Source organism: Pseudomonas sp. REP124 (assembly GCF_020164475.1).
GTDB lineage: Bacteria > Pseudomonadota > Gammaproteobacteria > Pseudomonadales > Pseudomonadaceae > Aquipseudomonas.
Genome location: NZ_JAIQWX010000004.1, coordinates 55,588 through 112,578, shown reverse-complemented (window position 1 = coordinate 112,578; position 56,991 = coordinate 55,588). Strand labels below are relative to the sequence as shown.

Sequence of the window (56,991 nt, the reverse complement as noted above, 5' to 3'; positions counted from 1 at the left end):
ACCTGCACTGAACCCAAGATCCCCGGGCGACGCCACGAGCATCGGCACCCGCTTCAATGAAATCAAGGCGGTGCTGGACCTGGAGTCCGTGCGCGACAGCCAGCTCTACCAGGCCATGAGCAGCACCGCCAAACAGGCGATGAACACCCTCCTCGACGTCGCCAACCACAAGGCCAGAGACGCCTGGCACGGCTTGAGCGTCATGCTGCTGCCGGCCATGAAACAGCAATTGGCACTGACCCTGGCCGTACCGCAAGTGCTGATCTCCACCGAAATTTCCATGGACACACAGCTGGTCTACAACCCGAACTACCAACGCGAGTACCAGGCCTGGCTGCTGGAAGTCGCCACCGTGCAGAACAAGATAGCGTCCTCCAACAACGCCTTACGCCATCGCGCGGCGCCTCACGATCAACGCGCAGCGCGTCACTTTCTGCGAGCCAATGAATACCGCCTCAAACACCTCTTCCTGCAACGCCCCAACCAGATCTCTGCTCAAACCTCAGGCCCCACGCGCCTGCCTGTCGACCTGCCACAAATCAACCGCTGGCTCTCCGATCTGGGGAAATCGGAGGTGATCGAGCAGCTGAAAACATTCGGCACTCAGGAACACCAGCGCAGCACCAAAGCCTGGATGAACCAGAACCTGGGCAATGCCTTACCGGCCCTGTTGGTGGGCCTGAACGCCTGGAACCTGCATCACACGGCCAAACAGGCGAAGAATGACGGCAAGTTCTCGGCGGATGAATGGCGCAATGTGAGTGCCAGTGCGGCGTATGCAGGGAATGCAATCGCGACCTTGTGGGTGGGGCCGGCGTGGAATCGGGCGGGGAACATGACAACTGAACTGAGGCACAAAACTCGAAGCGTGGCTCAAGCGTCATACAGAAGTTGGTTGTCGGAGGCCAGAACAGCTGCGATTGACGGGAAAAGTGCCAGAGCAACGCTGGCGACTGAGTTTGCGAACGTTTCTAAAGGGCTGATCTGGCGCACGGTGACGTGGGCGGCATTGGGTGCTGTGGCGAGCGGGCTAGAAGCTTGGCAATTGTCCCATGACGTTGATGGCGCCACCAGCGAGGTTGAAAAAGGCTTACTCAAAGGAAAATCTCGTATCGTTACAGGCATGTCTGTGGTCGCCACGATACAAACTATCGGCACTGGCCTTGGCTATTGGTTCGGCTTTGCCTGGGTAATGTCCAAGCCGGTGATCATCACCTTGGCGATTCTCGGCATCGCCTATTTGATGATCAGCATGGCCGCCAACCGCTACAAGCGCGAGGGACTGCGCCTGTGGCTGTACCGTTGCACTTGGGGGCGAGGATCAATCCCGGAATGGCATGGCGATGAAGGCCACTTTAGGCAGACGCAAGCCCTCTTGGAAACCCTGCAACGTCCCAGCGTCGGCGGCAGGGCTTTGTCCACCGGCGGAGGCAGCACGCCGAGAAGAAACCTGGGTTTCTGGCTACAGATCCAAGTACCAAACGCGCTGGCAGGCAAGGATGTGACCCTGCAACCGGCGATGATCCAGACATATCTGTTTTATGCCGACGAACTGCAAAGCACCAAGGACCAGTTCTACGACAGGTTCCTCAATGGTTACTGGATAGATCCGAATCTGCTCGGCCAGTTACCCGACGGTCCCGGTACCAAAGACAATCCGGCGGACTACCTCTACACCGGTAAAGAACAGCACCGTCTATGGCAAGTGTGGATCGAGTTCTCCAAAGGCAGCCCTGTCCTTGAATTGGAGGTTAAGTACCCGGCCGGGGTACTTCAGCGTGCTGACAGACGCGGGTACATGTTTCGAATCGCGCTTGAGTGGGCCCCGAACGAAGCGGATCGAGCCAACAATGCTTTCAGCGGCGAGCTAGAGGAAAAGGACGGCATCTTACTGAGAGAGCAAACAACCCAGCTTCTAAAAATGATCATTCCTAACTGAGCTAATGGACGAGCCCTGAAATGTTTAAATTCAACAAAGCCCTTGATTTACCTCCGCAACTCCAATGGAAGTTCGCCAATGAACCAGAGCTATTGGGATGGACGATTCGTGCGCGCAACTACAATACATTCGTGGCCAACTGCATGTTTGCGTTTTCATCAATATTTGTCGTAGGAGGGGCATCATATTTTCTGTATCGACATCCGACCCCGGAGGACGGTGACATATCCAGAATTCTGTTTAGCTTAGGTTTTTTTATTTTTTTCTCACTCCTGACCTCATCCATGACCCATCAGCGAATGAATTATGCGTATAGATTCACTCAGTCCGGATTGGAATACTGCGAATGGAAAGAACCAGCTAAATGGGTACTACCATTCTTGAAATGGTTTACCGGCATCATAGCAATTATTTTCATCTTCCTAGCAACCATTGATCCTACCTTCCTGATTGGTGCACTGATAGGTCCCGGCGGCATGGGACTGATGTATCTGTCCATGGCAAATTCCAAGGGTTTTCAAAGTTTGCACACTGAATACCACCATTACTTCATACACTGGAACAAACTAACGAACATTACGATTGCGACAAATAGAGACATGGTTGAACTGGAGTTTAAATATCCGGAAAAAAACACAAATGACATGCTCTCAGGGAGCCAATACGTTTTCTTTCAACGCCGAAAAAAAGAACAAGTAGTGAATCTTATCAAAGCCCAGCTGCCATCCAGTGTGCCTTGTGTCATTGGAAAGGTGGAGGTTCTGAACTAATCAGCGGTACCTTTCTGTAGGAGCGAGCTTGCTCGCGATGGACGACAGCCCACCGCGAAACATCAGGTTTCCCACGTTATCGTTAACGACCATCGCGAGCAAGCTCGCTCCTACAGGGCCATACCTGCGCAATTGCGAATGCCACTTCGAACACCGTAAACCCCGCAGCAAGCTTCAACTGCCAACCGAAACCCCACCACGCGCCTCACTCAACCACCAAACGCCCACGCCCAACACCGCAGTCAGCGCCGCCAACATCAATATCACCCCCTGCATCCCCAGCGGCGCTGCCAACCCCGCCACCAACAACCCCGCCAGCGGCTGCGACAGGTTGTTGAGCAACGTCATCACGCCCACCGTCTTGCCAAAGTCCCGAGCCGGAATCACTCGCTGACGAATGCTGCGCATATACACGTTGAACATCTTGTCGAAGCCAACGACCAGCAGAAACCCCACCAGATACCCGGCCAGCCCCGGACTCAATGCACTGAACAATCCACCCACGGCAATCATCGAATATCCCAAGCCACCCAGCACCCGCATCGGCAGCGCCACCCGAGCCAGGAAAAACAGGATCACAATGGTGGTCACTGCCCCGGCCGCCTGTAGTCCGGCATAGGCATCCTTGCCAGCGCCGAACTGCCCGATCACCATCGCCGCCGAAGTCGCCATTGTCACCCCGACAATCAGATTGACCCCAACCGCCAAGGCGATGATCTTCTTCAACTCCGCTTGCTCGCGAATGTGCCCAAAGGCTACCCGCAATGGCTGCAACCAAATGTCCTGATGCTGTTCGAACACCTCCAACGTTATCCGGCTGAGTCGCTGCCACACCCGCATGCTCACATCCGCCAGCACAAACAACCCCGCCACCCACAGCACCACCCAATGCCAAGCCCAAACCTCCAGCAACAACGCCGCCACCAGCGGCCCGAGTACCAGCCCGGTCTGATCGGCGATCTGCGAATACGACAAGGTTTTGGTGTAGCTGTAATGCTGAAAGATATGCGGCATCAGCACCTCGCGGGCCATGATGCCCTGCGTGGTCAGTACCCCGCACAGCGCCGACAGCATCACCAACCAGGCAAGGCCGCCGAACATCGCGTAAAACCCTACCGCCACCACACAAAGCAGCGCTCGGTAAACCTGACTGATGTGCAATATCCGAACTGGCGAAAACTTGTCGCACAGCGCTCCGCACACGGGAAACGCGAGGTAGCGCGGCAGCGATTCGACGAAAAACGCCAGCCCTGCACATGACGCGCTGTTAGTGGTCTGGAACACCACAAGCGGCACGATGAACAGCAGGATTTGATCGGCCAGTCGTGAGAGGAAGAGGGAGATGAAAAAAGCTGCGTAATCCTTGCGCATGGGTGACGTCCTGTCGCGAGATCGATAGCTGCCGGATCACCCGTCACGAGGACGCATGATGTGCGTGGCGTAGTCTTCCTCCGATCGCAGGAAATCGCAACGCGGATTGCAGGCGCTGTGCAGGAAAATTTGTCCATCTTGCGGCAAACAAAAAAGCCTGAAGCACGGGCCTCAGGCTAAGAGTGACGATCGTCGAGGAGAAACTCGATCAGGCAATGGCTTTGCGCGGCACCGCCTTTTCGGCAGCCTCTTTGAGGGTCAGGACCAGAGAAGTGGCATCCATGTCGGCACCACCTTTTTCGATGTGGTTCTTGAGCAAGGCGTGCGCCGCTTCCGCGGTAGCGATCGTGGCGCCAACTTCACGGCCAGCATCCATCGCCAGCGTCAGGTCCTTGGCCAGCAACCAGGTTTTGAAGCCTGCTTTATATCCCTTCGAGGCCGGTGAGCTGGCTACTACGCCTTCGCCCGGGTTCCAGACGCGGTACGTCCAATTATCGGCAGTGGAGCGAGTCGCAATTTCGAAGAATTCCTTGAGGTTCAGTCCAAGGCGCTCGGCCAGTGCCGTAGCTTCACAGTTCACCGCCACGCAAACACCCATGATCAGATTGTTGACGACCTTGGCAGCCTGCCCGGCTTCAGGACCGCCAGCATGGGCGACATAATCCCCCATCGGGCCCAGCAGCTCTTTCACCCGTGCGACATGCGGATCTTCACAACCAATCATGAAAGTCAGAGTGCCGTCGATGGCCCCCTCGGTACCGCCCGACACGGGCGCTTCGGCGAAGATACTGCCCGCCCGCTTGGCAGACGCATGCAGCGCACGGGCGTTTTCGATGCCGACGGTGGAGCAGTCGATCACCACCGTATCCGGATCGATGCTGGCGAATACGCCGTTCGGGCCAGATAGAACTTCTTTCACTTCCACGCCGGTAGGCAGCATGGTGAACACGGCGTCCACACCCTGACAGGCTTCGGCCACGGTCGCGCAGACCTGGACGCCATTTTTGGCAGCACGCTCGCGCGCTGCCGGATCGATGTCAACACCTTTGACAGCGTAACCGGCGTTCATCATGTGTTTGGACATTGGGATGCCCATAAAACCCAGGCCGATCCAAGCGATAGTTTTCATTGTTGTTCTCCATTGCTTATGAGGGGTTGTACTGATTAATATTTCAGGCGTAAAAAAGCCGATCGAAGTTATTCGCCTTTCACTTTTTTATAAGAAAAGTCGCTTCAGCGTTGATCGATCGATTTGTGATAAGGGTTCACGCTGACGCTATTCCAGACGCCATTGAGTGCAAACGGATCATTCTTCTGGAAATCAATGGCTTGTTGCAGCGATTCAGCTTCGACAACCAGCATACTGCCGATCTTCCGATCACTCTCGAGTGAAGTATAAGGTCCGGCAATCACTATCTTGATCGGAGCGCTTTTCAGATAAACGCGGTGCGCATCATAAAACTCATCACGTTTGGCAGGCGTAGACGGATCATCCTTGCAGTAGATGACGTATAACATGTTGCACCTGTTATTTAATTGTGAGTAAGAAAGAGTCGAGTTACTTGCAAATACTCCGACTCGATGAAGTTCACAGTACGCTTTCCGGTTGTGCCTTCACAACACGATAAATACACATCCGGCGTGCAAAAATTCACTGACAAGACCGAATCAAAGAAAAATCTCTCTATTGGCCTCCACCTGGTCAGCGATAAAACGGGCAACCTCCCGTATATGCGCCGCCTTGCGATGATCCTCATGCACATGCATGTAGAAAGACCGCTTGATGCTGACCTCGTCCGGCAACACGGGGACCAGTTTGGGAAAGTAGGTGGCGATGTAGGACGGCAGGATGCCGATCACCTTGCCACCGAGGACCGCATGCACCTGAGTCAGCAGATTGGTGCTGCGAAGACGCGAGATCAGTTCGACCTCCAGACCGTTGGAAAAATCCAGTTGCGGAGCGAATAGCAGATCTTCCACGTAGCCCACGAACGGGTGTTCCTGAAGATCTTTTTGAGTACGAATTGGCGGTGCCTGGTTCAGATATTGTTGTGTGGCATATATCTGCAGTCGGTAATCTGTCAAACGCCGAGAAGCAACACGCATGTGTTCGGCGGTCGCCAGACTGATACCAATATCGGCTTCACGTTTCGACAGACTGAAGACGCGTGCAGCCGCATAAATCTCGACCTCCAGTTCAGGATGCTTGTTTGTCAGTTCGGACATGCGCGGGGCCAGGAATACACTGCCAAACCCATCAGGCGCCCCTATTCTGACAATACCGGATATATGCCCCTGATCCGTTTCATCGCTTTTATAGGAGAGCAGAATACTTTCCATACCCTCGACAGCACCCAGCACTCGCTCGCCTTCAGGTGTGAGCACATAACCGGAGTTGCTCTTGTGGAATAACCTTATTTTCAATCCATCTTCCAGAGCAGATACATGACGGGCCACTGTAGTGTGCTCGGTACCCAGCCGTTCAGCTGCACCGGATAATGTTCCCGCTCTTGCCACGGCCAAAAAATATCGGAAGTCATCCCAGTTTTCGTTTTTCTGTTTTTTGGCCATGTCTAACTTCTCGGTTCGACTGAAACATCGATGTCAGGAATCATCCCAGGGCGCACGTTTTTCAAATTTCGATTCAATGAAACGCTTGAATGCATCGACCTTGGCAGAGGTATAGGCGGAAGAAGGCCTGACCAGATAAACACCGGCATCGGTATTGAATGTCCAATCCGGCAAGACCCGCACTAATTGACCTTTCCTCATCGCCCTGGCCATCAGCCAGGTACTGCCCGCCACGATCCCCAGGCCGTGCTTTGCCGCTATCAGAAGACCTTCATTGTCATTGCTTTTGATTGCGCCTTTGGGCCTCACCGTCACCGATGAACCTTGCGAAACCAGGCGCCAATCCGGGTAGGTGTTGAACCCGGTGTAGGACAAGCAATGATGATTCACCAAATCGTGGGGATGGCTCGGCGCGCCGTAATTGTCGAGATACTCCGTGGAAGCACACAGGATGCGTGTCTGATCGCAGAGCTTGCGGGCAATCAGGCGACTGTCCGGCAGATCACCGATGCGGATCGCAAGGTCATAACCTTTTGAAACGATGTCGACGAATTGATCGGTGTATTCAAGCTCCAGATAAAGGTGGGGATGCAGTTTGGCGAACTCCGCAACCATGGGGCTCAACCACATCCGCCCCATCGCCGAGGGCAAGGACAACCGGAGCGTGCCCTGTATTTCCGAGGAGTCTTGCAGTGCCTCGGACTGCGCTTCTTCTATCATGCGCGCAGCGACACGCAAGTTTTCGACAAACCTTTCACCGATATCCGTGAATCGCACGGCTCTGGTAGTTCGCTCGACCAACCGAACGCCCAATCTCATCTCCAGAGCAGAGATCCGCTTGGACAAAACGGACGGATGCCGCTCAAGAACCTTCGCTGCCGCAGAGAATGTCTGATGATCGGCGAGCGCCAGAATCGCTGAAAGCTCATCTGCATTACGGCTGTCGAACGGATCCATTTATGACCTCGTAAAGGGCAGGAATAGCAATTCAGGGCACGAGCACGATAGCGCCTCTGGAGTGCCCGTTTTCCAGGTCTTGCTGAGCCTTCGCCGCGTCTTTCAACGCGTAAGTCGTGGCGACGTGAGCCTTGATAATGCCTTTGACCAGCGCATCGAGTACATCCGCAGCACGCTCCTGATAGGCATCAGCCGTGGCTACGTGTGCAGCCAATGACGGACGTGTCAGGTACAGAGAGCCCTTTGCATTGAGCGTTCCAATAGCCACAGGATCCGGCACACCACTGGAAATGCCGAACGACACCATCAGGCCACGAACCTTCAGGCAATCCAGGGACGTGTCGAAAGTCAGCTTGCCAATAGGGTCATAAACCACGTCCGCCTTTCGGCCACCGGTTGCTTCCAGAACATTGGCAGCCAGGGTTGCGCTGTCATACACGAACACATGCTCGCAACCTGCGGCGCGTGCTCGCTCCACGCTGCTCTCCTTTGAAACCACCCCGATCACAACGGCTCCCAGGTGCCTGGCCCAGGACGCCATCAACTGCCCCACGCCGCCTGCCGCACCGTACAGCAAAACATACGTGCCCCTCCCGACCGGGTAAGTCGTTTTCAGCAGGTATTGAGCGGTTATTCCCTTGAATAGCACCGCAGCGGCTTCTTCAAAACTCACTGAATCGGGCAGTTTCACCAAACGTTCCGCGGGATAGAGCCTGGAGGCTGCATAGCTCCCGATCGGCCCTGTTGCATAGGCGACTCTGTCTCCGACCTTGACGTTGCTCACATTCGGTCCAACAGCAGCAACGACGCCGGCGCCCTCCAGCCCGATCCCGGAAGGCAAAGGAATCTTCACTTCGCCCCGGCGCTGGCTGATATCGAGCGGGTTGACGCCCACAGCATGTTGCTCGATACGCACCTCACCTTCTCCCGGCTCACCGACTTCAATCTTGACCAGTTGAAGCTGATCCGCACTGCCCACGTCCTCGAAACGCACTACATCGCTCATGACTCACCTCCAGTGATTGCACTGGAACAAAGGTCGCACCTTGCACCCCATGCAACAAGATAGACCACGTGCACCACTGAACTGCACTGCACTGCATGCACGAATACTCGGAAATTGATTTCACCGTTGACTCGTCGGGGTGTGCAGGAGAAAGGGAGCAAAGAGCGGTGCGTTCACTGTTTTTTGCGCACCCATTGAGCAGTTTCTGCACTGTGCCGCTTGCCGGAGCGCTCATAGACTCGGCCCCAACCCCATGAGCGACCGGAGACCGCCCTCACTGCTGTCAGCAGCACCAACCATCGAAACCCCGTGAATTACCAAGGCAACAGCTTTCGGATAAATCAACGATGGCGGCCATGTGAAACGGCCGGCAGTCAAGAACAAAAACAATTGAGCCTATAGGCCGAGGTACTGCAGAAATGAACGAGATAGCGCAGGAACAAAATGTCGGCGCCTCCGACATTGGACGACAAGACACGAAGGTGATTTTCGCCTCCTCTCTTGGAACCATCTTCGAGTGGTATGACTTCTTCCTGTATGGCGCGATGGCAGCCATCATCGGCAAGCACTTCTTCTCCGGCGTAAACGACACCACAGCCTTCATCTTTGCGTTGATGACATTTGCCGCAGGCTTTTTGGTGCGGCCGTTCGGCGCGCTGGTCTTCGGCCGCCTGGGCGACATGATCGGCAGGAAGTACACGTTCATGGCCACCATCATTCTGATGGGGCTCTCCACTTTCCTGGTTGGGATTCTTCCGACCTACGCCTCGTGGGGCATCGCGGCTCCGATCCTTCTGGTCGTCCTGCGCATGCTTCAGGGGCTTGCACTGGGCGGCGAGTATGGCGGTGCGGCAACTTACGTTGCCGAGCATGCACCCTCCAACAAACGCGGGTTGTTCACTGGCTGGATTCAATCCACCGCCACACTTGGTCTGCTCCTTTCGCTGCTGGTGATTCTGATCTGCCGCACAATCACCGGTGATCAGTTCGAGGCGTGGGGCTGGCGCATTCCATTCCTGCTGTCGCTGCTGATGGTGGGCATCTCGGCCTGGATTCGCATGAGCATGCACGAATCGCCTTCGTTCAAGAAAATGAAAGAAGAAGGCAAGACCAGCAACTCTCCGCTGCGCGATTCATTCGGTTCCTGGGCCAACCTGAAAGTCGTTCTGACGGCCCTGTTCAGTATCAACGCCGGTCAAGCCGTGACGTTTTACACCTCGCAGTTCTACGTCCTGTTTTTCATGACCCAGTTCCTGAAAATGGATCCCGTGCAGTCCAATGCACTGCTCATTATCAGCGTGGTAATCGGTGCCCCGTTCTTCGTCCTGTTCGGCTCGCTGTCGGACAGAATCGGTCGCAAGCCGATTCTCATGACAGGTTTGCTGCTCGCCACGGTGCTCTACTTCCCACTGTTCGGCGCCCTGAGCCATTACGGCAATCCGCAGATATCTCAAGCGAGCGCAAGTGCTCCGGTCACTGTCACGGCTGACCCCGCTTCCTGCACCTTTCAGTTCGATCCAGTGGGCAAAGCGAAATTTGATAGCCCCTGCGACAAGGCAAAAACCTATCTGGCGAAAATGGGCATCCCGTATGAGTCCATTGCAGGCCCGGCTGGCAGCGATCTCAAGATCGCGGTAGGCAGCACAGTGCTCACTGGCTTCGATGCCGATGCGGTCAAAAAAGTAACCGTGGACGCCGGTTATCCAACAAGCGCAGACCCGGCCCAGGTGAACAAACCGATGGTGGTGGCGATCATCGTCACGCTGATTCTCATCGCCTGCATGACGTATGGCCCGCTGGCCGCAACGATGGTCGAGCTGTTCCCTACACGCATCCGATACACCTCGATGTCCCTGCCCTACCACATCGGTAACGGCTGGTTCGGTGGCCTGCTGCCGACCATCTCGTTCGCCTTGGTGGTGTACACCGGCGATATCTATTACGGCTTGTGGTACCCGGTGCTGGTAACCGGAATCAGCCTCGTCATCGGCCTGTTCGCGCTCAAGGAAACCAGGCACGTCGATCTCGATAACGTCGAGATCCCTGAATAACCCTAACCATCGCCCCCCGATAACCGCGGAGAGATTCATGAACGCTTCACTGAACAAAAACGACACGACGGTGACACAGGTCAAGCTGCTGATTAACGGCGAATGGGTTGATTCTAAAACCCGCGAATGGCTTGAAGTCGTCAACCCGGCCTCCCAGGAGGTTCTGGCCAAGGTACCGCTAGCGACCCCGGAAGAGGTGAAAGCGGCCATCGACAGCGCCGAGCGCGCCTTCCATAGCTGGAAGAAAACTCCGATCGGCGCTCGCATGCGCATCATGCTCAAACTTCAGGCACTGATCCGCGAGCACTCCAAGCGTATTGCCGCAGTACTGAGCGCCGAACAGGGCAAGACCCTGGCCGATGCCGAAGGCGATATCTTTCGGGGGCTCGAAGTCGTGGAGCACGCCTGCTCGATCGGCAGCCTGCAGATGGGCGAGTTTGCAGAGAACGTCGCCGGCGGCGTCGACACCTACACCCTGCGCCAACCGATCGGGGTCTGCGCCGGCATCACTCCGTTCAACTTCCCGGCGATGATTCCACTTTGGATGTTTCCGATGGCGATCGTCACCGGCAATACCTTCGTTCTCAAGCCCTCGGAACAGGACCCGCTGTCGACCATGATGCTCGTGGAACTGGGCCTTGAAGCGGGCATCCCCGCCGGTGTACTCAACGTCGTACACGGCGCAAAAGAAGTGGTCGACGCGCTGTGCACCCATCCCGATATCAAGGCTATCTCGTTCGTGGGTTCGACCCATGTCGGCACTCACGTCTACAACCTGGGCAGCCAGCATGGCAAGCGCGTGCAGTCGATGATGGGTGCCAAAAATCATGCGGTCGTGTTGCCTGACGCCAATCGCGAGCACACCCTCAATGCGCTGGTCGGCGCAGGCTTCGGTGCAGCCGGTCAACGCTGCATGGCGACATCGGTCGTGGTACTCGTGGGTGAGGCTCGTACCTGGCTACCCGACATCAAGGAACTGGCCCTGAAGCTGAGGGTCAACGCGGGTTCAGAGCCCGGCACCGACATCGGCCCAGTGATCTCCAAACGTGCAAGGCAACGCATTCTCGACCTGATCGACAGCGGTGTACATCAAGGCGCCAAGCTTGAACTGGATGGTCGCGACATCAAGGTACCAGGGTATGAAAACGGCAACTTCATAGGCCCGACCCTGTTCTCGGGTGTGACCACTGAAATGGACATCTACACCCAGGAAATCTTTGGCCCGGTACTCGTTGTACTGGAAGTCAGGACCCTCGACGATGCAATCGCTCTGGTCAACGCCAACCCCTTCGGTAACGGTGTGGGCTTGTTCACGCAGAGTGGCGCCGCAGCGCGTAAATTCCAGAGCGAAATCGATGTCGGCCAAGTCGGTATCAACATTCCGATCCCGGTACCCGTGCCGGCATTCAGCTTCACGGGTTCTCGCGGGTCAAAACTGGGTGATCTGGGCCCGTACGGCAAGCAGGTTGTCCAGTTCTACACTCAGACCAAGACCGTCACCAGTCGTTGGTTCGATGACAGCACCGTGAATGACGGAGTGAATACCACCATTACGCTGAAGTAACGATGGACAGGTTGCCCGGCGCAATGTCGGGCAACTGACTCATGGGAAAGACTGGGCGGTCATGCGGCCCCAAAAATCACGGTGAACACCGATTACAGCCTCGACTTTCGCCACCAGAAGAGCGAGTCGCCCGGTATTCACCTGATAGAAACAGGCAATACTCAAATCCAATCCGGCATAGTCCACTACCCCGCCTCGCCCTAGCATGGCCTCACCCGATATCTTCAGGAGTGCGCCTCATGAATGCAGAAAAAACCCTCTTTATCACCGGCGTCAGCAGCGGCTTCGGCCAGGCCCTAGCCAAGGAAGCCCTGGTCCAGGGCCATCGCGTAATCGGCACCGTTCGCAGCGAATCCGCCTTGGCGGCCTTCGAAGCGCTCTCGCCTAAACGAGCCCACGGCGTGGTGCTGGACGTCACTCATTTCGATGCCATCGACGCAGAGGTCGCCGCTGTCGAAAACCGACACGGCCCGGTGGATGTGCTGGTCAACAACGCCGGTTATGGCCACGAAGGGATTTTCGAGGAGTCGTCATTGGAGGAGATGCGTCGTCAATTCGACGTGAACGTCTTCGGCGCGGTGGCGGTTACTAAGGCGTTTGTCCCGTATTTTCGCCAGCGTCGCGCGGGGCACATCCTTAATATCACGTCCATGGGCGGCTACATCACCATGCCGGGCATCGCCTATTACTGCGGCAGCAAATTTGCGCTCGAAGGCATCTCGGACACACTGAGCAAGGAACTCGCACCCTTCAATGTTTTTGTCACGGCCGTGGCACCGGGATCGTTTCGTACGGACTGGGCCGGCCGCTCAATGCAGCGTACGCCACGCAGCATCAGTGACTACGATGCGAGATTCGACCCGGTACGCAAAGCCCGCGAGGAAAAAAGCGGTCATCAATTGGGTGACCCGCAAAAAGCCGCTCGCGCCATGCTGAAGATCATCGCCAGCACCAACCCGCCCGCTCACCTGCTGCTGGGCAGCGACGCACTGGCCCTGGTGCGTGACAAGCTGCAGCGGACGGCGGAGAGTATTGAGCAATGGGAGGCGCTGAGCCGCTCTACCGATGGCTGAGCAGAAACGTGGAGGGAAGCGCATCGATGGCTGAACCCGATGACCCGTGCACCGCGCGCATGGTGCAGTTGATGGACCGGCTCGCGCCGCTGGAGGGCTACAACCTGAGCCCGCTGGAAGACGTGCGCTTTCTGCGCTCCAACCGGCCGCTGACACGCACGCCGGTCCTGTATGAGCCGGGCATCGTCATCCTCTGTCAGGGCCGCAAGCGCGGCTATCTGGGTGATGAGATCTACGTCTACGACGCCCAACATTACCTGGTAGTGTCAGTGCCGGTCCCCTTCACCATGGAAACCGACGCCAGCGAAGTACAGCCGATGCTGGCGGTGTACCTGCGCCTGGATTTCGCCCTGGCCGGCGAGCTGATTCAGCAGGTGGATGAGGTTTGGGACTTCAGCGCGGCCGCGCCCATGGGCATGTACGCCTCGCCCATGGACGAACCGCTGCGCCAGTCGACCCTGCGCTTTCTGGAAGTCATGAGCGATCGCACCGACGCACAAATCCTCGGTACGGCGATGCTGCGCGAGATCTACTACCGCATCCTCACCGGCGAACAAGGCGGCACCCTGCGCGCGGCGATCGCCCAGCAGGGTCAGTTCGGCAAGGTGACGCGCGCCATTCACAAGATCCACAGCTGTTATCACGAGCATCTGGATGTGGAGGCGCTGGCTCAGGAAGCGCAGATGAGTGTGCCCAATTTTCATCTGCACTTTCGCAAGGTCACCGATTCCTCGCCGATGCAGTACCTCAAATCGACACGCTTGCATCAGGCACGATTGCTGATGTTGCGCAACGATCTGACCGCAGCCAAATCAGCGTATCTGGTGGGCTACGAAAGCGCCTCGCAATTCAGCCGCGACTTCAAGCGTCTCTTCGGTCGCACACCGTTGGCGGAGGTGGCGTGGATGAAACAGGCCTATGCGTTGCCGGCGCCGACGACCGCGTCGCCCTTCGTGTCATCACACTGAGTTGGCGGGAAAAACCTCAACCGCTCACCAGATAAGCCCCTGCCGGAACCCGGCGCTGCAATTTCTTGCATTTGTCCGGCGCGGGCTGCTGCCCTGGCGGACGATCCAGAAACCAGATCCGGCATTTGCCCGGCGGCGGCAAATGCCCACGGGGAATCACCAGACCGTCATACGCAGGTTCAGCCTCGACGGAAGTCCGCGCGAGCTTGCCGGATTCGCCGCCAGAATCCTGAGTGGATGGCTGAGCAAGATCGGCCTCGCTGCGCCTTTGGGCCTCCCCTTCCAACTGCTTGCGCACGGCAACCGGGTCCGCAATGGCGCCCGGTGGCGTCCCCGAAGCCTGGGCCTGCTGGGCGGCCTGGATCAATTGGAGGTTGCGGTTGCGCAACGCGACGTTGCGACCGACGCGCATGTTCGAGCGCACCGCCAGGGTTTCAGCCTGCTGATACTGCCCCTGCTGAAGACGCAACACGCCCAGGTAATGCAGCGTCGCGGGATTGTTCGGCTGAATATGCAGGGCCCGCTCCAGGGTGGCGGCGGCCTGGTCCAGCTGGCCTTCGCCATACTGGCGCGAAGCGGTTTCGATCAGCGTGGTCGATGCACTGTTGCTTTGCATGCGCACTGTTCGCTCGGCAGCGATCGAACCCGGCGACGAGGCGGCGCAGAACACCAGGATCAGACCCGGCAGGAAACGCTTGATTGGCATCAGGGACTCGACTGCGCTCGGACGGCATGGGAGGAAACAGACCACTGGACTGCTCGGTACGCCCGAAACAGCGCCAGATTGACCTGGGCGGTGGTCCGAAGTTCCCATAGTGCTGCGATCTTTTCAACGCAACACAAACCGTTTGATCCTTCACAAATCATGTAGCTGTTGGTAAAGCGTAGCTGCCTCTTGGAAGTCGACTAAAGTGTGAGTTCATTCAGCCAAGGGATTCGCAATGAACCTGCACCACAGGCCAGTGACGGCCGATGACGTTAAAGCTATCTGCGGCTTTCCTCAAAACGCCCAAGAGCTGTTTTTCATGTTTCCGAAAGCGCAGTACCCGCTAACGGAAGAGCAATTGAATGCCGCCATTTCTCAACGCTTCGACTCGACCGTCTTCGAACTCAATGGAGACATCGTTGGATTCGCCAACTTCTATCGAGCCGAACGCCAAGGTGTTTGCTGCGTTGGCAATGTCATCGTCCCGCCGCACGCCCGGGGCAAAGGTGTCGCGACCTTTATTGTGGAGACCATGACGGCCTTGGCGTTTGAAAGGTATGAAGCCAGAGAGGTGCAGATTTCGTGCTTCAACGAAAACACGGCGGGGTTGCTGCTGTATCCGAAACTCGGGTTTTGTCCATTTGCTATTGAAGAGCGGGTTTCGCCAAGAGGCAGTCGAACAGCACTGATACACATGAAGCGCCAACATCCGGATTTCGCGTCCGCGGATGACCAATAACGGGCTGCGATGGCGTTGAGTCCATTGGTCTTTGGAACTCGATACATGCATCAGCTTCCTGCTGTTTGTGCAGACCTTTCCTGCCGAGCAGCAGCCCCAAAAAGATCGCAGCCTTCGGCAGCTCCTACCCTGGAATGCGTCCACCTGTAGGAGCTGACGAAGGCTGCGATCTTTTCACCTCACTCACTACAACTTCTGCGCACCGCCACACACTTGATCTCTACCAACAACCCCGGGTGAGCCAACTCACTGACACCGACGCACGTCCAGGCGCACAGACCTTTGGGAAACACGCGATTCTTCACCTCACGAAACACCGCCATGTGCTGCGACATGTTCACGTGATAGGTCGTCATCTCGACCACATCCTCAAAGCTGCAACCTCCAGCGGCGAGCACGTCTTCAAGATTTCTCCAGGCGCTGATGAACTGCTGCTCGGGATCCTGAATGACCTCCAGCTCAGGCGTTCTTCCCACTTGGCCCGCGCAGTAAAGCGTGTGACCAACTCTGACCGCAGGGGCGTAACCCGCGCGCTCGACGATAGGCCTCATGGCATCTGGAATGATGATTTCGCGGTCCGGCATTGCTTGATCTCCAAATGGGAAAGCGTCAGATGTTAGCAGCCTGAGCAACCACCCCCGCAACAACCATCCCCGCCAACCCCATCAAACACCCAACTCCCACCGCATAAGCAATCGTCCGCCAAGGCTGCCATCCCGCCAGAAACGTCACCGTATGCACCACCCGCGCAGCCGTAAAAACCCCAAACAACCAAACCGTACGATCGACCGGCGTATCGAACACTACGCAAAGCCCGCCCAACGCAAAAAACAGCGGGATATTCTCAAGGTCATTCAGCCACGCACTCTTCGCCTTGGCGACTTGAGGCAATTCCGACGCACTGGGCAAGCGCCCCACAAGCCTCGCGTCTTCCGGGTTCTGGAACGTCAAACGAGAGATCCGATAAAATCCCTGATAACAGGAAATCGCAAACATCTTGAGGAACAGCACAACCACACACAGCGCGTAGACAGACAGAACCGTGTTCATCTTTTCTCCTTAAACATGATCAAGCCCTGATTCTTCCGATTGCCGCAGAACGAATTCGATGTTGTTGGCTGAATTGACAATTCCTACGGCCAGTCGGAAATTAACCGAAACCCGCCAAGAGAAGGAACTCAAATGCCATTCGACTTCAACCACCTCCTGCTCGTACTCACCGTGTATGTGATTGGCGCGGCGAGTCCAGGGCCCAGCAACATGCGGATCATGGGGGTCGCCATGCATCAAGGCAGACGCCCGGCGTTCATGCTCGCAGCAGGCGTTATCAGTGGTTCTTTTTTCTGGGGTTTGATGGCGGCCACAGGCGTTTCCGCCATCCTGACGCAATATGCCCATGCGATCGGCGTACTCAAAATTGTCGGTGGAGCCTACTTGCTGTTCCTCGCCATCAAGGCGGCACGTTCCGCACGGACCTCGGACGAGCAACTCAGGCAGATCCACGCCGCCACCCCGGAAGTCTCCGGCTTCAGGCTCTACAAGCGGGGTTTGCTCATGCCCCTCACCAACCCCAAAGCATTACTTGGCTGGGTTGCAACAATGACTCTGGGGCTGGGGCCGCAAGCGTCGACGGCGACCGTCGCCATCACCCTGGCCGCCTGCGCGGTGATGAGCATCACCATCTTCGGTGGCTATGCACTCGTTTTCTCCACCGCCCCAATGGTTCGGGCCTATCGCCATGCACGTCGATGGATTGAAGGCACGCTCGCGTTGGTCTTTGGCGCCGCTGGAATCAAACTGCTGCTTTCTCGTTCCTGAGCCGCTGATGCATCAAAAAACCGAGACTGAGCCAATGACCATTCGCAACGAGCAAGCTGAAGACATCCAACGCATCGCCACACTCACTGCCGCAGCGTTCGAACACGCAGAACATTCCAGCCACACCGAACACTTCATCGTCGACGCCCTGCGCCGTGCCGGGCAACTAACGGTCTCTCTGGTGGCCGTGGAAAATGACGAAATCATCGGCCACGTCGCGATCTCCCCTGTCAGCGTGTCCAGCGGTGCGACGGGATGGTACGGACTCGGGCCGATATCCGTATCGCCGAACCGGCAAGGCCAGGGGATTGGTTCAACTTTGATGAAAGCGGCATTGACGGAATTGCGAGACAAGGGTGCGGCTGGCTGCGTGGTGCTGGGCGATCCGGGTTATTACGGTCACTTCGGTTTCAACGTTCATGTTGGATTGGAGTTGCCCGGCGTTCCCCAGGAATACTTCCAGGCGTTGTCTTTCGTCGGTGAATTTCCGTTGGGCACGGTGCAATACCACGAGGCCTTCAATGCCACGGAATAACCCCGGGCAACCCTAACGGCTAGCTGAACGTACCCTGAGCCCACTCTCGAGTGGGCTTTTTTCATTCTCGGCATTCCATAACGCTGTTGACCGATGCCCCACACGCCAGCGACGCCTATAGGGTCTCCAGCGTAAAACCACCAATGAGCGCTGACCAAAAACTCCATTTAGTCAGACTTCATTATTGCAACAAACGATTATTCCGCTATAAATTTGATCTCATCCGATAATTAGCATGACTATTTTGCGCTGTAGATGCTAACGAGTGAAGCGTCTGCCCAGCCCTGCGCGGTCCCATGCGGCTTACCGGTGTTTTCCAGAACAACAACAAAAAGGAAGGTCAACCATGCTTCAATCCCGTCACCTGCTTTCCGGCCTTGGACTGTCCCTGATGCTCTCGACCCTATCCGCCCAGGCCGCCGGCCTGTCCAGCGAACACAAAGCCTTTGGCAAAACCAATGACGGCACTCCCGTCGAACAGTTCATCCTGCGCAACAGCCATGGCATGCAGGCCAGCGTGATCACCTATGGCGCGACGCTGCAGGCGCTGCAAGTGCCGGACAAACACGGCAAGCTCGATGATGTGGTTCTCGGCTTCGATGATGTGCAGGGTTATCAGAAAGGCACGGCGTACTTTGGCGCGACCATCGGCCGCTTCGGCAATCGCCTGGCCGATGGTGCATTCGAACTGGACGGCAAGCGTTATCAGGTGCCGCAGAACGACAAGACCAATGCGTTGCATGGCGGCACTCAGGGTTTCGACAAGAGGGTCTGGAAAGCGCAGGCGATCAAGGACAAGGACTCGGTGGGCGTGACCCTGACCTATCTGTCGGCCGATGGTGAAATGGGCTTCCCTGGCAACCTCACCACCGAGGTCACCTATCGCCTCACCGACAGCAATGAATTGCGCATCGACTACAAGGCCAGCACCGATAAACCGACGGTACTCAACCTGACCAACCACAGCTATTTCAACCTGGCCGGCGCCGGCAACGGCGACATTCTCAAACAACTCGCCACCCTGAACGCCAGCCATTACACACCGGTCACCGCCAAACTGATTCCGACCGGCGAACTGGCCCCGGTGGCCGGCACGCCGATGGACTTCCGCAAACCCACGGCAATCGGTCAGCACATCAAGGCCGATCACCCGCAACTGAAATTCGCCGAGCCGAAACAGGGCGGGTTTGACTTCAACTGGGCGCTGGATAGCAAAGGCGATATCAAGCAACTGGCCGCCGAAGTCAGCGACCCGCAGTCCGGCCGTGTCTTGCAGTTGTACACCAACGAACCGGGGGTGCAGTTCTACACCAGCAACTTCCTCGACGGCACGGTCAAGGGCAAGGCAGGCAAGGTTTATCCGCACTGGGGCGCGTTCACCCTGGAAACCCAGCACTATCCGGACTCGCCGAATCAGCCGGCCTTCCCGAGTACACGGCTGGATCCGGGGCAAACCTACACTCAGAACGTGATTCTGAAGTTCTCTGCCAGATAACCTCCTGTGGTAAGGGGATGTATCCCCGTGGGGCCGCACAGCGGCCCTACAAAAAAATCGCAACCCCCGAAAATTCCTACAGGACTACACATCACCCTGTAGGAGCTGCCGAAGACTGCGATCTTTTCAAACCGACACAAATTTACGGCGGGTCAATCTGATCCAAAACCCGATTCGCCGTAATCTCCGCCAACATCACACTATTGGAAATCCCCAGCAACGCATTCCGCGCCCCACCCTCCAGCAGATCCACCAAGTGATGCACCATCACATCCACCGAGGCCAGCGTTTCGACCAGATAGACCATCAGGTCCTCGGTTGAGACATCGGGGTTAACGGTGAACAGCGTGCTGGGTGTTCGGGGTGTGGATTTGATGGTGGCTGTTGTGTGGGGGTCAAGGGTGGGTTCGGTGTTGTCGTTGGGGGTGGTTGGATCGGGTTGATTCGAGGATGCCGCATCGGTGTCCGGCGGATTCGGTGTGACTTTGAACATATCTCAGGTTCCTAATCATGTGCCTACCCTCTTGCTGCTAAACGAGAGGGAGGCAGCTGCACGCAGGTTAGCAGACCGGGGAACCTAAGAAGCCGGCGCGCCCAAGGGCGCCCTGCGTACAGCTACCATCAAGAAACAGGCGCGAGCCTGACTGATAGAAGCGTTGTACGACTTAGATTACCTACAGGCTGCTAACCCGGTCACTGATGGGCAGTGACACGAATCAAGTTACTGAGCGGGCCCAAGGCGTACAAGCCGGCGGATTCTGGCGTAGCGGTAGGGAATGGCGCAAGGATTTGTAGCTTTCTGGAAGTAAGTCTGAGGATGCTTAAACACGCACTCGCTGGTTATGTTTAAAAACTGCTCGCACGCCACCTAAAACTAGCAATCCATGGGAACTGGACGGCATTTGCCACTCTTCAATACGAGCCATCGCCCCTCATAGCAGCGCTTAGCAGAGACTCAGTCAGCGATTGGCCAAAGCAGTCAAGAGCATTCGCTTTGGTGGCGAAGGACTGCAATCGGCCGATTCTGTTGAAAAAGTCGGATTTTCAGCTGGGCCGAACTCAGGTACGACTACCATCGGAGAACCTACTCACCACGTTGCGTGGTTTTTCGGCCCTTCGTTGACCTTTGCCGCTCTGTTATTGGGTTGGTTTGAGGTTTTTTGCTTCGTGCAGACGCACCTATCCCGTGAGCGGTGGCCCTTGAGAGGTAAGTTTGGCCAGCCGTCGCAGGTTCTGCACCGCAGCGGCCAGCGTGAACTCATCGGTCGCGCCACTCATGCCACGTAGTCGCAAGCGATCCAGTTTCAGGATGCGCTTGAGGTGGGCAAACAATATTTCGACCTTTTTACGTTCGTGGCGAGAGCGCACGTATTGCGCCGTCGCTGCGATGCGCCGAGCCACATTACGAGCGGCTTCATGGACGCTGCGAGCGATCTTGCGGAACGCCGTGTTCGGGCAGCACTTGGCTTTCATCGGACAGGCAACGCAGTCAGCCTGCCGGGACCGGAAGATGATGGTGTTGGCTCTGGTGACGTGCGAACGCTCGTTCTTGAAGGCTCGCCATTCGCTGCGTAATACGTTGCCGGCTGGACAGCGGTATTCCTCGGATTCTTCATTCCAGTGAAAATCGTTACTCGAAAAGCTGTCGTTCTTGCGCTCAGTTTTGTCCCACACCGGCACATGCGGCTCGATGTCTTTTTCCTCCACCATCCAGGCCAACATCGGCGCAGTGCCGTATGCGGTATCACCGATGAGGCGTTCCGGCTTGATGTCGAATTGCGCTTCGACTCGTTCGATCATGGTCTTGGTGCTCTCGACTTCTGCGGTTCGATGAGCCGGTGTGGGTTCCACATCCATGATCACGCCGTGCTCGGTATCGATCAGATAATTCGTCGAGTAAGCGTAAAACGCTGGGCCACCTGGAGCTGCGGTCCAGCGGGCTTGAGGATCGGTCAACGACAGGCGCTTGGGTAGCGTTTCGGCCAGTGCCTCCTCATCAAGTGCTTCGAGGTACTCACGCACGGCGCGGGTACTCAGGGCCGGATCGCTCCAGTTGACCGGTTCATCACCTGGTACGCCGCGCTGCCGACTCGCATCCGCTTTGATGATGCTGGCGTCCACGGCAAAGCCTTCGCCCTTGACCAGACCTGCGTCCATGCAACGACGCAGCACTTCATTGAACAACCAGCGAAACAGATCACTGTCCCGAAAACGGCCGTGTCGATTTTTGGAAAAGGTCGAGTGATTAGGGACTTCATCTTCAAGGCTCAACCGGCAGAACCAACGATACGCCAGGTTCAAATGAGCCTCTTCGCACAGCCGCCGCTCTGAGCGAATGCCGTAGCAATAGCCCACGATCAGCATGCGGTTCATCAATTCAGGATCAATCGATGGGCGCCCAATCGGGCTGTAAAAATCGGCAAGGTAATGGCGCAGGTCGCTCAGATCGAGACACCGATCAATGCTGCGCAGAAGGTGATTGGCTGGGATGTGATCTTCAAGGTTGAAGGAGTAAAACAGTCGCTCCTGCCCACTCGATAACTGTCCCATCATGCTGTGTGATCCCCCACCGGCCAATGCAGAGATTTTGCAGCAGGCCAGACAGGGGAGCTACTTTTTCAACAGAATCGGCCAGAAGCGGTCATCACCGGCAAGCTAGAAATGTCTATCACTGGTCAACTCACACCCGCGCAGCTTGACGTCGCCGGTGCACCCCCAAGCGTGACCTTAAACTCATGCCGGAGGCTAAATGTTTTCAGGTTAATGCTTTCCTAACCTTCAAAGCTGCCTCTTGTATGGCTCGCTCTTCGTACGGAGCAAATCCCAACAAAAAACCGCCAGATTTCGGCGACCGATAAAATCTTCCCAGTGGCATGACATCGACGCCGGCCTTTTCCATTCTCTCGCACGCCTCTGTTTCGTGGCCGACCAACAATGAAGCGGCGATATCCAGTCCACCACGAATCTCCGGTACCTCGATCAAGCCCCGCCAATGCTGTTGTGCTGCACAATTTAGCGCTTCTGCACGAAGTGAATAGAGCTTGCGCATGCGTCTGACATGCCGGTCGAAATGTCCTTGGTCGAAAAATGCCGCCAGCACAGCCTGATTGAGGCTGTTAGGGTGGCGCGAGGTCAATGCCAGCGCTTGGGTAAAGTTGTTGACCAGGTGGGGCGGTAGCACCAGATATGCCAAGCGGACGGATGGAAACAGCAATTTGCTGAATGTACCAGCCAGGATCACCGAGTCATCGGCGCCGGCCATTGAGCGCAATGCGGGGATGGGCTTGGCGATAAAACGATATTCGCTGTCATAATCATCTTCGATTATGTAGGCCCCAGAGGCGTTCGCCCAACGCAGCAGAGCGCGTCTTCTGTAGGGAGACAGTTGGTAACTGGTGGGCATTTGACGCGACGGCGTCACGTAAATCAGCTCTGCCTCTGGGGCGACCTGGACACCATGCTCGATGCGCATGCCCTGTTGATCGACAGGAACGTCCACTACCTTACAACCTGCGACAGTCATGAGTTGTCTCACTCCTGGGTACCCTGGATCTTCCATCCAGACAGACGCCCCAGGTCGTGCCAGAAGTCGCAGGCAAAGGTCGATTCCCTGTTGCACGCTACTGAGCACTACGATTTGGTCCTCAGGCACGTGCACCCCTCGCGCCGAGCCCAGATACTGTGCAATGGCACGACGCAAACTCGGTAATCCGGCCGGATCATAATCGAGCAACGTCTCTACCTTTGAACTGCGCATCTGCTGAATATGCAGCTTGCGCCATAGATCAATCGGGAAAGAATGTACGTCGCTACGCATTGGGAAAAATGGCAGCAGTCCGGGAAGAATTTTGCGCCTCGTGATCGCTGGAGTAGCGCTCAGCCGCTCAAGCCAGTCTGTGACTGGCGGCGTTCGCCTCACCGTTACGTCTGCGCCATCACCTTGATCCAGGGAAAATGCTCGTAATTTGGTATCAGGCAGCTCAACGGAGACACGTGTGCCACTTCCAGTTCGACTGACTGTATAACCCTCTGAGAAAAGCTGCTGATACGCTGAGTGCACCGTACCGCGTGCCACTCCCAGATGCTTGGCCAGCGCCCGGCTTCCCGGTAGCTTGCTGCCCGGAGGGATACGTCCGGTGAGCATTGCGTCGCGCAATTCTACATACAACCATTCTTGAAGATTGATACCCACAGGAGGCCTTCCCGAGGGTAGTGCCATGGCCCCGAACAGGATCGTATTGGAGGACATGAGCACCTCAAAAGTGGACCAGTAGATTAGAAGCCTAGTGGATCAATACCATAGTCCGCTTTATGACCACAATTGGCTCGACCTCATTTTTCTCCGTACACCAGCAGCGTTCGCTGCCATGGGCTCCTTATAAGCCCGGTTAGGGGGTGGGGATTCGCATAATTTCGAGACAGCGACGCCTGCATGTCTTTCGCACCAACGCCGTAATGAGAGGAAGGAAACTTATGAGTCGCATCAATTGGTTTGAAACTTCGCCTGGCGCAGCCAAGGCCCTCGGAGGACTGCACCATTTCGTGACCACATCGACAAACTTGCCGGCCCTGCTAATTCATCTCGTGTTTTTGAGGGTTTCTCAAATCAACGGTTGTGCCCATTGTATTGATCTGCATTCACGTGATTTGATCAAAGAAGGAATGTCGGTGGACAAGCTGCTGCTGGTACCGGTATGGCATGAAGCACAATACCTTTTCTCGGATTTGGAGCGCTCGGCGTTAGCTTGGGCAGAAGAAGTCACGCGTGTCAGCGAAACACATGTATCCGATGACGCCTACGCGTCCGCATCTGCCATGTTTGCAGAAAAAGATCTGGTTGACCTCACAGTGGCCATTGCTGCAATGAACGCTTTTAACCGCATGGGCGTCAGCTTCCGCTTACCTCCCGCTGCAAAGGCTTAATGTCTTTAGTCGTTCAGCAGTCACAAGTTCGGCAGTAATGTATGTATCACCTTGCTCAAAAGAGTGCTTTGAAAGTGGCATTCGTGATCGGAAACTAATGGCTGGAAGCAGTCTATCGCCAATGACTGCTTCTGGCCGGTTGCTGCCTTCTTCACGCTCCCCCCTAAAAGGGCGCGCCACAGTTTTTCGATCCATCAGCCTCCAATGAATTACTCGCACCGGGCGAACATGGCGCGCTAAACAAATGGCGCGCCTCACTGCCACACTCATCAGGTCAATCCTACCTCCCTCACCCAACCACCCCCAAATAAACCTCCCGATCCACATTCCCCCCCGACAACACAACCCCCACCCTCTTCCCAACCATCGCCTCCCGCTCCTGCATCAACCCCGCCAACCCCGCCGCCCCGGCCCCTTCCGCCAAGTTATGCGTATCGGTGAAATAAACCCGCATCGCCTCCCCCACCTCCTCCTCACTCACCGCAACAATCCGCGCCGCGCCCTTCGCGTACACCGCAAACGCCTCCGGAATCGGCTTTCTCACCGCCAGCCCGTCGGCAAAGGTATTCGCCGAGTCCGTCTCGCAAATTTCTCCCGCCTCGAACGATAATTTCGCAGCCGCCGCCTCGGTCGAGACCACGCCCACGACTTCGGTTTTCAACCCCAAGGCATCGCGGGCGGCGATGACGGCGCAGATGCCGGAGCCGCAGCCGATGGGGACGTAGACGGTGTCGAGGTCTGGGGCGGCGGTGAAGAGTTCGAGGGCGTAGGTGGCGACGCCTTTGACCAGTTCGGTGTGGTACGGGGGGACAAGGTAGAGGTTGTGTTGTTGGGCCAGGCGGGCGGCTTCTTCGCGGGCTTCGTCGAAGTCGCGGCCGTATTCGACGACTTCGCCGCCGAAGCCGCGCATGGCGTTGTTTTTTTCCTTTGAGTTGCCTCTGGGGACGACGATGAGTGCGCGCAGGTCCAGGGCGCTGGCGGCGAAGGCCTGGCTTTGGCCGTGGTTGCCGCGGGTGGCGGTGACGATGCCTTTGACTTCGGGGTGGGTGCGTTTGAGCCAGTGCATGAAGGTGATGCCGCCGCGCACTTTGAAAGCGCCGGTTGGTGTGTGGTTTTCGTGTTTGACCCAGACGGTGCAGCCCAGGCGTTCGGCGAGCAGCGGCCAGCGATATTGCGGCGTGGCGGGCATGGCCTGGTAGACCTGACGGGCGGCTTGCTGGATGTCGTCGAGGGTGAGTGTGTGCATGGCGGGCTTCCTTGAGGTTTTGTTCAGTCTAGGCATGGGCGTGGCCGATGGGCTTTCAGAAAACTGACCTGACTTTTGTCCCCGCTGTTCACTACTATGGAGCGCATGAGCTCTCGAAAACGCCCTCCTTCACCGCCGCAGTCTGAACCGGTCCGCCGTGTCGAGGCCGGGTCGTGGGCGATTGAATTGTTGCCCAGGGCGGCTTATGCGACGCGGTATGTGGCGTCGCAATCGGCGATTGGCTTTGCCTTTGACAGCCAGCGCGGGGTGCATGCGATCGGCAGTGATCGGGTGCTGCCCTTCGATGCGGTGCCCAATGGGCTGGCGTTTGTGCCGGTGGGGTGTGATGTGTTGTCGGAGTCGCCCAAGGGCGGTGAGTACCTGCGGGTGTTGCGTACCGATGGGGTGGCGTTGACGGGGGATCGGGCGTTCAACAATCTCATCGATCCGCAGGCGATTGCCCTGGCGTTGCGCATGCGTGGAGCGTTGTTGCGGCCTTCGGTGGAGGATGACTGGGAGGCTTGGGCGCTGGGGTTGGCCGAGCGTGCGCAGGGGGAGGAAGTGGAGGCTTTCGGGTCGATTACCGGGAGTCGGATGCGTTTGCTGGATGAGTTTATCGAGGCGGGGCTCGACGGTTCGCTGGGGGTGAAGGCGATGGCGGATTTGTTGGGGTTGTCGGAGGGGTATTTCATGCGCGCGTTCAAACTGGCGACCGGGCAGAGTCCGCATGGGTATCTGATTGATCGGCGGGTGGCGCGGGCTCGGGCGTTGATGCGGGATTCGAAGGCGACGTTGGCGGAGATTGCGTTGGTGTGCGGGTTTAATTCACAGGCGCATATGGCAACGGTGTTTCGGCAGCGGTTGGGGGTTAGTCCGGGGGAGTTGCGTAGGGGGTAGTTGGCTTCTGATTGAAAGGTGGGGCTGCTGCGCAGCCCAACGGGGACAAGCCCCCTCGCCACAGAGGGTTGCTCTTCACAGGAATTTCTTTTCTACAGAAATAGCCTCTTCACGGGGACGGCTTGGTTGAATCGCCTGGCCTGAATCATGCTTTCTTCAGTGACCAAACGTCGGTGCTGACTATACGGATGACACTTTTGAAGTGAGCCGCATCGGTGGGTCGCCCGATAATCGAAGGATCACTGACGACAGGTCGAGGTCAAGCATGACGAGCACTACTACGGAACAGGTCAGCCCTGAAACGCTGCGCAAGGTGATTGTCGCCGCCGGCATTGGCAATTTTGTCGAGTGGTTCGACTTTGCCGTTTATGGCTTTCTGGCCACGACTATCGCTCAGCAATTTTTCCCCAGTGGTGACGCCAGCGCGGCGTTGCTCAAGACCTTTGCGGTGTTCGCGGTGGCCTTTGCGTTTCGCCCGCTGGGCGGGATTTTCTTTGGCATGTTGGGGGACAAGATCGGGCGCAAGCGCACGCTGGCGGCGACGATTTTGTTGATGGCGGCTGCGACGACTTTGATCGGGCTGTTGCCGACTTATGCGGCGATCGGGGTGACGGCGCCGATTCTGCTGTCGTTGATTCGTTGTGCGCAGGGATTCTCTGCGGGCGGTGAGTATGCGGGGGCTTGCGCCTATCTGATGGAGCATGCGCCGAACGACAAGCGCGGCTGGTATGGCAGCTTTATTCCGGTGTCGACCTTTGCGGCGTTCGCTTCGGCGGCGGTGCTGGCCTATGCGCTGGAGTCGTCGTTGTCGGCGGAGGCGATGGCGAGTTGGGGCTGGCGTTTGCCGTTCCTGGTAGCGGCGCCTTTGGGGCTGGTGGGGCTTTATCTGCGCTGGAAGCTGGATGAGACGCCGGCGTTTCAGGCGGTGACCGAGGAGCATGATGTTGCGCACTCCCCTCTCAAGGAAACCCTGCGCAATCACGGTGCGGCGATGTGCAAACTGGGCGCATTCATCTCGCTGACGGCGTTGTCCTTTTACATGTTCACTACGTACTTCACGACTTATCTGCAGGTGGCCGGTGGGTTGAGTCGTGCGACGGCGTTGCTGGTGTCGTTGCTTGCACTGGTGTTTGCGGCGCTGATTTGTCCGGTGGCCGGTTTGTATTCGGATAAGGTCGGGCGGCGCAGGACGGTGATGACGGCTTGCGGGTTGTTGATTGTGGTGGTGTATCCGTCGTTTTTGATGGCCAGTTCCGGGTCGTTTGCGGCATCGGTGTTCGGGGTGATGTTGCTGGCGACGGGGGCGGTGTTGTGCAACGTGGTGACGGCGGCGTTGCTGTCGGAGACGTTCCCGACGCGCACGCGGTATACGGCGTCGGCGGTGACTTACAACATGGCGTATACGTTGTTTGGCGGGACCGCGCCGTTGATGGCGACGTGGTTGATCAGTACGACGGGGAGCAATTTGTCGCCGGCGTTTTATTTGATGGTTGTGGGGGTGTTGGGGTTGGTTGGGGGGTTGGCGTTGCGGGAGACTTCGCGGGTTTCGTTGCATGAGGTTGGGGGGGATGAGGAGCGTGTGGTTGGCGGGAATCATCGCGAGCAGGCTCGGTCCCACATTTGATCGCGACCGCCCTCAAAACTGTAGGAGCGAGCATGCTCGCGATGGTGGTTCAGGCAACGCGGGGTGTCAGGTAGCCAGCGTTATCGTTGACGACCATCGCGAGCAAGCTAGCTCCTACAGTTGATTCAGGTGTGTCAGGAAGCCAGCGTTATCGTTAACCACCATCGCGGGCAAGCCACGCTCCCACAGGGATTGCATTGACCCTGTAGGCCGTAGGTGTTTGAAAAAAAACAAAATCCCCATGTGTTTCCTTCGTTATTCCATACGTCGCAGTTCCTCACTGCCCGTTTTCGTCGTATGGAGTTCTCCCGATGCCCTCGCCCAAATCCCTGCCCGCCGCGTTGCTTGGCCTGACGCTGGTTTGTCCGGCCCTGGCCGAAGCGGAGGGGTTGGAGTTGGGGCAGGTGTTGATTGGCGCTGAGGATCGTAGCGGCGAGGATCGTTCGGTTGCCGAGGCCGAGGCGCGGTTGGCCGCGGTGCCGGGCGGGACGAACGTGGTGGATATGCGTCGTCCGCTGCAAGGGCGGGTGGCGAGCAATCAGGATGTGCTGGCGTATCAGCCAGGGGTGTATGCCCAGTCTTCGGGCAATGAAGGGGTGAAGATTTCGATTCGTGGTTCGGGGATCAACCGGGCGCCGGGGGCCCATGCTTCGGGGCTGTACACGATGCTCGACGGGCTGCCGCTGACCGGCCCCGGTGGTACGCCGTATGAGTTGCTGGAGCCACTGTGGCTCGATCATGTGGAGGTGCTGCGCGGCGCCAACGGCTTTGATCGCGGTGCCCTGGCGCTGGGTGGGGCCATCGATTACCTCAGCCACACCGGCTACAACTCGCCCAAGTTGCAGGTGCGTTATGCGACCGGCAGTCATGGCTATCAGCAGCGTCAGGTCAGTTCCGGGCAGGTGCTGGGGGATTTCGACTATTACGTGGCGGTGACCGACGCGCAGTCCGACGGTTATCAGGACCACACCAACAGCGAGAGCCAAGGCCTGATCGCCAACTTCGGTTATCGCTTCAATCCGAATCTGGAAACGCGTTTTTACCTGCGCTATCGCGAGACCGATAACGACCTGGCCGGGCGCGTGACCAAGCACTCCATCGAGCACGATCCCCGTGCGGCGAACCCGGCCTATGTGCTGCGCGATGACAGCCGCAAGCAGCCGGGCAGCACCTTTATCGGCAACAAGACGACCTTCTATCTGGATGACGATTCGAGCATTCAGACGGGGCTGGTGTATCACGACTATCCGATGGACTTGCGTGAAGGCCCGAACCGCTTGAAGGTGGCGTACACCGATGTCAGCGGCACCTTCGACTACAAGCGCCGCGACACGCTGTGGGGGATGGAGAGCAACAGCAACGTGGGTTTGCGGGTGACCAAGCATCTGCCGAACAACGGGGCCAGCGAGCTGGTGCGAATCCCCACCGGCAACACCGCCGGTTATGCGCCGGGCACGCACATGCGCAACTTCACCTATCAGGGTTCGGACACGGTGCTGCATGCCGGCAATGACCTGGAGATCGCCGAGGACCTGTGGCTGACAACGGGGCTGGCCGCCATCTATACCCGTCGCGAGAGCGCGGTGACTTACCCGGATGGCGGCGGCAAGACCAGCATGGGCGACTGGGATTACGCGCCGCGGGTGGGGCTGCGCTATCAGCTGACGCCGCAGGTGCAGGTGTTCGGTAATCTCAGCCGCTCGGTGGAAGCGCCGCATCCGTGGTCGCTGATCTACAGCGCCAACCAGCGCTTCCCGGTTGGCAGCGGCCCGGCGACGGGGACTCAGCGCGATCCGATCGAGTTGCAGAATCAGACCGCGACCACCCTGGAGCTGGGTGGTCGTGGCGATAGCGCGATCGGGCAATGGAGCCTGTCCTGGTATTACTCCCAGGTGCGCCATGAGTTGCTCTCGGTATTGCCGGACGCCAACGCGACCACGCCTTATGAGCTCAACGCCAGCCCGACGGTGCATCAGGGGGTTGAGGCCGGTTTGCAGAGCGACCTGTGGGCGGCGGATGGTGGGCGGTTGAGTTTGCGTCAGGCTTATACCTTCAGCGATTTCCACTATCGGGATGATGACCGATTCGGCGACAACCGCCTGCCGGGGTTGCCGATGCACTATTACCAGGGGGAATTGCGCTATGACTGGCCGCAGGGGTTCTTTGCGGCGGTGAATACGCAGTTGGTGTCGAAGGTGGCGGTGGATTATGCCAACAGCTATTACGCCGATCCTTATGCGCTGTTTGGCGCAACGCTGGGCTTCAATGCGCCGAAGGGGGATTGGCAGACCTGGCTGGATATTCGCAATCTGACGGACAAGCGTTACGCGGCGACGGTGACGCCGGGGTATGACGACAAGGGGGTGGATGTAGCGAGGTCTACGCCGGGTGAGGGGTTGGGGGCTTATGTTGGGGTTTCCTGGAGTTGGCTCTGATGTCCTGTGAGCATTCTGACTGGCCGCGTCATCGTTAAACTCCATCGCGGGCAAGCCCGCTCCCACAAGGTTTCGAGTCGCTCACGGATACTGCAATCAACTCAAAAAACTGTGGGAGCGGGCTTGCTCGCGATGGCGGTGGGTCAGTCAACCATGATCGGGCTGATCCACCGCCATCGCGAGCAGGCTCGCTCCCACAGGGAATTGATTCGTTCACAAAATCCGCACCCAACACCGTAAAAAATGTGGGAGCGAGCCTGCTCGCGATAAACGTCCGGGCACCGCGATCATTCAGGCTCCCACAATTCAGGCAGCGCCCGAAGTGTCATTTCGGCTACCCTCTCAAAGCGCCCTCGCAATCGAAAAGGAGAACTTCCATGCTCAAGCGTACCCTGGCACTGGCCGTCGGCCTGACTCTGTCTGTCTCTACCCTGCTCGCCCAGGCGGCGGAGACGTTGAAGGTCAGTGCGATTCCCGATGAGGCCCCCACTGAACTGCTGCGCAAATTCAAGCCGTTGGGCGCTTATCTGGAGCAGCAGTTGGGCATGAAGGTCGAGTTTGTGCCGGTGAGCGATTACCCGGCGGTGGTCGAGGCGTTGGCTACCGACCGCATCGACATGGCCTGGCTCGGTGGTTTCACCTTTGTCCAGGCACGCTTGAAGACCGGCAACGCGATCCCTCTGGTGCAGCGTGAACAGGACGCGAAGTTCACCAGCAAATTCATCACCGCCGACCCGAGCGTCAAATCCCTTGCGGACCTGAAGGGCAAGTCCTTCGCCTTCGGCTCGGTGTCCTCCACCTCCGGCAGCCTGATGCCGCGCTATTTCATGCTCAAGGACGGCATCAAGCCGGAAACCTACTTCAGCCGCGTCGGCTACAGCGGCGCCCACGATGCCACGGTCGCCTGGGTCCAGGCCGGCAAGGTCGACGCCGGGGTGCTGAACGCCAGCGTCTGGGAAAAACTGGTGGCGGCCGGCAAGGTCGACACCGACAAGGTCAAGGTATTCGCCACCACCCCGGCCTACTTCGATTACAACTGGACCGTGCGCGGCAACCTCGACCCGGCGCTGGCGAACAAGATCAAGGCGGCGTTCCTGGCCCTTGATCCGGCGAAACCGGCGGACAAGGAGATCCTCGATCTGCAAGCCGCCAGCCGCTTCATCGAAACCAGCCCCGACAACTACAAGGGCATCGAGGAAGCCGCCCGCGCTGCCGACCTGCTCAAATGACCTTGAAGTTGACCCATATCAGCCTGACCCACGGCAACGGGGTTCAGGCTTTGCGTGACATCAACCTGCAGATCGCGGCCGGCGAACAGGTCGCGATCATCGGCCCGTCCGGCGCGGGCAAATCGAGTTTGCTCAATCTTCTGGCCACCGCCCTGCGTCCCGGCAGCGGTGAAGTGCAGTTGCTGGGCGAGCACGCCTGGCAACTGTCGGCTCGCCAGCGTCAGCGCCTGCGTGCGCGGATCGGCCTGGTGCACCAGGCGCCGCCGTTGCCGCCGCGTCAGCGGGTAATCACCGCAGTGCTGGCGGGCAAGCTGGGGCAGTGGAGCCTGGGCAAGAGCCTGTTGAACCTGCTGCATCCGGTGGACATCCCGGGCGCTCGCGCTGCCCTGGCCCGGCTCGATTTGGGCGACAAGCTGTTCGCCCAATGCCAGCAATTGTCCGGTGGGCAGTTGCAGCGGGTCGGCGTGGCGCGGGTGCTGTATCAGGCGCCCGAAGTGCTACTGGCCGATGAGCCGGTGTCGGCGATGGACCCGGTGCTTGCCGGGCACACGCTGACGGTGCTGTGCCGCCATGCCAGGGAACACAAGGTCACCCTGGTCGCCAGCCTGCACGCGGTGGAACTGGCCTTGGGGCATTTTTCGCGAATCATCGGCCTGCGTGACGGGCAGATTCTTTTTGATCTGCCGCCCAACGAAGTCGACCGCGAACTGCTCGACCGGCTCTACGCCAACGAGCAACTGCAATCCCCTCCCGCACCCGTGGCGCCCTTGAGCCTGCAGATTCCGCGATGCTGACCCGCGATTCCCGAGACCCGGCCACCCTTCCCCGCTTGCTGCTCTGTCTGTTGGCGATTGCCTTGCTGTGGCCCGGTATTCGTTTCAGCGAACTGGATCTGAGCGTTCTGGTCGCCAGCGGCAGCCAGAGCGAAATGGGTCGCTTCGTGGCGACCTTCTGGCCGCCGGCCTATGGCGAAGAATTCCTTGAGCTGCTGTGGCAAGCCACCCTGCAAACCCTGGCCATCGCCACTGCCGGCATGACTTTGGCGTTGTTGCTGGCGGTGCCCGCGAGCCTGTTGGCCAGCCGAGCGCTGTCATTGTCGGCGGCTTCCCGCGCTGGCCGCCCCAGCTTCTTGGGCCGGTTGCTGCGTTGGCCGGTGCGCGGCTTGCTGATCTTTCTGCGCAGCGTGCCGGAGATCGTCTGGGCGCTGCTGTTCGTGCGAGCCGTGGGCCTGGGACCGACTGCCGGTGTGCTGGCCATCGCCATCACCTACAGCGGCATGCTCGGCAAGGTCTACGCGGAGATTTTCGAATCCGTGGACCAGCGTCCTGCCCACGCCCTGCTGCAAGCCGGCAGCGGTCGGTTGTCGGCGTTCTTTTATGGTGTGCTGCCCAATGTCGCGGCCGAGCTGCTGTCGTACACCGTCTATCGCTGGGAATGCGCGATCCGCGCTTCGGTGGTGATGGGCTTTGTCGGTGCCGGCGGCCTGGGCCAGCAGATGGACCTGTCGCTGCGCATGTTCGCCGGCGGTGAGGTGGCCAGCCTGTTGCTGACCTTCCTGGTGCTGGTGCTGCTGGCCGATCAACTCAGCCGCCTGTTGCGCTGGAGGCTGGGATGAATCGCCTGATCAACCTCGCCCTGTTGCTGGGCATCGGCGTCGCGGTGATCGCCTCGTTCGGCTATCTGGGCATCGACCTCGGGGCGCTGGGCGACAGCGGCAACCTCAAGCAGATGGGTGCTTATGCGCAGCGTTTTCTCAGCCCGGATTTGAGCGCCGGTCATCTGCAAGCCATTGCCCATGGCGCGGTGGAAACCATCGCCATGTCAGCCTTGGGCACTTTGCTCGCGGCGGTATTCGGTCTGGTTTTGGCGCTGCCAGCGGCCGGGCGTTTCGGCTGGCCGTTCAAGAGTGCTTCGCGTCTGTTGCTCAATGCATTGCGGGCGATTCCGGAGTTGGTGTGGGCCGCGCTGATGGTGCTGGCCGCCGGCCTCGGCCCGAACGCCGGCACTCTGGCGCTGGCGCTGCACACCACTGGCGTACTGGGACGGCTGTTCGCCGAAGCCCTGGAAAACACCCCGCCACAACCGGCCGAAGCCATTCGCCTGCAAGGCGGCAATGCGCTGTGGGCCTTCTGCTACGGCACCCTGCCTAACCTGTTGCCGCAGTTGCTGGCGTATGTGCTGTATCGCTGGGAGAACAACATTCGCATGGCCAGCGTGCTGGGGTTTGTGGGTGCCGGGGGTTTGGGGCAGATGCTGTATGTGAGCCTGAGCCTGTTTCAGGAAGCGCAGGCCAGTACGGTGATTCTGGCGATGTTGCTGTTGGTGCTGGGGGTGGATTCGTTGAGTGCGTGGAGTCGGCAGCGGTGGGTTAAAGCCTGAGGTCAGGCCTCGGTTATTTGGCTGACGCTGGTGATCTGCTTGTTCCAGACCATCTCGTAATGCGCCGTCTGAATGATCGACAGCACCGGCCTCGGCGTCATCAGTGCCCAGCAATGGCTGCCCTGCCGGCGCACGGAGTGATAACGCAGACCCGGACTTCCCGCCTGCTTGATACTACGGCCAAAACGATGTGAATCGGTGTAGTCGTCAGGCGCATAGATCGGGTCGGTCAGCGCAATGCCCGTCGCATCCTGCATCCCCTTGTCCACGAACGAACAAGACAGCCCGCGAAACACAAAGCGCTCGTAGTGCAAATCCCGCACCCCGGACCAATATAGCGCCTGATGATGCTGCACCTCGGCCAAGGCCGTCTCCATGGTGTCGGCCAGATACAGCACCCCGAAACTGCCATCGCTGAAGCGCGAGCCCGCCGGGTTGAAGTGGGTAAAGGGCGCCGTCGCGTAGGAACAGCCGGTGATCCCGAAGGGAATCTCGCTGCGGGGGATCAGCTCCAGTTGCCCCACTTCGTTCTTCAAACGTGGATTGGTCAGCGCCTGGATCTCGTAGAGGGTCTCGAACTCGTCGGCATCGGCCACGTCGTCGAACATCGCGATCGGCGGAAACTTCGAATTGACCAGTCGATAGGCCTGCTGGGTTACGCCGGCCGATACGGGCAAACCCGTCGGCTTCACCATTGCCCGCCTCGCAGTGCGTCGATCCGGCGAAAGGTTTCGTACAGCGAGATCATGTCGCCTTGGGCCATGATCTCCAGCGGGCTGCGACCGTTGAAGAATTCGTTGTCGTTGGCCATCGAGACGAAGCCGTAGACGTTTTGCGGGTTGTCGAAGATCAGCCGCAGGGTGGCGTGGATGTTCAGAACGAAGCTGATGCGCTGCATCTGGTCCGCATCCAGCGCCACGGCCCAGGCCGGGTCACGTTGACGGGCGCGGGTGTAGGTGCTGCGGGAAATGCGCAGCAGGCGGCAGACCTGATCGCTGCTGGCCTGCCATTTTTCCAGGATTCCGACGGCGGCGCGCAGGCCGGTTACGCATTGGTTTTTGCTGAAGCCCTGAGTTTGGAGGGCGAGTGACATGGTCGGAGCCTTAATCTGCATCTATAGATTCAAAAATATGCTTATTGAATCCATAGAGCAAATCATTTGGATCGGTGGCGTCTGGGCATTTTTATCGCGAGCGGGCTCGCTCCCACAGGGAGGCCCTTGGATGGCCGCAGATTTTGTGGCCACTGGAGATCAAAACTGTGGGAGCGAGCCTGCTCGCGATGGGTTTTCAGGCAACCTGTTTTGGTGGATGTACCGGCCTCTTCGCGGGCAAGCCTCGCTCCTACAGGGGGTTGCGGGGTTGCAGGTGCTTAGTCGGACACCACCACCTGATTGCGCCCCCTGGCCTTGGCCCGATACAGCGCCTTGTCGGCATTGCTCATCAAACTGTGCAGATCCTTGTCGCCTGCAACCATGCACGCAACGCCGACGCTGGCGGTGATGCAGTGCACCGGCCCGGTCATCAGCCCGGAAATGGAATGAACTAGCCCTTCGGCGATGTTCTGCGCATCTTCAAGCGATGTATCCGGCAGCAGCACCGCAAACTCCTCCCCGCCCAGCCGCCCATACACATCAGCCTCGCGAAACGACCGGCTGATCACCACGCCCATCTGCCGCAGCACCTGGTCGCCGACCTGATGGCCGTAGGTGTCGTTGATGTGCTTGAAGTGGTCCATGTCCAGCATCACCGCGCACAGCGGCAGGCGGTAGTGCTGGCAGTGGTTGTAGAGGCGCTGGGCCTGTTCGAAGAAGGCGCGGCGATTGCGCAGACCGGTCAGTTCGTCGGTCTGCGCGGCGCGGGTGGAGATGCTGTGGGCCAGTTCCATTTCGCGGGTCAGGCGGAAGGCGGTTTCCAGGGCAACGGAGAGTTTGCGGGTGGCGCTGCACACGAAGGAGGCGAAGACCAGCACCGCCACGCCCATGCCGAACTGCAGCGAAGTCGGCTGGATCATCAGCCAGAAGGTCGACGGCAGCAGCACCAGGGCGATGGACACCACCGTCATGTAGCGATAGGCCGAATAGCAGGATACCGCGCTCACCGACATGCCCACGGTGAACAGCATCACCAGCGCCTGGGCCAGCAGATCGTCGGCCGGCATGACCGCCAGCGCCCCACCGCCCCAGATCCCGGCGGACAGCGACAAGGTGGCCATGTAGATCAGTTCCCAGCGCTGCGGGGTGCGCGCCACTTCGGGGCTGCGGAAGTACACCACGAACATCGTGATGCGGATCAGGGTGGAGGCCGCCAGCAGACCGATCCACCAGTTCATGATGTGGTGGTCGAAGCGGTCCCAGCACAGCCAACACAACATGGCCAATGCCAGAAAGCTGCCAAAAACAGCAGTTACCGATTGCCGAAACAGCTGATGCAATCGATCGGTGCGCACCTGTTGGGCGATGAAGCGTTCCTGCTCGAGCCGAAATCCAAGGCCATCCATTGTGTTCGCCTGATAATGCTGCGGTGACCTGACTATTGTGGCACATCGCTAGGAGGCACCTGTAAAACTCTGTGTCCGCTGAGAGATTCCGCCTATCGGCTACCAATACTCGGGCTATTAGCTGACTTGACGATCGGGGTCTAGCCTTATTTAGCGCCGGCGCGGTCTGGCCGGCACAGACCTGATGTGAAGACAAGAATGAGTCAGATACTGGATGCCCCCACGGGCCGGGAAGCTGACTGATCTCGACCGAGGGAAGCTCACACATGGCAACCGAATCGAAATGCCCGTTCAATCACGCCGCCGGCGGTGGCACACGCAACCGCGACTGGTGGCCGAACCAACTGAACCTGAACATCCTGCATCAGCACTCGCCTCTCTCCACTCCAGCCGATGAGGGATTTGATTATGCCGAGGCGTACAAAAAACTCGACTTTGCCGCCGTCAAGCGCGACCTGACCGCGTTGATGACCGACTCGCAAGACTGGTGGCCTGCGGACTTCGGCCACTATGGCCCACTGTTCGTGCGCATGGCCTGGCACGCCGCCGGCACCTATCGCACCGCCGACGGCCGCGGTGGCGCCGGTTCCGGCCAGCAACGCTTCGCCCCGCTCAACAGCTGGCCGGATAACGTCAGCCTGGACAAGGCCCGCCGTCTGCTGTGGCCGATCAAACAGAAATATGGCCGTAACATTTCCTGGGCCGACCTGATCGTGCTCACCGGCAACGTCGCCCTGGAATCCATGGGCTTCAAGACCTTTGGCTTCTCCGGTGGCCGTCCGGACGTCTGGGAACCGGACGAGGACGTGTACTGGGGCTCGGAAACCAAGTGGCTGGGCGGCGATACCCGCTACGCCAGCGACCCGAGCGATGACAACAAGGCTGTGCAAAAACCCGGCGATGTGCCGCTGTCGGCCGAACCCGGACGCAACGAAGACAGCCGCACCGAACACGGCCGCAATCTGGAAAACCCCCTCGCAGCCGTACAAATGGGCCTGATCTACGTCAACCCTGAAGGCCCCGAAGGCGAGCCTGATCCGCTCAAGTCCGCGCTGGACATCCGCGAAACCTTCGCGCGCATGGCGATGAACGACGAAGAAACCGTCGCCCTGATCGCTGGCGGCCACGCTTTCGGCAAGACCCACGGTGCCGGTCCCGCCGACAACGTCGGTCCCGAACCAGAGGCCGCCGGCCTGGAACAGCAGGGACTGGGCTGGAAAAGCACCTTCGGTACCGGCAAGGGCCCGGACACCATCACCAGCGGCCTGGAAGTCACCTGGACCAATACCCCGACCAAATGGAGCAACAATTATTTCGAAAACCTCTTCGGCTTCGAGTGGGAGCTGACCAAGAGCCCGGCCGGGGCGAATCAGTGGAAACCCAAGGACGGCGCGGGGGCCGGGTTGATCCCGGATGCCTTCGATCCCAACAAGCGCCGTGAACCACGGATGCTGACCTCCGACCTAGCGCTGCGTATGGACCCGATCTACGAGCCGATTTCCCGGCGCTTCCTGCAGAACCCGGATCAACTGGCCGACGCCTTCGCCCGCGCCTGGTACAAACTGATCCACCGCGACATGGGCCCGCTGTCACGCTACCTCGGCCCGGAAATGCCCAATGAAGTGCTGTTGTGGCAAGACCCGATTCCCAAGGTCGATCATGCCCTGATCGGCGATGCCGACGTCGCCGCGCTCAAGGGCAAGATCCAGGCCAGCGGCCTGAGCGTTTCACAACTGGTCTCCACGGCCTGGGCGGCGGCTTCGACCTTCCGTGGCTCCGACAAGCGCGGTGGCGCCAACGGTGGACGGCTGCGTCTGGAACCGCAGAAATCCTGGAAGGCCAACCAGCCCGATCAACTGGGCAACGTGCTGGGCAAACTCGAAAGCATCCAGAAGGAGTTCAACAGCGGCGGCAAGAAAGTCTCCCTGGCGGATCTGATCGTGCTCGCTGGCAACGTAGGCGTCGAACAGGCAGCGAAAAACGCCGGGCATAACGTCACGGTGCCGTTTTCGCCGGGACGGATGGATGCGACTCAGGAGCAGACGGATGTCGAGTCGTTCGGCATGCTCGAGCCGATCGCCGATGGTTTCCGCAACTACCTCAAGTCCCGCTATCGCATTACCGCCGAGCATCTGCTGATCGACAAGGCGCAATTGCTGACCCTCACCGCACCACAAATGACCGCGCTGATCGGAGGCCTGCGCGTACTCGACACCAACGTCGGCCAAACCGCCCACGGCGTGTTCACCACGCGCAAAGGCACGCTGACCAACGACTTCTTCGTCAACCTGCTGGACATGGGCGTGGAGTGGAAACCCACCTCGGCCACCAACGAAGAATTTGAAGGCCGCGACTGCAAGACCGGCCAGGCGAAGTGGACTGCGACGCGGGTCGATCTGGTGTTCGGCGCCAACGCGCAACTGCGGGCACTGGCGGAGTTCTATGCCAGCGACGACAACAAGGAGAAATTCGTGAAGGACTTCGTGGCGGCCTGGGGCAAGGTGATGAACCTGGATCGGTTCGATCTCTGACCGACGACGCAATACCTGTGGGAGCGAGCCTGCTCGCGATGGTGGTCAACGATAACGCGGGCTGTCTGATTGCCCGCGTTGTCCTGGCGTTCATCGCGAGCAGGCTCGCTCCCACAGGGGTTATGTGTTGTGTCGAAATTTTGCATACACCCTCGCCACAAAGCCCCCCACAAATAGACGGCAGCGACTTACTTGAACAACCCTGCGTTAGCGGCCAGCACTTCATCCGCACACTGCGCATCCAGATTCCCGCCCGGCGCACCGGCCACGCCGATGGCGCCGATCACGGTCTCACCGGCCTTGATCGGAACACCGCCGCCCAGCAGCAGATAACCCGGAATATCGGTCAGGTTGGCCGCGCCAGGATTCTTCTGCGCGTTCTCCATGATGGTCAAGGTCGGGGTCTTGGCCGATGCCGAGGTGAAGGCCTTGGCACGACTGGCCTCGATGGTATGAGGGCCGGCGTTATCGGCGCGAGCCAGGGCTTTAAGCACGCCGGCCCGGTCCACCACCGCGGCGCTCACGTTGTAGCCCTTGGCCTGACAGGCAGCGAGCGTAGCAGTCACCAGTTTCTGCGCGTCGGCGGTCGAGATATTGCTTTCAGTCAACACCGCCGCATGAGCCGCGCCGGCAAGGGTCAGGCTGCCAAGCAGCGCTGCAAGAGATAAACGAGTCATATTGAACGTCCTTCTGTTGAATGAATGGTCAGGGCGTGTCGCAGGTCGTTTGTTAATCCTAGTCGGGATATCCGCAGGCGAGTCAGATGTCGGCCGAACCACCGCCTTCGCGAGCAAGCCCGCTCCCACCGGGGATCTCTGCTAGAGACCGAATTTGTGTTCACCACAGATCAAACTGTGGGAGCGGGCTTGCTCGCGAAGGCGATGCGTCAGTCATCAAAGATGCCGGATATGCCCACGAAAACGGTAGCCATGGTGAAAAGATGGACTTGAGCTAGCGTGAATGGACGGGGTCGCATGCCCCTGTCCTCAAGCCGCGCATCGGAGACGAGTGCACCATGGCATCAAAAAGGAAAACTTCCCGCGAGTCCGCGAGCAAGAACAAATCGAACCCGATCTTCCGTTCCCGCGAGGAACGCATGGCCGACGGCAAGCGATTGCGTGAGCAGTTCCCACGCGAGGAGCACGCAAAGTGGAAGTCGCCGGGGCGACAGCGGGATGTGATCGCGATTCTGGAAAAATCCAACCGCGACCGCCTTAAAGAGTTGGTGCCGATCCGCTACGGGCGCATGTTGCGAACGCCCTTCACCTTTTTGCGCGGATCCGCCGCCTTGATGGCCCACGACCTGGCAATGGGGGCGAACATCGGTGTGAACGTACAGGCCTGCGGTGACTGTCACCTGCTCAACTTCGGCCTGTTCGCCACCCCCGAACGCAACCTGGTGTTCGATCTCAACGACTTCGACGAAACCCTGCCGGCGCCCTGGGAATGGGACATCAAGCGACTGGTCGCGAGCTTTGCCGTGGCGGCGCGCGACGGCGGTGCGAATGACGCCCGGGCGCGCAAAATCGCGGTGGCCTGTGCCCGGTCCTACCGTGAGCATCTGCGGCGCTTTTCCAAGATGAAACCGCTGGAAGTCTGGTACTCGCGCCTGGACGCCGATGAACTGCTGGAACTGGCACCTGACGCCAAGGCCCTCAAGTTTCGCCAGCAACTGTTCGCCCGCGCCCGTGAGCGGGTGATGGAAAGCGTCTTTCCGAAGATTGCCGGACAGGTCGCGGGGCATCCACGCATCGTCGATCAGCCGCCGGTGATTCAGCATGTCGCGGATCCACAATTCATCGAGCGCGTTCACAGCGGTCTTGCGGCCTACCGCGAGAGCCTGTCCGACGAGCGCCGGGTGTTGCTCGACCGCTATCGCCTGGTGGACGCCGCGCTCAAGGTGGTCGGCATCGGCAGCGTCGGTACGCGCTGCTACATCGCCCTGCTGTTCTCGGAGGAAAACCATCCGCTGATCCTGCAGTTCAAGGAGTCGTGCCGCTCGGTGCTGGAGCCCTACGCGGGCAAGAGCCAGTACGACAATCAAGGTCAGCGGGTGGTGATCGGGCAACGGCTGATGCAGTCCTCCAGCGACATTTTCCTCGGCTGGGTACGTGGCCCCGAAGGTTATGACTTCTTCGTGCGCCAGCTGCGGGACATGAAGATGTCGGTGCCGCTGGAGAACATCAACGCGACCCAACTGGAGCGCTACGCGGAGTTCTGCAGCCTGACTCTGGCCCGCGCCCACGCCAAATCCGGCGACTCGGCGACCATCTCGGGGTATCTGGGGAAAAACGAAGTGTTCGATGAAGCGATGGGGGATTTTTCGCTGCTCTATGCCGACCAGACGGAGCGTGATCATGCAACGTTGCTGAAGGCGGCGCGTGCGGGAAAGGTGAATGTGATTTACGAAGAAGAATAAACACAGAAACTGTAGGAGCGAGCATGCTCGCGATGGAGGTCAACGATAACGCGGGCTGTCTGGAAGCCAGCGGTGTCTGAGCCACCATCGCGAGCATGCTCGCTCCTACAGTTGGAGGTTTTTCACATCAGGCTGCGAAGCCACCATCGATCAGCAGATCCGCACCGGTGACGAACGCCGCCTCAGGACTCGCCAGGTAAGACACCATCCCGGCGATTTCATCAGCCTTGCCGTGGCGACGGATCGCCATCAGGTCATGCATGCCGGCGCCGAATTCACTGTTTTCCGGGTTCATGTCGGTGTCGACCGGGCCGGGTGCCACGTTGTTGATCGTGATGCCCCGTGGTCCCAGGTCGCGGGCCAGGCCTTTGACCAGGCCGATCAGCGCCGATTTGCTCATTGCGTAGACCGCGCCGCCGGCGAACGGCATGCGTTGACCGTTGGTGCTGCCGATGTTGATGATCCGGCCGCCCTCTTTCATGTGTTTGGCCGCAGCCTTGGAGGCGACGAACACGGCGCGGACGTTCACGGCGATGGTGCGGTCGAAGTCTTCCAGGGAGAAGTCTTCCAGCAGGCCGGTCAGCAGCACGCCTGCGTTGTTGACCAGGATGTCCAGGCGGCCGAAACGTTCGGCGACGCTGTCGATGGCTTTGGTCAGGCCGACGGGGTCGGAGGCGTCGGCTTTGATGGCGAAGGCCTCGCCACCGCTGGCCTTGATTTCTTCGACCAGGGCTTCGGCGGCGATGGCCGAGGACAGGTAACCGATGGCGACGGTTGCGCCGTCACGAGCCAGGCGGCGTGCGGTGGCGGCGCCGATACCGCGGGAACCACCATTGATGAAAGCGACTTTACCGTTGAGTTGAGCAGTCATGATGTTGTCCTCTGGGTCTGTTTGGGTTGGGTTGTAGCGGGTTGGTGAACACATCATGGCCTTGGTGACTTGTTCTCGGTAGTCGTTAAAATGCACAATCAGTTTCAACCAACGGCATAAGACGCAACCATGACAACCGAACTGAGCAGCTATCTCGATGCCTTCATCTGCGCCGCCGATGAGGGTAGCTTCTCCGCGGCGGCCCGTCGCATGGGGCTCACGCCGGCAGCGGTCAGCAAGAGCGTGGGCCAGTTGGAAGCGCGGTTGGGGGTGCGGTTGTTTCAGCGCAGTACCCGCAGCCTGGCGCTGACGTCCGAAGGTGAGCGCTTGTATGGCCAGGTGCGCCTGCCCTGGACCGAGATCGGCGATGCCCTGACCGATCTGCGCCAAGGTGCGGGCAAGCCTGCGGGCACCCTGAAGGTCTCGATGGCCTACACCGTGGGCCGCGAATACTTCGTGCCGTTAATGGACGAGTTCGTGCGCCGCTATCCGGACGTGGTGCCGGACCTGCATTTCGATAACCGTCAGGTCGACCTGATCAACGATGGTTTCGACGTTGCCATCGGCGGCGGCCTGGAACTGACGGATGCACTGATAGCTCGCGAACTGGCGCACCTGAGAATCGTGCTGGTGGCCTCTGCTGCCTATCTGAAAGAGCATCCAGCGCCCACGCATCCATTGGATCTGACCCGACATCGCGGATTGCTGCGCCGAATGCTGAGCAACGGTCGGCTGGCGCCCTGGAAGTTGAAGAACGACGCCGGTGAAGAAGTGGTGGCCAGCGTGCGTCCGGTGATGGTCTTGAACGACCCGGAAGCCATAGCTCGCGCGGCGTCCACCGGCATGGGCATCGCCCTGCTGCCGATGCCCCACGCCTTGCCGTTCCTGGAACGCGGCGAACTGGTTCGCGTGCTGCCCCAGTGGTACGCCGAGGCCTCGCCACTGTCGATCTACTACACCAGCCGCAAACTGCTGCCGGCCAAGGTGCGGGTGTTCGTGGATTACATCGTCGAGGAATTCCGCGCCAGCGGCAGTGCGGCGCGGTTTGCGCAGAAGTAATACATGCCCCGGCTTGCTCGCGATGAACACCGGAACCACAGTTTTTCCTGGGGACGGCGCCTACACTTTCGCGCGTCGCGCAAAGCCGATCTTGATGGCCACCAACATCGGCGCGGCCACCGCGAACAACAGGGTCACGGCGAGGAAGGCGCTGTCAAAGGCGATCACCGTCGCCTGCCCAGACACCGCCCGCCCAAGCAGATTCGTTGCTGCCCGCCCTGCAGCCACCGCGTCCATCCCTTTGCTCATCAACATGCCCGCCGTGGAGGTCAACCGCTCGATCACCGCCGCAGCGCCGGGTGTAACACTGGCGCCGAGGACTGAAACACTGTCAGCCACCTTGTGCTCGATCAGCGTCTGCAAACCCGCCACCCCGAGCAATCCCCCCACCTGACGCCCGGTGCTGAACAGGCCGATCCCGCCCGCCAGCTCACGGATCCCGAGTCCGCCAAAGGCAATCAGGGTGATCGACAGAAACAGGAAACCCAGCCCCAGCCCACGCAGGAGCACCGCAGCCATCATGTCGTCCGCACCGCTTTCGCTGGTCGAGCCCGACAGCATCCACATCGCAACCATGATCATCAGGATGCCAAAGGGCACGGTGGCGAAAGGCGCAACACCGCGCCCCTGGAACAGAAACGCCGCGATCAGCAGCGCCACGACGAACAACCCGCCACTGGGCAGCAGCAACAAACCGGCTTCGGTGGGCGTGAACCCCAGCACCGACAGGGCGAATGCCGGAATCAGGAATGCACTGCCGAACAACGCGGCACCGGCGACAAAACTGACGATGAAAGCGAAGAAGAAATCGCTGGACTGGAACAGACCATAGTCGAGCCAGCCCCGGCCCCGTCTCTGTTGCACGAGGAAGACCAGCAGCGTGACGCCGCCGATCAGGCTCAACCAGACAATGCGCGGCTCCTCGAACCAGTCCCAGCGTTCGCCCTGGCTGAGCACGTAGGTGAAGCAGAACAGACTGGTCGACATCAACAACAAGCCGATCCCGTCGAACCGCCGCTGTCCGGTGCCGGCAGGCGCCGGGCTGTCCACCATCAGCAACAGCCCGCTCGCCGCCAGACTCAGCGGCACCACACTGAAGAAGATCCACGTCCAGTCCTGGCCGTCGATCAGCCAGCCTTGCAGCGCCGGGGCAAAGGTCGCGGGGGCGACCACCGCCCCCATGGCGAACAGCGCCTGGAGGATCGGCTGGCGGGCGCTGGAAAAGGCGAAAAAGACCAGTGTCTGCCCCGCCACCAGCACGGTGCCGCCGGCCAGGCCCTGGAGACTGCGAAGCAGAATCAACAGGTCCAACCGCGCGGTGACGGCGGCGATCCCGCAGGCCAGTCCCATCACCAGCACCGCGCCGATCACTACCCGACGTGGATCGAAACGCTGCAGCAGCCACGCGGCAGTCATGAAGCCGATCAACTTGCACGCGGTGTAGCCGACATCCAGCCAAGCGAACTCATCCGGTGTGGCGTAGGTATCGCCGAGGATGTCACTGCGGCCGATGGTCAGCACCGTGCTGGCGATGGCTTCCGTCAGCGCGGCCAGGATGATTCCGGTCATGAGCAACAAGCCCGTCGTACGACTTTGCAGACTGGCGGCTGCGGTGTTCATGACTCGTCCCCATGCGCCACATCGACCCGAGCCGACAGCCCCGGTACGATGCGCCCGGGCAGCGGGTTGTTGGCCAGGCGAATCTTCACCGGCACGCGCTGCACCACCCGCACGAAGTTGCCGGTGGCGTTATCGGCCGGCAACAGGCTGAAAGCAGAGCCGCTGCCCGGCGCGAAGCTGTCGACCACACCCTCAAGAGCCGTGTCGGGATAACCGTCGACCCTGACCTTCACTCGCTGGCCGGGGCGGATGCCTTCGAGCTGGGTTTCCTTGAAGTTGGCAACGATCCACACGTTGTCGACCGGCACGATATCAAGCAGGGAACCCCCGGGCGTCACGTACCGCCCAAGCCGGATCTGCCGGTTGCCGACCACGCCATCCACCGGCGCGCGCACCACGGTGTGATCAAGATCGATCCGGGCCAGATCACGGGCGGCTTCTGCCTGGGTCACCGCCGCCACTGCGGCCTCGCGCTCGGCCACCAGCACGCCGATCTGTTGTTGCTGCGCCTCGACCGTTGCCGAGGCCGCCGACACCGAGGCTTCGGCCCGCGAACGCGCGGTGCCGGTTTCATCCACCAGGGCTTGGCTGACCGCGTTGCTGACGATCAGCTTGCGGCTGCGCTCGTGGGTCTTGTTGGCCATGTTCATGTCGGCGTTGGCCGAGCGGCGCTGGGCTTCGGCCTGGCGGATCAGCGCACGCTGCAACTGGATCTGCGCATCGACGTGGGTCAGGCGCGCCTGGGCGGCACTGACATTGGCGGCAGCCTGGGCGAGCCGCGCGCGATAGTCGCGGTCGTCGATGCGAAACAAGACGTCGCCGGCGCGCACGGTCTGGTTGTCCTCGACCTCAAGCGCCGTGACATAACCTGCGACTTTGGCGGCCAGCGAGGTGACATCGCCCCGAACGTAGGCGTTGTCGGTGGATGTCACGCCGCTGTAGAACGCCATGCTGCCCCACGCCGCCGCGGCCACCACGGCACCGATGCACAGCAACACGCCGATTTTTTTGCTTTTGCCGGGCCGCGCGCTGACCGTGGCGGTCTCGCTGCCGGCACCGGGGGCCATGGCAGTCTTGTCCTGGAGGCTGTTCATGTTGGGTCACCCTCTCAATGCCCGGCCTGAGCCATCGACCGACCGAGCCAATCCTCGAAATGAATGGATCCCAAAAGCGGGTCCCGGCCCGGTGTCAGCGATTGATCGTCAAGCAACGCACCGAAGTAGCGTGCATGAACGTCCGGCACCACTTTGCGTTCGTCCCGGGTGATGCGCAGGAAGCGGCGGATCAGCTCATCGAGCGGCATCGCCTCGGGGCCGGCGATTTCCACAGTGCCGTTGACCGGCGGTTGCAAGGTGATGTCCGTCAGCGCCTGCGCCACATCGTCCGAGGCCATCGGCTGGATCAGTGCCGGCGACAGGAAGATCTGCTCGCCGACCGTGGACGACTGCGCGATGCCGCCGACAAATTCGAAGAACTGCGTGGCCCGAAGCACCGTGTAGGGCACGGCCGAGGCTTCGATCATCTGCTCCTGGGCGACCTTGGCCCGGAAGTAGCCGCTCTCGGGCAGGCGTTCGGTGCCGACCACCGACAGCGCGACGTGATGGCGAACGCCTGCGACCGCTTCGGCAGCCAGCAGGTTGCGTGTCGAGTCCTGGAAGAATTCGAGCACCGCCTGATCTTCCCAAACCGGCGCATTGGATACGTCGACCACGACCTCCGCGCCCACCAGTGCCTCGGCCAGACCTTCGCCGGTAACGCTGTTGACGCCGGTTCTGGGCGACGCGGCGAGCGCTTCGTGACCGCGCTCACGCAGGTTTTTCACGAGTTTGGATCCGATGAGGCCGGTGCCTCCGATGACGACGATCTTCATGGCTGCTCTCCAAGGGGTCGACGGTCATCATTTGCCGTCGGGACAGGTGCAGATTGCTCCAGCGCCTTGGGCAAGTCCTTGCGGGGGCCTTGAGTTTCCCTTTGAAGAGTCTTGGATTTTCGTCCAACGCCTGCCTGCCGTATGATCGACAGCATGCACTTACGCCAGCTCGGACACGGAGTCGAGGGCATCCGCACAGGGGATTCTGACTTTGCCATTCGTGTTTGAAGATTTCGTACTCGATCAGGAGCGCCGGGAGCTGACCCAGCGCGGCCAGGTCGTGACCGTCGGGCCCCAGGTCTTCGATCTGTTGTCGCTGCTGGTCAGCAACCACGAGCGTGTGGTCAGCAAGGACGACCTGCTCAAGGCGGTGTGGGCCGGGCGCATCGTTTCGGAATCGACCATCACCAGCCACATCAACGCGGTGCGCAAGGCCATCGGCGATACGGGTGAGGAACAGCGCCTGGTGCGCACGGTGGCGCGCAAGGGCTATCGCTTCGTTGGCCAGCTCAAGGCGGATGAATCGGAGCCCTTGAGCGAGGTGCCGGACGTTGAAGAGCCCGCGCCGTTCGACCCAGCGGCACCTGCGCTGGTCCTTCCAGACAAACCCTCAATCACCGTCCTGCCGTTCCACAATTTGAGTGGCGATCCGGAGCAGGAGTATTTCGCCGACGGCATGGTGGAAGACATCATCGCCGCCCTCTCGCGCATCCGCTGGCTGTTCGTCATCGCGCGCAATTCCAGCTTCACCTACAAGGATCGTTCGATCGATGTCAAAGGCGTTGGCCAGGAACTCGGCGTGCGCTATGTGCTGGAAGGCAGCGTGCGCAAAAGCGGGAACAAAGTGCGCATCACCGGGCAACTGATCGATGCCAGGAGCGGCACGCACATTTGGGCCGAACGCTTCGAGGGACTGCTCGATGACATTTTCGAGTTGCAGGACCAGATCGCCGAAAGCGTGGTCGGCGCCATCGCGCCCCAGCTCGAACGGGCGGAAATGGAGCGCGCCAAGCATAAGCCGACCGAGAGCCTGGACGCTTACGATTACTACCTGCGCGGTATGGCCAGATTGCATGTCGGCAGCCGGGAGGCGCTGGAGCAGGCGCTGCCGATGTTCTACAAGGCTATCGAACTGGATCCGGAGTTCGCCTCGGCTTACGGCATGGCCGCCTGGTGCCATTTCTGGCGCAAGTTGAATGGCTGGATGACCGACCGCGACCGCGAGGTCACCGAGGGCGTGCGACTGGCACGGCTGGCGGTGGAAATGGGTCGCGACGATCCGGTTGCGCTGACCCGTGCCGGGCATGCGCTGGCCCATCTGACCGGCGATCTGGATGGCGGCATCGCCCTGCTCGACCGCGCCCGGTTGCTCACGCCCAATCTGGCGTCGGCATGGTTTCTCGGCGGCATTCTGCGCACGCTGCGCGGCGACAGCGAATCGGCCATCAAGGACCTGACCCACGCCGCACGCCTGAGCCCCGTGGACCCGGAGATGTTCAGAATGCAGGTGGGCATGGCCCTCTCGCACTTCTTCGCCGGGCGTTATGAATGCGCCACGGAATGGGCGGAAAAAGCCCTGAGAAACCTCCCGACCCTGTTGCCCGCCGCAGCCCTGGTGACCGCCTGCCATGCCCTGAGCGGACACATGGACCAGGCGGCACAGGCAATGGAGCGCCTGCATGAACTGGATCCCGGATTGAGGCTCTCCAGGCTCAAGGATTGGCTGCCAATCAAGCGCCCGGAAGACCTCGAACGGTTCACCGAAGGCCTGCGCCTGGCGGGGCTGCCGGAGTGACCCCGATCCCTGTAGGAGCGAGGCTTGCCCGCGAAGAGGCCGGCACACCCAACATCAACGTCGGCCGACATAACGCCTTCGCGGGCAAGCCTTGCTCCTACGGTCGTCGGGATAACGTTGGCAGCCTGACACCCCGCAGCACCTGATCAACCATCCTTAAAGAGGAATACTCAGCTTGATCCAGTAGGCGTTTCCGTCTGGACGGTTGCGTACCTGGGTTTCGTTTTGCCATTTGGCTGTAAGGAACCAGCCCTGGTTGCTGGTGTATTTAATCGAAGGACCAATGGCAAGGCTGCGACTCTTGTTGTCCTCTATCCGCTCGCCGTCCTGGCGATCGTCGGTGGTTTGCCACAGGGTATAACCACCCACACCGAGCACCCAGCCGTTGCCCATCCCCCAACCCACGGAGTAATCCATGTGCAGGGCCTGGCCAGAGCGATAGTTCGTGGCGGGGTTTTCAAAGTTGAAGTCGTACATGGTCTTGACGTCGACGTTCAGGCCATCGGGGTCTATGTACGCCAGCGCCGCCACAGGTTGCAGCACCCAGTAGTTGCGACCGGTGTTGGCCAGATCATTGCGATCGTATCTGCCGGTGGGCGCGATGGTATCGACAGCAAAGATCGCGTGCATTTTCTCGCTGTAGTGGTAACCCAGTGCCGGCGCGAAAATCATGTCGCCCAATCCGCGTTTGCTTTGCGACTGATCATCGATGCTGACTTTGACATCCACCAGCGGCGCAATGACGTGAAAACCCAATTGGCCGCCGAGAATCTTCTGCTCGGACACCCAGATCAGACGACCGGCGATACAGTCTGCCCGCAGGTTGAAGTCCATCGGTAACGCTCGACCGTCGTTGCCGCGAAAGGTATCGGCCTCGTAATGGCTGAGAAATACCTGACCGTACAAACCCGGCGGTGGCATCGCACCCGCCATGTAGGTTTCTGCGCCCAGAGGGTATGAAGAACCGCCACCTTCGCTGGCATTCGCCAGAGCGCAACTCATGGCCACGCAGGTAAAACCGGTGAGTTTGAACAACGAGTTTCGATTCATGTTTAAGCCTTCTTATTATTTTTGTTCGGGCGCACGGCAAAGTACCGCGACAACATCAAGGCGATTTGGATAACGTTTACGAACAGAGACTTGCACAAAGCCCCAGGAAAACTTCCAGAGTTTTTATAAGACTGAACTACAAGAATGTCACTACCCAAAAAGATCTCTTCCAGCGAAGTGCAACACCGTGCAGATCGACATGAAAACGCTGAGAGAAAGACATGCCACGCCTGAAAACACTCAAATAAAACCAGAAAAATCAATAGCTTTTGAACCATGATAGCCATTCAAGCCTGACGCAAAACCTTGAACATCCGACACACAAAAAACCAGGCGTTCGTAATCCCTGAACTTTGCGTACAAGTAAAACCTTCACTAGCGAAATAACCGTGCATTCATTCACTTCCAAACAGGCATTTCTTTAAAACTTGCAAAACCCATAAGGCAGGCCGCCAGAATTAAACCAATCAAACACCTGATCGTCCAAAACTCTGAACGCTATGTTCCGTACCTCAATCTTGTGACCGATGACTCAACACGTCAGCCTCGATGCGTATTCAGCAACCACCAAGGTCAATAACAATGAATCAACTGACTTGCCTGCCTCAGGATGCGGTGCTTTGGGGCTCGAACATCCTGGCGGACGCCGTTTCCCGCTTTGGCGACTATGGCATCGAGCGTCCGATCACTTTCACCGTCGCGCCGCTCAATCATTTGAACGAGACCAGCCTGCAACCTCACATTCGCCAAGGTGTGGGCGTTTTCACCGAGTTGCCGGCGCATGTTCCGGATGTGGCGGTGCAACTGGGCCTTGAGGCGTGCCTGCGTCTGGGCGCCAAGTCGATCATTGCCTTGGGTGGCGGCTCGGTACTCGACGCAGCCAAGGCCGTGTCTTATCTGCACTTTCAGCAAACCGGCCGTTTTCTGCCAATTGCGGCATTACCGACCACCCTGTCCGGTTCGGAGTTTTCGCATTACTTCGGCATCACCGAAACCGGCGGCAAGGTGAAATTCAAACGCAGCTATGCCATTCGCGAAACAACGCCGAAAGTGGTAGTGATCGATCCGATCCTGTTGCTGGATACACCCCGTTCATTATTGCTTTCATCCGCGATCAAAGGCATGGACCACGCGGTGGAAGGCATGCGCAAGGTCCGCGTTGACCATCCACACGCGATCATGTCGGCCAGTGGCTTGCAGCGTTTCTTCACTGTTCTGGAGCGCTGGCCGCAAGCGCTCGAAACCCGCCGCGCCATCGACCATGGCCTGGTCACTTCCCACGACTTGCTGCAACTGCAACTGGCCGCGTGGCAGTGCTACTTCTCACCAGCGTCAGTGATTTACGGGCTCAGCCATCGAATCGGACATATTTTGGGCGGCACCTTTGGTCTGCCCCACAGCATGACTTCCTGCATCACCCTGGCGCCGGTCATTCGTGCGTGTGCCGAGTTCTACGGCAACAAGCTCGACATTCTTTCACCGGCAACCAACGGCTCAGCCGCCGAGCAACTGGCCGAGCGAATCGACAATCTGGTGGTCAGCCTTGGCCTGCCAAATCGCATCGGCAGTTTCGACATCGATAAATCACAACTGGGCAAGATCGCTCAGTTGCTCAAAGCCAATTATCCGAACGAAGTCGATGATCTGGGCGCGAATGCGTCGATGAAACTTGAACTGCTACTGGAGCGCCTGTGGTGAGTGCTCGTATTGTCGGGTTGCGCGAGGCCGCGGACGCACTGGAGGATCGGCACATTACGGCGAGCTCGTTGATCGAGCAGTCAATCGCCATCGCGCAGGCCACCCAGCCGACAGTGAATGCGTTCGCCAGCATCGCCCGAAACTCGGCGCTGGAAGCCGCGGCGCGAAGTGATCAGTGTTTTGCACTCGGCACCCAAAGGCCACTGGAAGGCCTGCCGATCGGGGTCAAGGACCTGATCGATACCCGGGACCTGGAAACCCGTTACGGGTCAGCCGCCTACCTCGGCCATGTGCCTTCAGAGAACGCTCAGATCGTGCAGAGACTTGTCGAGCAAGGCGCGATCATCATCGGCAAGACCACTACCCATGAATTCGCCTGGGGAGTCACAACCGCCAGTCGCGCGTTTGGCGACACGCTCAACCCTCTCGATCCACGCTGCATTCCCGGGGGTTCGAGCGGCGGTGCCGCTGCGGCGATTGCCTGCGGTGCCATCGCCGCGGGCCTTGGCACCGACACCGGTGGCTCCGTACGAATTCCCGCGGCGATGTGCGGTGTGACCGGCTTCAAACCGACCTGGGGCGCGTTCCCCACCCAGGGCATTTTTGCCCTGGCGCCGAGTCTGGATCATCCGGGTCTGCTCGGCGCCGGGGTGTCCGACGTCGTGTTGCTGGCGCAAGCGCTGGGCATCGCGTTGCCGGATGCCGGCGCAAGCGTGTCGCCGCGTTTCGGCCTGATTCGTCAGGTCGATCCGGTGCCCTTGAGCACGGCAGTGGCTCAGGCGTTCGAGCAGGCCGTGAGCCAAGTGAGCGAGGTCTACAGCTGCGACGACGTCGATAGCGCCGGGCTGTTCCAAGGCACGTTTCAGGCATTCGCCACGATCGTTCTGACCGAGGGTGGTGTGACGCACTTTTCACGCCATGACTGGGGCTTCATCAGCCAACACTATGGCGCAGAGACCGTGGAGCGGCTGGAACGGGCAAGGCATGTGGTATTGAGCGACTACCTGAACGCGCAGCAGGTGCGCCGACTGTTCACCGCAAAACTCGCCCATGCCATGGCCGATGTCGACTATCTGCTGCTGGCAACCTGTCCCTGTACTGCGCCATTGGTGGGACAGTCCACCCTGACCATCGGTCATTGGCAAGGGACCGTTCGTGAAGCGCTGATGACCTACACCGCGCCCTTCAACCTCGCCGGTTTCCCGGCGATCTCGATTCCGTTGCCCTTGCGTTCCGCGGACCAGCGCCTGCCTGCCGCATTACAGATCGTCGCGCGGCCCGGAAATGATGGTGGGCTGCTGCAGGTGGCGATGAAGTTGGAGCGTTTGCTGGCTGGCTTCGGCTGAAAATCCATGCGGGAGCGGACTTGCCCGGGAAGAGGCCGGCACATTCAATGCCCAAGTCGCCTGACTCTTCGCCATCGCAAACAAGCTCGCTCCCGCGGGGTGTGCATCGTCAGAAGACTTACTCGTCCTCGAATGTAGTGACTTTCGGGATCTCCACGGCGAGAAAATCGATCAGTGCCCGCACCGCCGGAAGCAGCCCGGTCCGATAGGGCATCAGCGCCGTCATGCGTGCGTCGGCGACCATCCATCCCGGTAGCACCCGACGCAGGGTACCGTTCTTCAGTTCTTCCTTGCAGATATAGCCCGGCAACGCCGCGATCCCCAGGTTCGCGCAGGCAGCTTCCTTGGTGGAAATCATGTCATTGCTCTGGAAGCGCGGTGCGATCGGCACGCTGGTGTCCTGACCCGAGGGCCCCCGCAACTGCCATTGCGACGGCCCTCCCCGCACGATCGAAATCGTCGCGTGCTGCGCCAGATCTTCCGGATCGGCCGGTACGCCCGCTTTCTCCAGGTACTCAGGCCCGGCAAACAGGAACCATGGCACGCTGGCAATTGCGCGTTGTACCAGGGAAGAATCCTGCAATGGCGAAATATGCCCGCGAATCGCCAGGTCAAACCCTTCGCCGACGATATCCACCAGGCGGTCGGTGGAAATTTCCACGATCTGCACTTTGGGGTAACGGGTAAGAAAGGTCGGCAGCAAGTCGCGCAGGGCGAACTGGGCGATTTCCACCGCAGTGGTGATACGCACTACTCCGCTGGGTTCGGCCAGCCGCTGGCGCACCGCCTCTTCGGCGACGTCCGCGCTGTTGAGCATGGCGATAGCGTACTGATAGAACTCGGAGCCGATATCGGTCATGCCGAACTGGCGCGAAGTGCGGTTGATCAGGCGCACGCCAAGGTACGCTTCCAGTTCGTGAACCCGATGGCTCAGCGTCGACTTGGGCAGTCGCAGGCTATTGCCGGCTGCGGTGAATCCACCGCGATCGACCACCTGAACGAAGTAAAAGACATCTTTCAAATCCAGCATCCGGACTTACCTGCACCGCATCAAGATGAAGAAAAACCGAGGACGGTCGCCTGAAGATTCGATCCCCGATATTTGCCGCTGTCTGTCGTAAAAATAGCGCCCCGGCAATCGTCACTGCCCGATCATAGGTTTGTGAGCACCTGACGACAATGACAGTTATTCTGGCAGTTTTTCAGGGGTACTTTTTGCCAGTATCGTTCGCCATTCCGGGACTTAACGTGCAGCCTGACCAACTTCTCAGCCCCTGTGCGCAACCCTAGAATTTTCCTGATCCTCGCCAGTTGACTGGCATTTGCGAACACGACCAGGAAAATAATAATGAACAAGATCCTCGATACCGCGAGCCTCGAATCCACCGTCACTCCCGCCGGCCAGACGCCCTACAGCGCCTGGATGCAGACCGATGTGCTGCATTCGTTGCAGACGCCGGTCAGCGAGCATCCGGGTGAACACGCCTGGATCGCCCACGTGCAAGTGTCCGAACTTTACTGGATGCTCATCGTCAAGGAGTTGCAGACGGCGCAACGCCAATTGCGCGCAAATGACCTGACGCTGACTTACCGCACGCTGTTGCGGGTGGTGGCCCACCAGGAGGTGCTCGATGCCAATTGGCGCTCGATCGACTGGATGACGCCGAACGACCTGATGGCGATTCTCTCGAAGGCCGCGGCGACCTATGGCCAGGACACTGCACTGCAAGGCTGGACCTATCGACACATGGTTTATCTGCTGGGGATCAAGCAGGCCGAACACCTTCAGCACTTCACCCCGCAACCGCAGCGCCTGGCACAACTCCAGCAGGCGCTGGCCGAGCCAAGCCTCTACGACGATCTGCTCGCCTATTTCAGCCGCATCGGCATGGAAGTGCCCAAGGCGACTCTCGAGCGCGATTTCACCGCGCTCTATGTGCCAAGCGAAGCGATCGAAAAAATCTGGCGGGACATTTATGCCGGCCCTGACATCAACATCCAGCTCCAGCAGATCGGCGAAACCCTTGCCGATATTGCCGAGGGGTTCAGTCAGTGGAAATACCGCCATTTGATGGCCACGCGCCGGACTTTCGGTGCCCGCCCCGCGTACTTCGGCACCGAGGGACTCGCCTGGCTGGCGCCGACCCTGGACGAAATTCCGTTCCCGGAACTCTGGTCGGCCAGGACTTTCATCGGCAACCCACCGACAGGGTGCCCACACATGGCCAGGCACAAGAACTGAGAGCGCGCTTCTACAGGGTGATCCGCGCACCACCCTGACGTAGGAGCGAGGCTTGCCCGCGAAGGGGGCGGCACATGCGGCCCCATACTGACACACCGCCTTCGCGGGCAAGCCTTGCTCCTACGGGACTAGTTCATTGAACAGTCCTTCAGACCGACGAAATAGTCGGACGGTGGCAGTGATTCGATAGACGCACCGATGGCTTCACGGCACAACGAAGGGCGCTCGGTCAGTGCCTCGAAATACCGCTCGACGTTCGGCAAGTCGTTCCAGAGTGAAGCCAGCCCCAGATAAGCCATTCGGATCAGATTGACGCCCCAGGCGACGTCAGCGAGCGAGAACTCATGACCATTCAGGTATGGGAACGATTGCCCACTCAGAGACCGATCCAGTTCCCTCAATAGATCGCTCGCCGTCTGCCGTGCAGCGCGTTGGAATTCGGCGTTATGGCATACCCTTTTGCCTCCATTTTCCTTGGCGATCTTCGCCTGATACGCGGCCACCAACTCGGCGTCCCCGGCATTGTTGGCAGCCAGTGCCTGCAGGGCCGTGACCTTGTAGTCGTACACCGTTTCCATCACCGACTTGAGACTTTCCGGCCGCCGATCGGCATCCGGATGAAAACCATAGAGCAATGCGGCGTTCGGCAATTGATCGACGATGCTGACCTGGCGCATCACCTCGGCGCGGGCTTGGGCAACCACCGGCAAGAGTTGCACCGGCTCGCGGGATATTTCATCGAGATAACAGCAGATGCGCTTGGAGTCCGCGATGACCCGTCCGGCCTCATAATCGATCAGCAGCGGCACTGCACAGGGATCGAAACCTTCGGTCTCCACGGAAGTGCGCCCGCTGTAGCCGCTGACCAGCGCCTGCCCCATTTCTCTGCCGGCGATCAGGCGCAAACGCACGTAGGCGGGATTGTAGTGCTCCGCCGCAATCACGCCGTCGGCCCCCATCGCACACAGGATGACCATGTCATTGGAACGCCAGGACAGACGCTTCTCGTGCAACACCGTACGAACCTTCTGCGAACACAATGAACTGGCGGCATGGAACAGTTCGAACCGCGGATTGCGCTCATCACCCACGAGGGTACTGCGACCGGGGTCGAGCATGCCCGCACGGACGCTGGCGGCCATGTGCCTGAGTTGGTCGATCGTTGTAGCCATATCTGCTTTTTCGAGATTCACAACAGTCACTCCTGCGCTTGAGGTTTTGGGTTCAGTAGAGGATCGAGTGAGTTGAAAGCGGGTGTCATTTGCCTCACCGGCAGCCGCCTTTACAGGCAGCTTCCAGCCACAGACAAATCCGGTACGATAGGAAATGTTTCAGCCTCTGGACCGCGGTTTGAGCAGGGTCACAGGGCGATCTTTTTTCTTGTTGGAGCGACCATCTTGCGACTCTATGACAGCCGAATGTCGGGCAACTCCTGGAAGGTACGCATTCTGCTCAATCAGCTGGGGCAACCGTACGATCGCATCACTCTGGATCTGGCCAAGGGAGAAACGCATACCCCCGAGTTCCAGCGACTCAACCGTTTTTCCAGAGTGCCGGTGCTGCAACTGGACGATGGCCGGACCATTGTCGAATCCGGCGCCATCCTTCTGTATCTTGCCCAGGGCAGCCGTTACCTCCCGGACGATCCCTGGTTGCGCGCGCAGGTAACCGGGTGGTTGTCGTTCGAACAGGGTG

Annotated in this window: 49 protein-coding genes and 1 pseudogene (1 of these 50 only partly in view); 26 read left to right on the top strand and 24 right to left on the bottom strand. The window is 59.3% G+C overall.

Translation table 11 applies throughout. The annotated features are described in order from the left end of the window. Nucleotides 1-1,939: pseudogene (locus K9857_RS02280) on the top strand (hypothetical protein); the annotation flags it as partial. A gap of 20 nt (nucleotides 1,940-1,959) precedes the next feature. Continuing rightward, on the top strand, nucleotides 1,960-2,709 hold the full coding sequence (locus K9857_RS02275; protein WP_224533289.1) for a hypothetical protein: 750 nt from the start codon (nucleotides 1,960-1,962) through the stop codon (nucleotides 2,707-2,709). Nucleotides 2,710-2,883: 174 nt separating this feature from the next. Here the strand turns inward: K9857_RS02275 and K9857_RS02270 are convergent, their stop codons facing one another. The 6 genes from K9857_RS02270 to K9857_RS02245 form a co-directional block, all read right to left on the bottom strand. Then, nucleotides 2,884-4,080 (bottom strand): MFS transporter, encoded by a 1,197-nt coding sequence (locus K9857_RS02270; RefSeq protein WP_224533288.1) that lies wholly within the window; start codon nucleotides 4,078-4,080, stop codon nucleotides 2,884-2,886. Nucleotides 4,081-4,288: 208 nt separating this feature from the next. Then, the gene (locus tag K9857_RS02265; RefSeq protein ID WP_224533287.1) at nucleotides 4,289-5,209 is read right to left on the bottom strand and encodes an NAD(P)-dependent oxidoreductase; all 921 of its coding nucleotides are present in this window, start codon (nucleotides 5,207-5,209) and stop codon (nucleotides 4,289-4,291) included. Nucleotides 5,210-5,313: 104 nt separating this feature from the next. Continuing rightward, entirely contained in the window at nucleotides 5,314-5,598 is a 285-nt protein-coding gene (locus K9857_RS02260) for a YciI family protein (RefSeq protein ID WP_224533286.1), read from the bottom strand. Nucleotides 5,599-5,748: 150 nt separating this feature from the next. After that, nucleotides 5,749-6,651 carry a LysR family transcriptional regulator gene (locus K9857_RS02255; RefSeq protein WP_224533285.1) on the bottom strand — a complete coding sequence of 301 codons (903 nt, stop codon included), beginning with the start codon at nucleotides 6,649-6,651 and terminating at the stop codon, nucleotides 5,749-5,751. Between the two features lie 33 nt (nucleotides 6,652-6,684). After that, nucleotides 6,685-7,608 (bottom strand): LysR family transcriptional regulator, encoded by a 924-nt coding sequence (locus K9857_RS02250; RefSeq protein WP_224533284.1) that lies wholly within the window; start codon nucleotides 7,606-7,608, stop codon nucleotides 6,685-6,687. 31 nt (nucleotides 7,609-7,639) lie between these two features. Beyond that, complete coding sequence (locus tag K9857_RS02245; protein WP_224533283.1) at nucleotides 7,640-8,614, bottom strand: quinone oxidoreductase family protein; 975 nt, start codon at nucleotides 8,612-8,614, stop codon at nucleotides 7,640-7,642. 419 nt (nucleotides 8,615-9,033) lie between these two features. On the opposite strand from K9857_RS02245, the gene K9857_RS02240 reads away from it, so the two are divergent. The 4 genes from K9857_RS02240 (at nucleotide 9,034) to K9857_RS02225 (ending at nucleotide 14,270) form a co-directional block, all read left to right on the top strand. Continuing rightward, on the top strand, nucleotides 9,034-10,665 hold the full coding sequence (locus K9857_RS02240) for an MFS transporter (protein ID WP_224533282.1): 1,632 nt from the start codon (nucleotides 9,034-9,036) through the stop codon (nucleotides 10,663-10,665). Between the two features lie 37 nt (nucleotides 10,666-10,702). Next, nucleotides 10,703-12,229: a CoA-acylating methylmalonate-semialdehyde dehydrogenase gene (locus tag K9857_RS02235; RefSeq protein WP_224533281.1), complete on the top strand. Its 1,527-nt coding sequence runs from the start codon at nucleotides 10,703-10,705 to the stop codon at nucleotides 12,227-12,229. Between the two features lie 239 nt (nucleotides 12,230-12,468). Next, the gene (locus K9857_RS02230; protein ID WP_224533280.1) at nucleotides 12,469-13,302 is read left to right on the top strand and encodes an oxidoreductase; all 834 of its coding nucleotides are present in this window, start codon (nucleotides 12,469-12,471) and stop codon (nucleotides 13,300-13,302) included. Nucleotides 13,303-13,328: 26 nt separating this feature from the next. Next, a complete protein-coding gene (locus K9857_RS02225; protein ID WP_224533279.1) occupies nucleotides 13,329-14,270 on the top strand; it encodes an AraC family transcriptional regulator in 942 nt (313 codons plus the stop codon). A gap of 16 nt (nucleotides 14,271-14,286) precedes the next feature. On the opposite strand, the gene K9857_RS02220 is transcribed toward K9857_RS02225, so the two are convergent. Further along, entirely contained in the window at nucleotides 14,287-14,976 is a 690-nt protein-coding gene (locus K9857_RS02220) for a tetratricopeptide repeat protein (protein WP_224533278.1), read from the bottom strand. A gap of 235 nt (nucleotides 14,977-15,211) precedes the next feature. On the opposite strand from K9857_RS02220, the gene K9857_RS02215 reads away from it, so the two are divergent. Continuing rightward, a complete protein-coding gene (locus K9857_RS02215; RefSeq protein ID WP_224533277.1) occupies nucleotides 15,212-15,715 on the top strand; it encodes a GNAT family N-acetyltransferase in 504 nt (167 codons plus the stop codon). 179 nt (nucleotides 15,716-15,894) lie between these two features. Here K9857_RS02215 and K9857_RS02210 read toward each other — a convergent pair whose 3' ends face one another. Beyond that, the gene (locus tag K9857_RS02210; protein ID WP_224533276.1) at nucleotides 15,895-16,299 is read right to left on the bottom strand and encodes a RidA family protein; all 405 of its coding nucleotides are present in this window, start codon (nucleotides 16,297-16,299) and stop codon (nucleotides 15,895-15,897) included. A 25-nt stretch (nucleotides 16,300-16,324) separates the two neighbouring features. After that, complete coding sequence (locus K9857_RS02205) at nucleotides 16,325-16,765, bottom strand: MAPEG family protein (protein ID WP_224533275.1); 441 nt, start codon at nucleotides 16,763-16,765, stop codon at nucleotides 16,325-16,327. 132 nt (nucleotides 16,766-16,897) lie between these two features. Between K9857_RS02205 and K9857_RS02200 the strand changes: the two genes are divergently transcribed. The 3 genes from K9857_RS02200 to K9857_RS02190 all read left to right on the top strand — a co-directional run bounded on the left by K9857_RS02200 (nucleotide 16,898) and on the right by K9857_RS02190 (nucleotide 19,563). Next, nucleotides 16,898-17,533, top strand: coding sequence for a LysE family translocator (locus K9857_RS02200; protein WP_224533274.1), 636 nt, complete (start codon nucleotides 16,898-16,900; stop codon nucleotides 17,531-17,533). Between the two features lie 34 nt (nucleotides 17,534-17,567). Next, nucleotides 17,568-18,068, top strand: a complete 501-nt coding sequence (locus K9857_RS02195; RefSeq protein WP_224533273.1) for a GNAT family N-acetyltransferase — start codon at nucleotides 17,568-17,570, stop codon at nucleotides 18,066-18,068. 346 nt (nucleotides 18,069-18,414) lie between these two features. Then, nucleotides 18,415-19,563: an aldose epimerase family protein gene (locus K9857_RS02190; protein WP_224533272.1), complete on the top strand. Its 1,149-nt coding sequence runs from the start codon at nucleotides 18,415-18,417 to the stop codon at nucleotides 19,561-19,563. Nucleotides 19,564-19,705: 142 nt separating this feature from the next. Here K9857_RS02190 and K9857_RS02185 read toward each other — a convergent pair whose 3' ends face one another. The 3 genes from K9857_RS02185 to K9857_RS02175 form a co-directional block, all read right to left on the bottom strand. Further along, the gene (locus K9857_RS02185; RefSeq protein WP_224533271.1) at nucleotides 19,706-20,056 is read right to left on the bottom strand and encodes a DUF6124 family protein; all 351 of its coding nucleotides are present in this window, start codon (nucleotides 20,054-20,056) and stop codon (nucleotides 19,706-19,708) included. A 686-nt stretch (nucleotides 20,057-20,742) separates the two neighbouring features. Continuing rightward, nucleotides 20,743-22,116 carry a transposase gene (locus K9857_RS02180; protein WP_224533270.1) on the bottom strand — a complete coding sequence of 458 codons (1,374 nt, stop codon included), beginning with the start codon at nucleotides 22,114-22,116 and terminating at the stop codon, nucleotides 20,743-20,745. Between the two features lie 202 nt (nucleotides 22,117-22,318). Continuing rightward, nucleotides 22,319-23,755, bottom strand: coding sequence for a PLP-dependent aminotransferase family protein (locus K9857_RS02175; protein WP_224533269.1), 1,437 nt, complete (start codon nucleotides 23,753-23,755; stop codon nucleotides 22,319-22,321). Nucleotides 23,756-24,036: 281 nt separating this feature from the next. Between K9857_RS02175 and K9857_RS02170 the strand changes: the two genes are divergently transcribed. Then, entirely contained in the window at nucleotides 24,037-24,486 is a 450-nt protein-coding gene (locus tag K9857_RS02170; protein WP_224533268.1) for a carboxymuconolactone decarboxylase family protein, read from the top strand. A 289-nt stretch (nucleotides 24,487-24,775) separates the two neighbouring features. Here K9857_RS02170 and K9857_RS02165 read toward each other — a convergent pair whose 3' ends face one another. Next, nucleotides 24,776-25,732, bottom strand: a complete 957-nt coding sequence (locus K9857_RS02165) for a threonine dehydratase (RefSeq protein ID WP_224533267.1) — start codon at nucleotides 25,730-25,732, stop codon at nucleotides 24,776-24,778. A gap of 105 nt (nucleotides 25,733-25,837) precedes the next feature. On the opposite strand from K9857_RS02165, the gene K9857_RS02160 reads away from it, so the two are divergent. The 7 genes from K9857_RS02160 to phnE all read left to right on the top strand — a co-directional run bounded on the left by K9857_RS02160 (nucleotide 25,838) and on the right by phnE (nucleotide 34,296). Beyond that, nucleotides 25,838-26,629, top strand: coding sequence for a helix-turn-helix transcriptional regulator (locus K9857_RS02160; RefSeq protein WP_224533266.1), 792 nt, complete (start codon nucleotides 25,838-25,840; stop codon nucleotides 26,627-26,629). Nucleotides 26,630-26,894: 265 nt separating this feature from the next. After that, nucleotides 26,895-28,253, top strand: coding sequence for an MFS transporter (locus K9857_RS02155; RefSeq protein ID WP_224533294.1), 1,359 nt, complete (start codon nucleotides 26,895-26,897; stop codon nucleotides 28,251-28,253). Between the two features lie 311 nt (nucleotides 28,254-28,564). Further along, nucleotides 28,565-30,688 carry a TonB-dependent receptor family protein gene (locus tag K9857_RS02150; RefSeq protein WP_224533265.1) on the top strand — a complete coding sequence of 708 codons (2,124 nt, stop codon included), beginning with the start codon at nucleotides 28,565-28,567 and terminating at the stop codon, nucleotides 30,686-30,688. Nucleotides 30,689-31,065: 377 nt separating this feature from the next. Continuing rightward, entirely contained in the window at nucleotides 31,066-31,917 is an 852-nt protein-coding gene (locus K9857_RS02145) for a putative selenate ABC transporter substrate-binding protein (protein WP_224533264.1), read from the top strand. Continuing rightward, nucleotides 31,914-32,711 (top strand): phosphonate ABC transporter ATP-binding protein, encoded by a 798-nt coding sequence (locus K9857_RS02140; RefSeq protein WP_224533263.1) that lies wholly within the window; start codon nucleotides 31,914-31,916, stop codon nucleotides 32,709-32,711. Before K9857_RS02145 ends, K9857_RS02140 begins: the two co-directional genes overlap by 4 nt. Continuing rightward, nucleotides 32,705-33,532, top strand: coding sequence for a PhnE/PtxC family ABC transporter permease (locus tag K9857_RS02135; RefSeq protein WP_224533262.1), 828 nt, complete (start codon nucleotides 32,705-32,707; stop codon nucleotides 33,530-33,532). The genes K9857_RS02140 and K9857_RS02135 overlap by 7 nt, the downstream gene beginning before the upstream one ends. After that, nucleotides 33,529-34,296, top strand: a complete 768-nt coding sequence (gene phnE / locus K9857_RS02130) for a phosphonate ABC transporter, permease protein PhnE (RefSeq protein WP_224533261.1) — start codon at nucleotides 33,529-33,531, stop codon at nucleotides 34,294-34,296. The genes K9857_RS02135 and phnE overlap by 4 nt, the downstream gene beginning before the upstream one ends. 2 nt (nucleotides 34,297-34,298) lie before the next feature. Here the strand turns inward: phnE and K9857_RS02125 are convergent, their stop codons facing one another. The 3 genes from K9857_RS02125 to K9857_RS02115 all read right to left on the bottom strand — a co-directional run bounded on the left by K9857_RS02125 (nucleotide 34,299) and on the right by K9857_RS02115 (nucleotide 36,795). Continuing rightward, nucleotides 34,299-34,991: an RES family NAD+ phosphorylase gene (locus K9857_RS02125; protein WP_224533260.1), complete on the bottom strand. Its 693-nt coding sequence runs from the start codon at nucleotides 34,989-34,991 to the stop codon at nucleotides 34,299-34,301. Further along, a complete protein-coding gene (locus K9857_RS02120; RefSeq protein WP_224533259.1) occupies nucleotides 34,985-35,389 on the bottom strand; it encodes an antitoxin Xre-like helix-turn-helix domain-containing protein in 405 nt (134 codons plus the stop codon). The genes K9857_RS02125 and K9857_RS02120 overlap by 7 nt, the downstream gene beginning before the upstream one ends. Before the next feature lie 278 nt (nucleotides 35,390-35,667). Further along, nucleotides 35,668-36,795, bottom strand: coding sequence for a sensor domain-containing diguanylate cyclase (locus tag K9857_RS02115; RefSeq protein WP_224533258.1), 1,128 nt, complete (start codon nucleotides 36,793-36,795; stop codon nucleotides 35,668-35,670). A gap of 266 nt (nucleotides 36,796-37,061) precedes the next feature. Here K9857_RS02115 and katG point away from each other — a divergent pair, with 266 nt between their 5' ends. Further along, a complete protein-coding gene (gene katG / locus K9857_RS02110) occupies nucleotides 37,062-39,326 on the top strand; it encodes a catalase/peroxidase HPI (protein WP_224533257.1) in 2,265 nt (754 codons plus the stop codon). A gap of 188 nt (nucleotides 39,327-39,514) precedes the next feature. Here katG and K9857_RS02105 read toward each other — a convergent pair whose 3' ends face one another. Then, nucleotides 39,515-40,003 carry a GlcG/HbpS family heme-binding protein gene (locus K9857_RS02105; RefSeq protein WP_224533256.1) on the bottom strand — a complete coding sequence of 163 codons (489 nt, stop codon included), beginning with the start codon at nucleotides 40,001-40,003 and terminating at the stop codon, nucleotides 39,515-39,517. A 338-nt stretch (nucleotides 40,004-40,341) separates the two neighbouring features. On the opposite strand from K9857_RS02105, the gene K9857_RS02100 reads away from it, so the two are divergent. Further along, nucleotides 40,342-41,745: a DUF2252 domain-containing protein gene (locus K9857_RS02100; RefSeq protein WP_224533255.1), complete on the top strand. Its 1,404-nt coding sequence runs from the start codon at nucleotides 40,342-40,344 to the stop codon at nucleotides 41,743-41,745. 127 nt (nucleotides 41,746-41,872) lie between these two features. Here the strand turns inward: K9857_RS02100 and K9857_RS02095 are convergent, their stop codons facing one another. After that, nucleotides 41,873-42,616, bottom strand: coding sequence for an SDR family oxidoreductase (locus K9857_RS02095; protein ID WP_263487694.1), 744 nt, complete (start codon nucleotides 42,614-42,616; stop codon nucleotides 41,873-41,875). Nucleotides 42,617-42,745: 129 nt separating this feature from the next. On the opposite strand from K9857_RS02095, the gene K9857_RS02090 reads away from it, so the two are divergent. Then, a complete protein-coding gene (locus K9857_RS02090) occupies nucleotides 42,746-43,675 on the top strand; it encodes a LysR family transcriptional regulator (protein WP_224533254.1) in 930 nt (309 codons plus the stop codon). Nucleotides 43,676-43,735: 60 nt separating this feature from the next. On the opposite strand, the gene K9857_RS02085 is transcribed toward K9857_RS02090, so the two are convergent. From K9857_RS02085 to K9857_RS02075, 3 genes are read right to left on the bottom strand one after another with little or no spacing between them, the layout of a single operon-like run. Continuing rightward, nucleotides 43,736-45,295, bottom strand: coding sequence for an MFS transporter (locus K9857_RS02085; protein ID WP_224533253.1), 1,560 nt, complete (start codon nucleotides 45,293-45,295; stop codon nucleotides 43,736-43,738). Next, on the bottom strand, nucleotides 45,292-46,389 hold the full coding sequence (locus K9857_RS02080; RefSeq protein WP_224533252.1) for an HlyD family secretion protein: 1,098 nt from the start codon (nucleotides 46,387-46,389) through the stop codon (nucleotides 45,292-45,294). The genes K9857_RS02085 and K9857_RS02080 overlap by 4 nt, the downstream gene beginning before the upstream one ends. Nucleotides 46,390-46,403: 14 nt before the next feature. Then, nucleotides 46,404-47,165 (bottom strand): SDR family oxidoreductase, encoded by a 762-nt coding sequence (locus tag K9857_RS02075; RefSeq protein ID WP_224533251.1) that lies wholly within the window; start codon nucleotides 47,163-47,165, stop codon nucleotides 46,404-46,406. Nucleotides 47,166-47,376: 211 nt separating this feature from the next. On the opposite strand from K9857_RS02075, the gene K9857_RS02070 reads away from it, so the two are divergent. After that, nucleotides 47,377-48,960: a winged helix-turn-helix domain-containing protein gene (locus tag K9857_RS02070; RefSeq protein ID WP_224533250.1), complete on the top strand. Its 1,584-nt coding sequence runs from the start codon at nucleotides 47,377-47,379 to the stop codon at nucleotides 48,958-48,960. 156 nt (nucleotides 48,961-49,116) lie between these two features. On the opposite strand, the gene K9857_RS02065 is transcribed toward K9857_RS02070, so the two are convergent. Beyond that, nucleotides 49,117-50,010, bottom strand: a complete 894-nt coding sequence (locus K9857_RS02065) for a transporter (RefSeq protein WP_224533249.1) — start codon at nucleotides 50,008-50,010, stop codon at nucleotides 49,117-49,119. 582 nt (nucleotides 50,011-50,592) lie between these two features. Here K9857_RS02065 and K9857_RS02060 point away from each other — a divergent pair. Further along, on the top strand, nucleotides 50,593-51,708 hold the full coding sequence (locus K9857_RS02060; RefSeq protein WP_224533248.1) for an iron-containing alcohol dehydrogenase: 1,116 nt from the start codon (nucleotides 50,593-50,595) through the stop codon (nucleotides 51,706-51,708). Further along, nucleotides 51,705-53,054, top strand: coding sequence for an amidase (locus K9857_RS02055; RefSeq protein ID WP_224533247.1), 1,350 nt, complete (start codon nucleotides 51,705-51,707; stop codon nucleotides 53,052-53,054). Before K9857_RS02060 ends, K9857_RS02055 begins: the two co-directional genes overlap by 4 nt. 118 nt (nucleotides 53,055-53,172) lie before the next feature. Here the strand turns inward: K9857_RS02055 and K9857_RS02050 are convergent, their stop codons facing one another. After that, the gene (locus K9857_RS02050; RefSeq protein ID WP_224533246.1) at nucleotides 53,173-54,084 is read right to left on the bottom strand and encodes a LysR substrate-binding domain-containing protein; all 912 of its coding nucleotides are present in this window, start codon (nucleotides 54,082-54,084) and stop codon (nucleotides 53,173-53,175) included. Between the two features lie 318 nt (nucleotides 54,085-54,402). Between K9857_RS02050 and K9857_RS02045 the strand changes: the two genes are divergently transcribed. Then, nucleotides 54,403-55,296: a tryptophan 2,3-dioxygenase gene (locus K9857_RS02045; RefSeq protein ID WP_224533245.1), complete on the top strand. Its 894-nt coding sequence runs from the start codon at nucleotides 54,403-54,405 to the stop codon at nucleotides 55,294-55,296. Between the two features lie 128 nt (nucleotides 55,297-55,424). Here K9857_RS02045 and K9857_RS02040 read toward each other — a convergent pair whose 3' ends face one another. Then, nucleotides 55,425-56,468 (bottom strand): glutathione S-transferase family protein, encoded by a 1,044-nt coding sequence (locus tag K9857_RS02040; protein WP_224533244.1) that lies wholly within the window; start codon nucleotides 56,466-56,468, stop codon nucleotides 55,425-55,427. A gap of 225 nt (nucleotides 56,469-56,693) precedes the next feature. Between K9857_RS02040 and K9857_RS02035 the strand changes: the two genes are divergently transcribed. Next, on the top strand, nucleotides 56,694-56,991 hold the start of the coding sequence (locus K9857_RS02035; RefSeq protein ID WP_224533243.1) for a glutathione S-transferase family protein. It continues 305 nt past the right edge of the window; the window shows 298 of its 603 coding nt (coding positions 1-298); the start codon lies at nucleotides 56,694-56,696; its stop codon lies off the right edge, out of view.

Bases quoted from the DNA above. Each gene is read 5' to 3' on its own strand.
- K9857_RS02275 (WP_224533289.1), top strand. From the start codon at position 1,960: ATGTTTAAATTCAACAAAGCCCTTGATTTACCTCCGCAACTCCAATGG.
- K9857_RS02270 (WP_224533288.1), bottom strand. From the start codon at position 4,080: ATGCGCAAGGATTACGCAGCTTTTTTCATCTCCCTCTTCCTCTCACGA.
- K9857_RS02265 (WP_224533287.1), bottom strand. From the start codon at position 5,209: ATGAAAACTATCGCTTGGATCGGCCTGGGTTTTATGGGCATCCCAATG.
- K9857_RS02260 (WP_224533286.1), bottom strand. From the start codon at position 5,598: ATGTTATACGTCATCTACTGCAAGGATGATCCGTCTACGCCTGCCAAA.
- K9857_RS02255 (WP_224533285.1), bottom strand. From the start codon at position 6,651: ATGGCCAAAAAACAGAAAAACGAAAACTGGGATGACTTCCGATATTTT.
- K9857_RS02250 (WP_224533284.1), bottom strand. From the start codon at position 7,608: ATGGATCCGTTCGACAGCCGTAATGCAGATGAGCTTTCAGCGATTCTG.
- K9857_RS02245 (WP_224533283.1), bottom strand. From the start codon at position 8,614: ATGAGCGATGTAGTGCGTTTCGAGGACGTGGGCAGTGCGGATCAGCTT.
- K9857_RS02240 (WP_224533282.1), top strand. From the start codon at position 9,034: ATGAACGAGATAGCGCAGGAACAAAATGTCGGCGCCTCCGACATTGGA.
- K9857_RS02235 (WP_224533281.1), top strand. From the start codon at position 10,703: ATGAACGCTTCACTGAACAAAAACGACACGACGGTGACACAGGTCAAG.
- K9857_RS02230 (WP_224533280.1), top strand. From the start codon at position 12,469: ATGAATGCAGAAAAAACCCTCTTTATCACCGGCGTCAGCAGCGGCTTC.
- K9857_RS02225 (WP_224533279.1), top strand. From the start codon at position 13,329: ATGGCTGAACCCGATGACCCGTGCACCGCGCGCATGGTGCAGTTGATG.
- K9857_RS02220 (WP_224533278.1), bottom strand. From the start codon at position 14,976: ATGCCAATCAAGCGTTTCCTGCCGGGTCTGATCCTGGTGTTCTGCGCC.
- K9857_RS02215 (WP_224533277.1), top strand. From the start codon at position 15,212: ATGAACCTGCACCACAGGCCAGTGACGGCCGATGACGTTAAAGCTATC.
- K9857_RS02210 (WP_224533276.1), bottom strand. From the start codon at position 16,299: ATGCCGGACCGCGAAATCATCATTCCAGATGCCATGAGGCCTATCGTC.
- K9857_RS02205 (WP_224533275.1), bottom strand. From the start codon at position 16,765: ATGAACACGGTTCTGTCTGTCTACGCGCTGTGTGTGGTTGTGCTGTTC.
- K9857_RS02200 (WP_224533274.1), top strand. From the start codon at position 16,898: ATGCCATTCGACTTCAACCACCTCCTGCTCGTACTCACCGTGTATGTG.
- K9857_RS02195 (WP_224533273.1), top strand. From the start codon at position 17,568: ATGACCATTCGCAACGAGCAAGCTGAAGACATCCAACGCATCGCCACA.
- K9857_RS02190 (WP_224533272.1), top strand. From the start codon at position 18,415: ATGCTTCAATCCCGTCACCTGCTTTCCGGCCTTGGACTGTCCCTGATG.
- K9857_RS02185 (WP_224533271.1), bottom strand. From the start codon at position 20,056: ATGTTCAAAGTCACACCGAATCCGCCGGACACCGATGCGGCATCCTCG.
- K9857_RS02180 (WP_224533270.1), bottom strand. From the start codon at position 22,116: ATGATGGGACAGTTATCGAGTGGGCAGGAGCGACTGTTTTACTCCTTC.
- K9857_RS02170 (WP_224533268.1), top strand. From the start codon at position 24,037: ATGAGTCGCATCAATTGGTTTGAAACTTCGCCTGGCGCAGCCAAGGCC.
- K9857_RS02165 (WP_224533267.1), bottom strand. From the start codon at position 25,732: ATGCACACACTCACCCTCGACGACATCCAGCAAGCCGCCCGTCAGGTC.
- K9857_RS02160 (WP_224533266.1), top strand. From the start codon at position 25,838: ATGAGCTCTCGAAAACGCCCTCCTTCACCGCCGCAGTCTGAACCGGTC.
- K9857_RS02155 (WP_224533294.1), top strand. From the start codon at position 26,895: ATGACGAGCACTACTACGGAACAGGTCAGCCCTGAAACGCTGCGCAAG.
- K9857_RS02150 (WP_224533265.1), top strand. From the start codon at position 28,565: ATGCCCTCGCCCAAATCCCTGCCCGCCGCGTTGCTTGGCCTGACGCTG.
- K9857_RS02145 (WP_224533264.1), top strand. From the start codon at position 31,066: ATGCTCAAGCGTACCCTGGCACTGGCCGTCGGCCTGACTCTGTCTGTC.
- K9857_RS02140 (WP_224533263.1), top strand. From the start codon at position 31,914: ATGACCTTGAAGTTGACCCATATCAGCCTGACCCACGGCAACGGGGTT.
- K9857_RS02135 (WP_224533262.1), top strand. From the start codon at position 32,705: ATGCTGACCCGCGATTCCCGAGACCCGGCCACCCTTCCCCGCTTGCTG.
- phnE (WP_224533261.1), top strand. From the start codon at position 33,529: ATGAATCGCCTGATCAACCTCGCCCTGTTGCTGGGCATCGGCGTCGCG.
- K9857_RS02125 (WP_224533260.1), bottom strand. From the start codon at position 34,991: ATGGTGAAGCCGACGGGTTTGCCCGTATCGGCCGGCGTAACCCAGCAG.
- K9857_RS02120 (WP_224533259.1), bottom strand. From the start codon at position 35,389: ATGTCACTCGCCCTCCAAACTCAGGGCTTCAGCAAAAACCAATGCGTA.
- K9857_RS02115 (WP_224533258.1), bottom strand. From the start codon at position 36,795: ATGGATGGCCTTGGATTTCGGCTCGAGCAGGAACGCTTCATCGCCCAA.
- katG (WP_224533257.1), top strand. From the start codon at position 37,062: ATGGCAACCGAATCGAAATGCCCGTTCAATCACGCCGCCGGCGGTGGC.
- K9857_RS02105 (WP_224533256.1), bottom strand. From the start codon at position 40,003: ATGACTCGTTTATCTCTTGCAGCGCTGCTTGGCAGCCTGACCCTTGCC.
- K9857_RS02100 (WP_224533255.1), top strand. From the start codon at position 40,342: ATGGCATCAAAAAGGAAAACTTCCCGCGAGTCCGCGAGCAAGAACAAA.
- K9857_RS02095 (WP_263487694.1), bottom strand. From the start codon at position 42,616: ATGACTGCTCAACTCAACGGTAAAGTCGCTTTCATCAATGGTGGTTCC.
- K9857_RS02090 (WP_224533254.1), top strand. From the start codon at position 42,746: ATGACAACCGAACTGAGCAGCTATCTCGATGCCTTCATCTGCGCCGCC.
- K9857_RS02085 (WP_224533253.1), bottom strand. From the start codon at position 45,295: ATGAACACCGCAGCCGCCAGTCTGCAAAGTCGTACGACGGGCTTGTTG.
- K9857_RS02080 (WP_224533252.1), bottom strand. From the start codon at position 46,389: ATGAACAGCCTCCAGGACAAGACTGCCATGGCCCCCGGTGCCGGCAGC.
- K9857_RS02075 (WP_224533251.1), bottom strand. From the start codon at position 47,165: ATGAAGATCGTCGTCATCGGAGGCACCGGCCTCATCGGATCCAAACTC.
- K9857_RS02065 (WP_224533249.1), bottom strand. From the start codon at position 50,010: ATGAATCGAAACTCGTTGTTCAAACTCACCGGTTTTACCTGCGTGGCC.
- K9857_RS02060 (WP_224533248.1), top strand. From the start codon at position 50,593: ATGAATCAACTGACTTGCCTGCCTCAGGATGCGGTGCTTTGGGGCTCG.
- K9857_RS02050 (WP_224533246.1), bottom strand. From the start codon at position 54,084: ATGCTGGATTTGAAAGATGTCTTTTACTTCGTTCAGGTGGTCGATCGC.
- K9857_RS02045 (WP_224533245.1), top strand. From the start codon at position 54,403: ATGAACAAGATCCTCGATACCGCGAGCCTCGAATCCACCGTCACTCCC.
- K9857_RS02040 (WP_224533244.1), bottom strand. From the start codon at position 56,468: ATGGCTACAACGATCGACCAACTCAGGCACATGGCCGCCAGCGTCCGT.